Below are 57,671 nucleotides of genomic sequence, written 5' to 3' on the forward strand. Positions count from 1 at the left end.
TGCCCTAATCGATCCGATTAACTGCACAAAATTTTTCCTACTACAAAAGAAAATTGTGACAAAGGATTAATGTTTTATACACAATAATTAGCCAGGTGCAAAGCTTTAATGTAACGCAAGAACAGGTAACTGGATCGGACAAACGTAATTTTGTTTTCCCATAGTCCAAATTTCATGTAAACCCCTATTTTACTTCTCCCCCTGACAAGTAAAAGTAAATTGCCATGTTTTCCTTTCCGGTACTGCCGGATTTTATCATCTCATGAGCAAGAAACTTTTATCCTTTGCGGTACTTATTTCGGTACTGCTTTTTGATACAACCTGTTGGGGTCAGCAACTTTCCAATATGGGCAGGGATTTCTGGATTGGCTACGGGCACCATGTGCGCATGGTGAACCAGGGCTCAGGCCAGACCAGTGCGGAAAAGATGCAACTGTATATCACCTCAGATGTGGTAACCACAGCAAAAGTGGCCATTCCAAGTACCGGTTTTGAACAAAGCATTGCCGTTATTCCCAACCAGATCAGCACGGTTGATATACCAAGATCAGCAGCCCTGTTTAATGAAGGTTTGTCCGACCTGGGCATTCATGTAACCGCTGATGCACCGGTTGTGGTTTACAGTTTTATCTATGTAAGTGCGGTTTCCGGTGCAACGGTTTGTTTGCCTACCAATACACTCGGCAGGGATTATTACTCCGTAAATTTTGAACAGTTGTCCAATGAGGCAAATTGCTCCTCCTACTTTTTTGTGGTGGCCGCTGATACAGGTACCACTTCTGTAGAAATAACCCCTTCGGCAGCAACAAAAGGAGGGCGTACAGCCAACCAGCCTTTTTTGGTGCAATTAAAACAGGGACAAGTTTACCAGGTGTTGGGCACCACTAATGGCAACAAAGGTGTTGACCTTACCGGTTCACGAATCCGGTCGGTAAACACTGGCTCGGGTTGTAAGAAGATCGCTGTTTTTAGCGGCAGCAGTAAAATATCCATTGGCTGCGCCAGCGCAGGCACTTCCGACAACCTGTACCAACAGGCATATCCCACTGCCACCTGGAGCCGTAAGTATATCGCAACGCCTTCCCTGCAGAACAGTTACAATTTTTACCGCATCATACGGCCGGATCCAACATCGATCGTAAAAGTTAATGGACAGGTAGTACCTGCCAGTTCTTTCACCAATAACTTTTACTACCAGTTTTCGGGCAATAGCACCTATGTTATTGAATCGGATAAAGCCATCATGGTGGCCCAGTACTTTCCTTCCGAAGGCTGTGCAGGCAACAATGGCCAGGGTGATCCGGAAATGGTATACTTAAACCCTGTGGACCAGACCCTGAAACAGGTTACCCTTAATGCCATGCAACCAGCTGGGGTAAACATTAGAACACATTACCTCAATGTAGTTTTGCCAAATGATACGGCAGCCATCAACAGTTTCCGGTTGGATGGCTTATCCTACAACAATTTCCAGGTAGTGCCCGGCGACAATGCTTTTGCTTATGCCCAGATACCTACCCAGCAAGGAACCCATACACTTACCTGTACACAGGGCTTCAACGTGGTAGCTTATGGTTTTGGATCTGCAGAAAGTTATGGTTACTCCGGAGGTGCCCGCCTTCGCGACCTGTACCAGTTTGCAGCTGTCCAAAACCAGTATGCGTCACTGGATTATGCAGCCACCTGTTCCAGAGCGCCATTTCGCCTGTCTATTACCTTCCCCTTCCAGCCGCAGGCCATCCACTGGAACTTTAATGACGTACTGCCCAACCAGGACCTGCTTACGCCACAGTATGACTCCAGCTGGCAGATCAACGGCAAAACCGTATACCGCTATACCGTTCCAGGTTGGCTGAAAGCGCCTGCAGCAGGCACCTACCCGGTTAAAGTAATTGCTACCAGCAATATTGGCGATGGCTGTACCTCCGAAGTAGAACTGGAACACGACCTTGTAGTCACCCCTTCCGCCGAGCACGACTTTTCAATTACCACCAGGGCATGTCTGGGCGACACCGTTTTCCTCCAGCAGCTGTATAAACCGGGCGGCAACCTTGCTGCAGTTGCCTACAGCTGGAATTTAGGAAATGGCAGCCAATCGGTTCTTCCTAACCCTAGCGCCCAGTATCAGCAACCTGGAACCTATACCATTGCCGCTTCGGTGATCAATGAAATAGGCTGCTTATCTGATACTGCAACCAGGCAAATAACCATCAACCCGCTACCCCAAGCCCGCTTTTCAGTACAGGGGCCTTTATGTGCGGGCAGGGAAATAGGCTTTGTAAACGAATCCTTCATCAGCAGCGGGTCAATAGCCGGGTACACCTGGAATTTTGGTGATGGAAAAACACTGGTTAGCAATGACGTTGGCAGGCAGATACATTCGTTTAGCACCACAGGAAATTACATCACCAATTTGGTGGCGGTAAGTGATAAAGGCTGTATCAGCATGCCCGCAAGCCAAAGAATCCTGGTCCATGCTGTACCAAAGGCAGGGTTTAAAATTCCGGGTAGTTGCCTCCGCGATCCTTATTCCGAGTTTTTAAACACCACTACCCTCAGCGAACAGGCGGCTTTGCGTTACACCTGGAATTTTGGCGATGCAAATCAATCCATTACCAATACGGACACCCTTCAGAACCCAAGACACCAGTACCGGGCAACGGGTATGTACCCTGTAACCCTTGTGGTCAATTCAGCATACGGCTGTGCAGACACCCTGGTGCAGCAACTTTATATCAACGGATCTGTGCCCGAAGCTCATTTCAGCCTGCTAAATGGACTTCGGCAGTGTAGTGACGGAGCCATCCTGGTAAAAAACGAAAGCCAGGTGGATGTAGGAGAACTCGTGAAAATGGAATTGTACTGGAATTATGGCGTTGATGCCACCCAGAAAACAATCGACCTGCTACCAAAAAAAGACAGCACTTACCGGTTCCAAATGCCATCCTTTTTCAACCCGGCAAATAAGCAATATACCATCAGGATGGTGGCATACTCTGGTCAGTCCTGTTATTCGGTTGCAGAAAAAACAGTGGTGCTGGATGCCCTGCCCCAATTGCGCTTTGATACCCTGCCTGCATTTTGCAGTGCCGATCCTCAGTATACCATTACCCAAGCCCAGCTGCAAAACGGGCTTCCAGGCAAAGGTTGGTTTTCTGGCAATGGCATACAGCCTTCGGGCTTCTTCACTCCGGCACTTGCCCAGATGGGCAGCAATCCCATTTCTTACACCTACACCACCAACCAGGGTTGCACCAGTGTTGCCATACAAACGGCAAGAGTTTCCGCTTCTCCCCGGGTAAATGCGGGTCCTGATATGATCATCAGGCAAGGAAAAACGGAAACTATCCGGGCTTCAGCAATTGGGCAAAACCTTCGGTTCCAGTGGACTCCGGGCACCGGCCTGAACAACGTGAGCAGGCTTCAACCGCTTGCAAGTCCTTTGTCCGACCAGGTTTACCGCCTCACGGCAACAACACCGGAAGGTTGTTCCGCATGGGACGAAGTAGGCATCCTGGCACCAGCAGATGTATTTATACCCAATTCCTTTACTCCAAACGGGGATGGCATTAATGACCGCTGGCAGATTCCCTTCCTGATGCAAAGCGACGGAGCACAGGTACGGGTGTATAGCCGGGATGGTTTCATGGTGTACGAAAACAAGGGAGCAAAAGTGGCATGGGACGGCAACCTCAGGGGGTTGCCTCTGCCTGCAGGTACTTATGTCTACTACCTATCATTATCCAAAGATTCCAAAACCTATAAAGGTACCATTACCCTTGTCCGGTAAGCTGTTTAGCTGTATGGCGTTAACTTTGCACCGCATACGGAAACCATAAAGCTGAACAAAGCATACTATAAATAATGGAAAACACTTTTTTAGATAAACTGGAGCAACTAACCCGGCTTACTGCCGAAGGCTTCGACGCATTTTTGTACGATTGCGATGGCACCCTGGCCGATAATATGCAGGCGCATAAAAACGCTTATGTAAAAGTTTGCCAGCTACACGGCGTGGAACTGGATGCCACTTTGATTGATGAACTGGCCGGCTGGCCTACCGTGGCAGTGGCAGAAGAAATCTGCAAGCGTTATGGTGCCACCTTCGATCATCATGATTTTGCCCGCCGCAAATCACAAACTTTTATTGATGATTTTATCGAGCACACCCAACCCATTCCCTATGTAGTTGATCACCTGAAAGCGCATGCAGGTAAGGTTAAGATCGGCGTGGTGTCGGGCGGCAGGCGCAGCACCGTTTCCAAAACACTTTCCGTTTTGGGTATCGACCACCTGTTGGATGTACTGGTTTGTGCCGATGATACGGAAAGAGGCAAACCGTTCCCGGATCCTTTTTTACTGGCTGCAGAAAAGCTGGGGGTAGATCCTAAGCGTTGTATGGTGTTCGAAGACGGTGTACCGGGCGTGGAAGCAGCCAAAGCAGCCGGTATGAGCTGGGTGAGAATAGACCAGTTGTAATTCAACTACTACTTACAAAAAAAAGGCTTAATAGTACAAACCCCGCACTTGCGGGGTTTGTACTATTTTTCAGCAGTTGCCATCAATGCTACAAAAACCGGCCGCTGTACTTTGTGGTTGTTCTTCTTCCCAAACCTGTTGTAGTACCTGTTTAAATGCTGTTACCGGCTGCGCTCCCGAAACGGCATATTTATCATTGAACACAAAAAACGGAACCCCATTTACGCCCATCTGCTGCGCCATCAGGATGTCCTGTAGCACTGCGTCACCCAATTTTTGGGTAGACAATATTTCTTTAAGTTCGGCCTGGGGTAGCCCAATGCTGGTGCCAATATCTTCAAGGACAGAATGGTCTGCTATGTCCAAACCTTTTTCAAAGTAGGCCTGGAACAGTCTTTCTTCCGCAGCATCCTGTTGCTGGTACTGTGCTGCCAAATGGGTAAGGCGATGTGCATCAAAGGTATTGGCAGTTACCGTGCGGTCCATCCGTAAAGTAAGACCGGCTTCCTTAGCACGTGCTGTTACCTGTTGCATCATGCCTTCGGTTTGGGCAAGGCTCCATCCTTTTTTGGCAGAAAGTTCCTCCACCAACGATTTACCCGGAGCAGGCTTGGTGGTGGGGTCTAATTGAAAGCTATGCCACTGCACCTCTACCTTATCCTTTGCTTCAAAATTATTAAGGGCTTGCTCAAGGTGGCGTTTGCCGATATAGCAAAAAGGACAGGCGATATCAGACCAGATGTCGATTTTCATGATATTATTTTTTGAACAGCATCAACTGTGTTCTAAGACAATAAAAAGCAAAAGGCTTAAGCCCTACGCTTTTTAGCCTTAACCGGCAAGTCCGATTCATTTTCAAGCAGCCCGCCAATTACGGCCTTGAGGTTGCGGGTACTGGGTGTGCCTTCAAACCTTTGTCCGTTGATAAAAAACGAAGGCACATCGCGAACCCCCATTTTCAAGCCTTCCTGCAAATCGCCTTGCACCTGCCAGCCATAGGTTCCATTCATCAGGTCATCCAGAAAGCGTTTGTTGGTTACGCCTACTTCCCTGGCATAACCCTTCAGGGAAATCAGTCCCAGGTTGCGGCGGTTGGCCAAAAGAGCCTGGTGCATTTCCCAGAATTTCCCTTCCTGTCCCGCAGCAATGGCGGCTTCTGCAGCCTTGTGTGCCCGCTGGTGAATACGGGTGAGCGGGAAATGGCGGAAAACAAAATTGATCTTGCCATTGTATTGCTCCAGCAGTTCTTTTACCACTTCGTTGGCCTGCACACAAGCTTCGCTTTCGTAATCGCCAAACTCCATGATCGTAACTCTTGCAGCAGGATCACCTACCACAATATCCCTAGGTTCAATTATAGGGGGTATTTCTTTGACGTTCTTCATTTGCATGTATATTAAGCCGGGAAAATCAACATGGTTTTACTTGTAAACAGTTGATACCCGGTGCATGTTTAAACCGTAAACAAGGCATTTTGTTGTGTTAAAGCTTGCCGCAAATTTTCACTCCGGCCATTTACCCAACCTTCCGTCATGGTAATCAACAAAAGCTTGTCTGATCTCTTCCTGTGTATTCATTACAAATGGCCCATGGGCAATGATTGGCTCCTCATTAGGTGCAGCATGCCCTACGAGCAGCAGGATATCGCTATTGGCCAAAGTATGCACCAGGGTTCCCTCCATTCCAAAATCAACCAGGTCGTGGGTAGCAACTTCTGAACCATTTACCGTAGCGTTGCCCCTGATTACATAATATAAAATGCGGCGGCCTTCGGGTGCCGTAAATGACCAGGAAGCTCCCCCAGCAAGTTGTACAGTTGCCAAATGCACATCCGAAAGCGATTGAATTGGGGCAGCCGTTTCCTCCCATTTTCCGGAAACAACATTCAGGTTGACCTTTCCTTCCTGCAGGGACAAGGCCGGAATATCCTGTTTTTGCAATCCACGGTAAGCCGGATCAACATTTTTCAAACTTGCAGGCAGGTTTACCCACAACTGCAAGATTTCAACTGGCCCACCTTGTTCCTTGAACAGGTCGGAAGACGTTTCGGAATGGATTATGCCTTTTCCTGCTGTCATCCACTGAATACCGCCTTCCTGTATATTACTGGAAAAGCCGGTACTATCTTGGTGCATCAGGTCTCCGGTAATAATAAAGGTTACTGTTTCAAAACCCTTGTGTGGGTGTGGGCCGAAAGGCAGGCCATTGTTGCCGGGGGCAAACTCCTGCGGACCATGGTGGTTGAGAAAGATAAAAGGTTCAAATTGCTCAATGGCAATGGTGCGGGAAGGCATGGCCCGCCAGGTATCCAACCCATCGTAATCGGTATAACCGGCAGTGTAGATGGCCAGTACGGGTTTGTGCGGGGCATTCATAAATTACACATTTAAAGGTTGTTGCAGATAGCCGGCCACTTTAATAATAACCAAACTATAAAACTGGGCCAATCAGAACCATACAGGTCATCTGACAATAAGAGCCAATAGGCCGGCTATCGAACAACAAGGTCTCAGGGCAGAACCTATAAGGTGGTGCCCACTATTTTATGCTAATTCATCAACGAACAGTTCCCTTGAACGGCGCACCTTTTTGGAAGTGGCGAGGAAATCGGTACTGGCATCGCGGTAACCCAAGGCAAGAATGGTTACGCTACGCAGGCCTTTTTCGCGCAGGCCGAGGATAGCATCTACCTGGTCGGGAACAAAACCTTCCATGGGTGTGGCATCCACTTGTTCGATAGCAGCGGCAGCAATAGCGGTACCAAAAGCGATATAGGCCTGGCGGGCTGCCCACTCATGTTTTTGCTCGTGTGTGCGGCCATTTACAATTCCCATCAGGGATGCTTTAAAGCCATCAAGGCTTTCAGCGGGTATGCCACGGGTAGCCGCAATATCATTGATATAAGTCTCTACATGCTCGGCAGTAACGTTTTCCCATGCGGCAAATACCAAAAGGTGCGAAGCCTCAACAATCTGGGGTTGGTTATAAGCTGCAGGTTGCAGTTTAGCCTTGAGTTCAGGGTTGGAGATCACCAATACATTATATGGTTGCAACCCCATGGAAGAAGGAGCCAACCGGGCTGCTTCTATTATGTTTTGAATTTTTTCTGCGGGTACGATGTTACCATTCATTCTCTTGGCAGCATAGCGCCAATTTAAAGCGTCGATTAGGTTCATAGTGTTGTATTTAGTATCGTTATTATTATTCCTAACACTGTTAACATTCAAGGCAAAAAAATTATCCTTTCAAACCACGGATAAAACTTTGCAGGAAATCCTGCATTACCGCTTCCTGGTGATCACCGGGACCTTTTTCCTTTCCCATCATATTAATAGAAATAAGACCGTGGAGCATGGACCAAAATGTATGCAACTTCAGCCATGCGTCGCTGCAACTTGCCGGGTTACCGGCAATCAATTCCTTGATGGGTGCCATTACCAAATCCGTAAACAAGCTCAATTCAGGAATTTGCTTTACCGTTTCACAACTGGGCATTCCCAAACCATACATCAGTTGGTAATACTCGGTATGGCTGAAAGCGAAAGCAGCATAAGCATTGGCAATGGCTGCTAACCTTTCTTCAGGTGTGGCCGGTTTTGCAGAAGCTTCCTGTATCCGGGTGTTCAGCAACTGAAACCCCCTGCGGGTAAATTCCAGTAAGATGCCTTCTTTGTTTTGAAAATGATCGTAAATAACAGGAGCGCTGTACTCAATTGCATCGGCAATTTTGCGGATAGAAAGCGCCTGCCATCCCTCCTGCTCCACCAGGTTCCAGGCGGCGCGGAGAATGGAAGCCCTTACTTCCTCTTTCTGCCTTTGTTTTCTTTCAGCGATTCCCATGATAACGTTAGGTAAGTTAACAGTGTTAGCAAAAGTATTTATTTAAACGATACTTCAAAATAGCAGGAAGAATCTTTAACAATCCTTGTATCCCTTATAAGTAGAAATAACATCCACACTAGATGAGCCTCACCTAATTTATAAAAACTTCATCTACAAAGAACCAGCCTCTTTGCCCTTTCCCCGGATGCCAACCAGGAAGAACAGGAACAGGTTCAACCACCAATTTTAAAATTGCCATTTCCTGGGGTTCAAAGGGAAGATCAATACCCGCAAGTGTACCGCCACTCCCCTGCCCAGGTTGCTTAGGTTTAAAGCTGGTCAACAATTTTAGTGCTCCGGCCTTTTTGCCTCCCCATGCCGTAACCTTATAGGCAGGCATAATGTAACTGTTTACATCAACCAGGGTACTCAACGAAATAGCTGAAACCTTTTGAGGCTTGGATAAAAAGATAATTGCCATCATTGGCTTGTCTTTATACCCCAGCCAAAGCCCGCTCCTGAAATTCAGGTCGCCTTTCTTTGCATCGGCTAGCGCTGCACCACCCACCGCTTTGTATTGTGGGTCGGGTGGGGTAAGCAGCCGGATGCTGTCGGGTTTGATGCCTGCTCGAAAAAAGTGTTTTTCCACTACCGCACTGCTGATCCATCCCGGTTTAAATGCTTTTGCCTTAACCACCATACTCCGGTCTACTTTCACGTTTCCTGTAAAAACAGGCGACAGCAAACTATCCGGGTCCGATCCGTCGAGGGTGTAACGTATTTCGGCTCCTTTTACAACATGCCTCAGGTTCAGGTCCACCGCATCCCTGATTACCGTTTCTTTATTGTCCACCACAGGAGGATTGAGCCTGATGGTTACGGAATCCCCGCTATAGCCTTTTTCTATATACAGCTTAGGAAACTCTGTTGCGAACCTTGCCAGTTGTGCCGGCTCCATTTTGGTTTGCCACAAAGCAACCTTTTTCAATTTGGGCAAATGCGGCAGGAGCGCTGCCACCGCTCCACTTGCGGAGGTACCGGAAAGGGTTAGTTGCCTTAGTTCCTTTAAGTCTTTGAGTTGGGACAGGCCGGTTCCGGTTACTTTGGTAAACCCCAGATTCAGTTTGCGCAATGCCTTCATTTGGCCCACCACATCCAGTTCAGCATCTGTAACTGGTATTCCGTTCAGGTTGAGACTGACCATTTGTTCTTTGATGGCAAGCAAACCTTTGAGCATTGAAGGTTTAAATTGGGAAGGGCTGAAAAAGGAAACCGAAAGGGCTGCACTTCCTTCAGCAATAGGTTGTACCAGGCAGTAATTGGTATTCAGTTTTGCTATTATCTCAGCATCAGCAGCATCAAAATGGTATTCCTCCGATTCGGCAGTTTTGAATTGAGCGGCTGCCAATTGCCTTAACGTGTCGTTCTCTTGAAGGGTGATTACCTGCTGCTCATTGGGTGCGCCTTTCCGGATCCATTGAACCAGGATGGCCATTTCTTCTTCTGTAAGTTGGGGCCTACCCTGTGGCGGCATGTGCTTTTTTTCAGTCAGGGGCAGGTGAATCCTTTTCAATAGCAAGCCGCCGTCTGCAGCAAGGCTATCCCACAATGCACCAGATTTTCCACCTTGCAACAGGGCAGCATAGGAGGTCATCAGCAAATCACCTTTCTTTTTCTTTTCATTGTGGCACTGCACGCACCTGGTTTCGAGTATGGGTTGTACCAGGTGTGGAAAAACCTGTGCGTCTTCAAGCAATACTGGCTCTGGTGTGGCGGCAGCTACGAGCGGCTCCGATAAAAAACCGGCACCATGGGTAAGGTTGGCGCCCTGGTGGGCAGTAAACAACAACAGGAAAAACCCGGCAAACCCAAAAACTTTCAAAGCATGGGACTGGTTACGGAGCCAATGTCGGCAGGTAAACAAAAAAAGGGTAAGCAGCGAAAGGGCCAGGCCGCCCCATTTGTGACCAGCCAATAAACCAGCATCATAGCCGGCCTCCCGCGATAAAAAGAGCCCCGCCAATGCGGTAAACACCGATGTGACTGCAGATGCCAAAAGGAAAATATCTCCTACTAATTCTTTGCTGTCCCAATTTTTTGAGGCGGCAAACAACTCCCATAAAAGGGAAACAATGACCATTACAACCGGGAAATGGAGCATCATGGGGTGCATACGTCCTACTACCTGCAAGAGGGTGGGCAGGACAATCCTGCTTTCAAAAAGGATGAGGAAAAGCAGCAAACAATTTAGGGCAAAGCAGGCGTTGTAAAAAAAGGTGTGGGTTCTTTTCATAATTCCCTTTGCTAACTGAAAGCCCTCAGCTGATAGGTTTTAGTTTATATGGATAAACCTTACCTGAATTCCATTGGGCCACATACAGGTTTTCGTCCCGGTCCACACAGATGTCGTGGGGGTAAGCAAATACGGATTGCTCCTGGTTTAATTCCAGGAGTTGTCCTTCTTTGTATTGCGGGCTGCTGCCCCCGGGGTTGGAAACAACTTTCCAGTCTTTATCCAATATAGTCAGGAAACCGGAGCGTTTGCCCTGTGCCCTGTCCGACTGCAGCACTGCGGCATACAGGTAATTTCCATGGATAACAGGCCTGCACACCCAGGCTCCCGGAAGGTGAATGGTGCTTAAGTATTTGCCATCAAGCAAATAGCGCTTAAAAGCATGTTGCTGACGGGAACTGACCACCAGTGTTGGCTCCGCGCCGCGGTGGTCCACCGTAATGCCGTGAGCGTTCAGCAAATGACCCGCTTCGGTTCCCCTGCCTCCAAAATAGCCCAGGTATTTTCCCTCCGGGTTATAGCGGTGGATATAATCCTTGCCATAACCATCAGCAACATATATGTCACCACCGGGGCCAATGGCTGTCTCGGTTGGAATGTATTCTTCCGCTTTGCTGTACAACCCGCTTTCCCTGGGGTAATCCAGCACCATCAACACATTTCCGTTCAATTCAGTTTTGATCACCTGGTGGCGGTTATTGTCGCAGATATACAATACATCTTTTCCACCTTCATCAAAAAGGGTCAGCCCATGGGCGCCGGGGTACTCCTTGCCCCAGCTATCCAGTATCCTGCCCTTTTGGTCATACACCAATACATTGTTGTGGGTATCGTTGGTGAGCAGCAGGATACGGCCTTTTCGATCCTGAACCATTTCGTGGCAGTCATTTACCGGGTACCTGGCCGCATCGGCCCTGCTCCAACTGGTATCTAGCTGGTACCTTTTAGCATTATGTCCCAAAACTATTGATTCACTGTTGTGCAACAAACCTTGCATTGGAAGTGCTGATAAAGCAAAACCTGTATTGCGAATAAAAGTTCGGCGGTGCATAGCGGAGTATTAAGTTTTAAATAGCGGCTTGATGCAATGCTTAGGGATACCTAAGCAATGATGCCTTTTACCACTTCACCGGCAACATCGGTCAGGCGGTACCTGCGGCCCAGGTGTTTGTACGTCAGCTGCTCGTGGTTGAGCCCCATCAGGTGCATGACAGTGGCGTGAAAATCGTGGACATGTACTTTCCCATCTACGATATTGTATCCAAATTCATCCGTCTCGCCCCAAACACCTGGCTTAACGCCACCACCCGCCATCCAGATGGTGAAACAACGAGGGTGGTGATCCCTGCCGTAATTATCGCGGGCCAAAGGACCCTGGCAGTAATTGGTTCGGCCAAACTCTCCTCCCCAGATCACCAGGGTTTCGTCCAGCATACCTCTTTGTTTCAGATCGGTAATAAGTGCTGCTGAAGCCTGGTCAGTATCCATGCATTGCCCTCTGATTTCACCCGGCAGGTTGCCATGACCGTCCCAACCCTGGTGGTATAGTTGAACAAAACGCACCCCGTTTTCTGAAAGCTTCCTGGCTAAAAGGCAGTTGGCAGCATAGGTACCCGGCACCAGGCAATCAGGCCCATAGAGCTTAATGATGCTTTCCGGCTCCTTGCTCAGGTCGGTAATTTCCGGAACGGCAGTCTGCATCCGGTAGGCCATTTCGTATTGCTGCACCTTAGCGGCAATCTCGGGGTCGCCCATTGTTTTATAGTTTTCATCGTTCAGGGCTGCCACCTGGTCCAGCATCATCCTGCGTTCCTGCTGGCTGATGCTTTCATGATTGTTGAGGTACAAAACAGGGTTTCCGCCGCTGCTAAACTGCACCCCCTGGTGCACCGAATCGAGAAAACCATTGGTCCACAGCTTGGAATAAACACCCTGGCCATTGCCTTTACCCTTGGATAGCAACACACAGAAAGCCGGCAGGTTCTTGTTTTCCGAACCCAGCCCATAGCTCAGCCAGGCACCCATGCTGGGCCGGTTGCCAACCTGGGCGCCTGTTTGGAAAAAGGTTAGTGCCGGGTCGTGGTTGATGGCTTCGGTATACATGCTTTTGATAATACAGAGGTCGTCCACCACGCTGGCGGTATGGGGTAGTAATTCGGATATCCAGGCACCTGCCTGGCCATATCTGCTGAACTTAAAAGCAGAACCAGCCAGGGGAAACTTGTCCTGGTCGGCAGTCATGCCCGTTAACCTTTGCCCCATCCTGATGGAAGCAGGCAGGTCCTGGCCAAACATGTCCACCAACCTTGGTTTGTAATCAAACAGGTCCAGTTGCGAGGGTGCACCATTTTGAAACAGGTAAATGATCCTTTTAGCCTTGGGTGCAAAGTGAGGCAAACCAGCCACCAGGCTTGCTTCATCGGGGCTGCCACTGAACAGGTCGGGAATAAGCAGGCTGCCCAGGGCCACCGAACCGATGCCTAGACTCAGTTTACCCAAAAAGCGCCTGCGGTTCATATTGAGCGCATGCTCCAGCACTTCATTGGCCATGTTCAGGTTTTTGAAAGGGTTTCTTCAAGATTGTAGAGGGTGAGGATCACTTTCATCAGGGCAGCAGTAGCGGCAGGGTTTGAAACCGGTATTTGCCGGTACGCACCAACCGAAAGTGTTTTGCCAACATCGAGCTTGCCATTTGCAAACTGGACCTGCTGCTGTTTAAAATATTGTTGCAACATTTCCAGCTCCCGCTTGCTGGGTTGGCGGCAAAGAATGCGGCGGAAGGCTATTTTTATCCAATCATCAGGGTTTTGTTGTTGCGAAGAAAGCTTTTGTGCCAACACCCTCGATGCTTCCATCACCAATGGATCATTGAGCATTACCAAAGCCTGCAGGGGCGTATTGGTCTGGCTACGTTTTACTTCACACTGGTCCCGGTTGGAGGCATCAAATATGATGGCAGATGGCGGTGGAACGGTAAGCTTGATAAATGTGTACATCCCCCTCCTGTATAATGCGGTCCCGGTATCCTGCTGGTAGGTAGCCAGCACCCCACGCCCGGATGTTGCCGATTCCCATAAGCCTTCGGGTTGGTAGGGTTTTACGCTGGGCCCGCCGATGGTACGGTGGAGCAAACCACTGCTGGCCAGCACTAGGTCGCGCACACCTTCTGCTGCCATCCGGTGCCTGGGTGCACGGGCCAACCATTTGTTCTCCGGGTCTTTTGCCAAATGGTCGGGGCGCACTTTTGCCGACTGGCGGTAGGTTGCGGACATTACTATTTGCTTTACCAGCCTTTTTATATTCCAGCCATGCTCTATAAAATCAACGGTGAGCCAATCGAGTAATGCCGGATGAGTAGGCAGGTCGCCCTGCATACCAAAATCGCCCGACGTTTTTACCAAGCCCTGTCCAAATAGCTGTTGCCAAATTTGATTTACATAAACCCTTGCAGTCAACGGGTTTTGCTTATCAACCGTCCATTGAGCCAAGCCCAACCGGTTGCGGGAAAGCCGCACCGTATCAAAGGGCATTACAGCCGCTGGTGCCGACGCAAGTACCGGTTCGGTGGGCCGGTCGTAAACGCCGCGGTCAAGGATATAGGTTTTGCGCGAGGTGTCTGCCTCTCCCATCACCGAAACGGTGAGCCTGCCTGTATCCTGGAAATTGATAAAGCGCAGCAACTCCTGTACTTCGGATTTGGAAATCTCCAGCATTGGGTGTTTTGCAGGCTTGGAAACACTTACATCACCTTCATAGCCCTGTTCGCGGGTCGTATTGAAAAAAGCAAAAAGCTGGTAATAGTCTTTTTGTGAAATAGGATCATATTTATGGTCATGACACTGAGCGCATTCGGCCGTAAGACCAAGGATGCCTTTGCTGAAAGTTTTGGTTTTATCCAGAATATATTCAATCCGGTATTCTTCGGGTACTACCCCGCCTTCTTCGGTGTATTTGTGGTTGCGGAAAAATGCGGTTGCCAACACCTGTTCCTTGGTGGCATTGGGCAGCAGGTCGCCGGCAATCTGCCAGGTTAAGAATTGATCGTACGACAGGTTCTTATTGAAGGCATGTATCACCCAGTCGCGCCAGGGCCATTGGGTGCGGATATTATCATCCTGGTATCCATAACTATCAGCATACCTTGCTATATCCAGCCAGTGCACGGCCATCTTTTCACCATACTGCGGGGTGGCCAGCAGCCTGTCTACCCATTGTTCATACCCATCTGCCTTTTCACCTAAGTAGGCATCCTGCTGCTCCAATGTGGGTGGCAAGCCGGTAAGGTCAAGACAAATCCGCTTAAGCAATTGCTCCCTTCCTGCTTCTTCGTTGGGTTGTAAGCCGGAACGCTTCCAACCTTCGGCAATAAAATAATCTATTTCATTCCTGGCCCATTTAGGATCGGCAATTTGCGGCAGCCTTAGCTTACGGGGAGGAGTAAACGCCCAATGGGGTTCGTAGCGAGCACCCTGTTTTATCCATTTTTTGAAAAGGGCTACCTCGTAGGCATTGAGCCGACCCAGGTGCGCCTCGGGTGTAGGCATCAGGTAATCTGAATCTTCAGAACTGATTCGGGCGATCAACTCAGACTCCTCTGGCTTTCCCGGCACAATGGCAAAACCGCCCTTCGTTTCGGTAAGCGGGGCATAGGCATGAGCGGCATCGTGTAATTGCAGGCTGGCTTCCACCTTGTTCTTATCGGGTCCATGGCATTTGAAACACTTATCAGAAAGAATGGGCCGGATATGAAAATTGTAACTCACCTCATCGGGAAGGATGTCGCTGCTACCCTGCCCACCCGAGGAGCAGGCTACCCAAATGCTGGCACCTATAATAAGGAGGGTTATTAGGGTTGTGATCCGGTAATGCATATGGCGGTTTTAGGCAATGGAAAAATCCGGACGGAGCAATCGTGTTGTCTACCCTAAAAGTTACCACTAAATATGTAGGTGGCTATGCTATAAAAGCTTTTTTGCGCAATCGTTTTTCCAGGTCTTTCCCTATCGGAGTAGGTGCAAACCAAAGAACTGCTGTGGTACATTTTTTTTAACCACAGCAGAAAACAAAAAAATGATGCGTATGAAAATGGGGTTACTTGCTTCCCTTGCCCTGCTGTTGCATACCTTTAGTTACGGACAGAACGACACCAGCACAGCTTTATCGAATACCAACAATTACAATGCGCAGGCACCTTCGGAAGAGGTATACAAGATCAAACCCAAACTGGACCTACCACTTACCATTGGAGCAACCGCTTTCACCATTTTTGGTTTTTCGCAGGTTTATACCAAGGAGGGAACGCCCGAAGCTACCATCCGCAACCTCAGTGTACAGAACATTCCCCGCTTTGATCGTTGGGCTGCTGATATTTACAACGAAAAAGCAGCCGATGCCTCAGACTATATCTTCTATGGCTCGGTGCCCGTCCCATTCCTGTTGCTGGCTGATAAAAAGATCAGGAAAGACGCAGCTAAGATCGGGTTGCTTTACCTGCAAGCCATGGCTACAACAGGTGTGCTGTACACAGGCTCGAACATGGTTTTTAACCGGTACCGGCCTTATACCTACAACCCCAATGCAACCATGGGCGACCGCACCGAGGGAAACGCCAAAAACTCCTTTTTTGCTGGCCATGCTGCACTGGTAGGTACTGCCACCTTTTTTACCGCCAAGGTCTTTGCCGATTACCACCCCACCTCCAACTGGAAATGGGTAGTGTATGGCGCAGCAGCTGTAGCTACCGGTACTACTGGTTACCTGCGCCACCGGGGTGGCAGGCATTTTCCCTCCGACATTTTAGTAGGTACGGCTGTAGGCACCCTCTCGGGCATCCTCGTACCACATTTTCATAAACACAAACTGTTCAAAGATCCGAGCCTTAGCGTATTGCCTTATAGCGGCGGCCTGTCTCACGGGTTATTGCTTTCGTATAAATGGTAAAGCAAAGGCCGCAACTTAGTTTGCGGCCTTTTACTTCCATCCGGACTTTACCAGGTTTATGGTTCCTTACGTTGGTCTTTATTGGCGAAAAGATCCTGATCGGCACTGGTGGTGCCATGGTTCATCTCGCCTTCCTGTTGGTCTACCTTACTGATATCCCTGTTGCTTTCAGAAGCTTCCTGTGCGGGATTGCCGCTATTGCTTACCCTTCCCTTGCTGGTAAAATCTTCGTTTTCTGATTGGGGGTTGAAATTGTTTTCCATACGCTTAAACGCAAAAGAATTGTGCCATTTTGGGCAATTAGGTTATGCCTTTGAATACTGGTCGACATTAATGTTTATGGACCTTTGCGCAAAAGCATTATTGGCGCATCCCTATTTGCCTGCTGCGGCGCAATACAGAATCGGGCTGACGCAAGCCTTGGGCCGAACCCCAGTTTGCGGGTCCTGCGTAGGGACTCTTACCATTCAGCCCCAACATATTGCCCCCTGCGCCTGCGCTGCTGCTACCGGTGCCTACCGAAGGGTTGCCGGTGATGCCCCCAATGGAAGTAGCATCGGTGCTGCGCAACCAAAGCTGCCCTTTTGCATAGCCATAGGTACCCTTGGGTAAACCTAAAACGCCATTGCTGCCATACACAGGAACGCCGATCCCATTTCCCATGCCATTGAGGGCATTGATGGTAGGATCGGCAATACCCAAACGGGTATTGCCAGCTTTTGCAGGGTAGGCACTGCTGCTTTGGAGCCGAACTCCAGCATGGAAGTCTGCCTTACTGTTGTTTATAGCCGGCCTTTGTTTTTGAGCTGTTGCATTCAGCAGGAACAATATCGCGGCATGAAGTAGTATAAGCTTTTTCATAACTAAATTCCCCTTGGTTGTTCAACCACAAAGAAGCTGCCACGATATGCTTTGTGCCATAATCCTGTATCTTTCACAGCGTTTTCCCTATGTTTTTTCTGCTATCAAAAGTCCTGGATTTTGTATTGATGCCACTGGTGTGGATCACCGCCTTTTTTGTGGCTGCCTGGTTGGGTCGGGCCAAACCCTGGTCCATGAAAGTGGCCAAAACGGGTATGGTGTTGCTCCTGTTTTGCTCCAACCCTTTTTTCTGCAACGAAGCCTTACGGTTGTGGGAACCCAAGCCGGTTCCCATTCGGAGCCTGGAGGTTCACGATGCCGCAGTGCTCCTTTCGGGTGTTACTTATATGCACAAAGAGATACCCGACAGGGTTTCATCCATGTGGGGTGCCGAACGTATTTTTCATACCATCGCGTTATACAGGGCAGGCAAGGTGAAGCAGATCATTGTATCCGGCGGATCGGGTAAAGTGTTTGCCGAGGCAGTTCCAGAATCTATACAGATAAAAAACATATTGCTCCAGGCGGGCATTCCTGGTAAAGACATTTTAACAGAAGAACACAGCCGCAATACTTTCGAAAACGCGGTGTTTACCAAAACGCTGCTGCAACAACATCCCCAAATCAAAAGCCTGGTTTTGGTTACCTCGGCCTTTCACATGCCCAGGGCAATGGGCTGCTTCCAGAAAGCAGGCATACCTGTTACCAGTTTTCCAACTGACTTTTACTTTCAACCAAGGAATTGGGACCCCGATGATTGGCTGATTCCAAATGAACGTAGCCTGGTGCGCTGGCAACAACTGCTGCATGAAATGGCCGGTTACCTGGTGTACCAGTTCAAAGGATACCAATAATCATCGGGGCATGAATACAGCCATTTTGGCGCCAACCGGGTAGTACTCCTTGATACCGGCATAACTGACAAATTGCATTTTTTCGGGCGAACGCCAGGTGAGAATTTGGACGTATTCGGAATTGCGGTAAAGGGTATCCACTTTTACCAGTTCGGCCTGCACCACCGAAACCTGAAGGGAACGTTCAGAAACACAAGCCGTAAGGGAAAGAGCGGCACAAGCCACTAAAAGGGTTTTCATCGCTGCATCTATTTTTATCACGTAAACAATATGCCCCTGGTGGTGTGGATGGCTGAAGGTTATACCCTTGATGGTACAAAGCCTATTCCAGTTAACGACGATGTAGAACAAAATGTAAGCGGCAGCGGCTAAGCCAATAATAAAAAAGACCTGACTTGCCGGTCTTTGTATTTCCTTATATATCAATGCTCATTTCCAAAAGGGGTTGTTCCAACAAAAAAAACAAACCCAAACCTTTTTCCGCATTTTAAACATACCCCAACTAATCTCAATTAGGGGATGGAAGGCGGCAAAATTAATTATCGCCGAGCATGGACTGGCCGCTCATCCGCATGCGTTCGTACTTTTCGAGCAGGCGTACCATTGGTTCATTTTCCTGAACCACGGCATGATCGATGGGACTCTTGCCCAAACCATCCAGCAGCTCAAGCGATGCGCCATTTTCCAGCAGCAATTCGGCAATTTCCATTTGCCCAAAAGTTGCTGCGAAGGTGAGGGCTGTAGCCCCGTTTCCATTTCGCTGGTTTACATCAACGCCAGCCTGCAGCAGTTGTGCCACCATTTCTTTGTATCCTTTAAAGGCGGCACCCATCAGGGCTGTGTTACCCGACATATCGGGCGTATCACCCGGTGCACCTGCTGACAAAAGCCAGGCTACTACTGCAGGGGCATTGTTGTACACTGCAATCAGTACGGGTGTAAAGCCCTTTGCATCCCTAACCGATAAAAACCAATTATCCTGCTGGCATATTTCGCTGACTGTAGCCACATCGTTGCGGCGGCAGGCTTCAAACAGTTGGCTGGTTGCATCCGAATTCATATGTGTCGTTTTACCTAAAACAACAAAAATCAAACCCGGCAGGTTGCATTAAGGCCGGCCTGATTCCATCTTTTTTAAGGTTACCAGCAGCTCGCCCAATCCATTCATTTGAATTTCCAGTAAGGTTTGCAGCAACATACCCAGCTTACCATCGGGAAAACCCTTCCGGCCAAACCATTCCAGGTAAGAAACCGGCAGGTCGCACAAAACAGTGTCTTTGTATTTTCCGAAAGGCATTTTCATACGTACCAAAGAAAGCAGCACCTGGGGGTCGGGATGAAGCGCATCAAGCATATTGTAAAGAGGAAATTTATCCGGGCCGCAAGTTAACTCCTTGGTGATTAGCAACAGGCATTAAGCAACCGGTAAGCCGGCAGGCTCAAAGGCATCCAGTTTGTCCAACTCGAGAATGGTGGATTCATCGCCTTCCGACTCGTGGTACATGGGCAGAAAGCGGGCGCCCCACACTACTTCCTGGTAGGTATAAGAAGTGCGCTGCATGACGGTATTGGAATAAATGGGATCAAAGCCAGACACCTGAACATAAATTTCCAGGTCGGACCGGCCAAGGTCGGCTTCACTAAAATTAAGGAACGGGCTGTTTTCATCAATTGGATGCACCACCGTCCAATTCATATTAAAGGTATCAATCCGCTTACGTTCCAGTTGCAGGCTGAAGAACTGGTACTCGCCGCCTTTGTTTTCAGATAATAAAAAAGCGGCATTCACCGATACCTGTGCATTGGTGAGGAAATGATTGTTTTTGTAAGGCACCATCCGGAACATTAGTGCTGAGCCATTGCAGTACGGTGCCACCAGGGCCTTATGGCTGAAGGCGATAAAGGCTTTTGGTTGGGTAAACCGGCCATAGAGCAAACCCGTAACCAGGGCAAAGAACAACCAGCCGCACATGATTTGAAAGGAGGCAATAAGGTCGGCTGCATCCCTGAGCGGGTTGATGCGGCCATAACCAACGGTAGTAAAGGTTTGGGTGCTGAAATAAAACAGCTGGCGGAAGTGCAGCCAGACACTTCCCTGCATCAACCCTTCAAACTGGTGGACGCCAAGGGTCAGGTAGATAGTGTCAAAAAGCGTATTCACCAGCATGTAAAACAACACCACATAACCCAGAAAGCGCCACCAGGAAACCTGCATCAGGTGCGAATACGGGCTGAGCCTTTTCCAAAATGGAAGTCCGGTTTTGACCAAATTGAAACTGCCATCTTTATTGACAAATCTGCCTCCGATACGATTGGCCTGTGTGCCGAACCCTGTATCAGGGTTTGCATTGGAGGAAGGATTGATGGAAACTTTTGCCATATTGCCTTATTGGTGGTGGCACTAATCTAAACCATTCACTTACGCCGGACAAAGGATTTTATGCCCCGAAAAATTCGAATGGATTACATTGACACCACTATTTAATTAAAGACCATGCAGGCCCTTTCAGTTGAAATTAAAAGTTACAATTCCGCAATTGAGAAATTACCTGTACCATTTTGTCAGTTCAACTTTTTCGCTTAAAACCTTTTTCCCTAGTAGTTAAATTGAACAGTCTTATACAAAAAAGTAGCAAATGCTATTGTTAGTTTTGAGGGTTTAATCCCCAATTATTGCCGGATGTTACATTCACCTGGCTAAAACTGATCACAACAAATACATTGATAAAAATGAATTTTTTACAACCATTAAGAAGTTCAAAAAGAAATGATCTGGTAATAATAATTGTACGAAATCAGCAAATTAAATACCTTTTTAAGCTTCAAGTTTATATTTAGGTAGAAGAACTATTCACCTCATCCAATAGACATTACAGCACATTATTGCAAAATTTATATAGCAGCTTCAAGCCCGGCTTCTGATTGTTTTAGTAATCCTGATGATTTCATAGGTTTAATAAGTTGAAGGATATCATTGCGCATTTCTTCAGTTACACGAGCAAATCCAAAGAGCTTTACTACAATCGGATAAGCTTCATCCGGAGCTATAACTACAGCATCCTTAACTACTTTGAACAATACCGATCCTATTTCTTCTGGAGCGATATACTTCCATTTACGGGATGCTGGAGGCAGGTTTGACCGGTCACGCATGGGTGCCTGGCCAGCACCAGACAGGTAAAGAAAACTGTCATTTTGCCTGATAGCTCCACTGCCTTCAGCAAAACGGGTTGCCAACTTCAGGTGTTCCCTTATTCGGGGACCAACACGGGTAATGCCAGCCGCCTCAACCATCCTACGGGCCAATTCATCAAAATGAATGGGGCCTTCAACCCGTACGACCAGCTCAACCCATTTAGCCATCTTACCAATGGGATGCTGGTGCATTTCCAATTGCGAAATCTCCGCAGGCAATTGTACCAGTTGGTAGGGTTCCAGCTGACTCGAAATGGCTTTGGGTTCTTCCCTGAGAACGGAAGTATCGGTCACCACTTCGTCCGACTCCTCACTTGCGTCCAGGGAAGCCTTCCAGGCGGTATTGATAGCAACTACTAAACGTTCCAATTCTTTTTCTTGGTTTCGAAACCATTCGGTGCTCCAGATGCGGTGTAGTTTCCATCCCATGGCTTCCAGCACCTGTTGTCTCAGGCGGTCCCTGTCCCTGGCAGTTCGCGCTGAATGATAGGATGCTCCATCGCATTCAATGCCAAGTACATATCTTCCCGGTTGCTCCGGATCAAGGATGGCGAGGTCAATAAAAAAGCCTGCGGCTCCCACCTGTTGGTGCACCTGGTAGCCCATGCCTGTCAAACGCTTCACAACTGCCTCCTCAAAGGGACTACCGGAAGCCCGACCGGATTCCAGGGGCACTTCTATGGTTCCGTGTTGAGCAAATTGGAGGAAACGCTTGAGTACCGCAACACCCCGGCTTGCCGACCGACCTGCATCAATATCATCGGCAGTGAGGTTGGTAAATACCTCGCAACGTAGCCGTGACCGGGTGATCAAAACATTCAGACGCTTTTCACCTCCTTCCATATTCAGCGGACCAAAGGATTGGCTCACATAACCTTTGGCGATACGACCATACCCCACTGAAATAAAAATTACATCCCGCTCATCGCCCTGCACATTTTCCAGATTTTTTACAAAGAAGGGCTCTTGTGGGTGACGTGCAAACCAGGCTTCCAATTCAGGCATTTGTTTTCTTGCCTGCTCCAGCCTGTTTTGAATGGCATCCCGCTGGGCGGTACTGAAGGCTACAACACCTAAAGTTTGATGCGGGTGTTTGCGAGTATGCTCTAGTACAGCCAGTACCACCGCTTCTGCTTCCTGGACGTTGGTACGACTGCCACCCCTGTCGTAAGCGGTGTGTGGCAGGTGGTGGAAAAACAAACCTGCACCCTGGCGACTTCCCGGTGCAGGAAAGAGTACCAGTTTATTGTCGTAAAATTCTTGGTTGGAAAGCCGGATCAGGGATTCGTGCCGGCTTCGGTAGTGCCACCGCAGCATTCGTTGGGGAGCCCCCTGGGCATCGCAAAGGCTCAGGATGCTGGGCAGGTCGGCAGTTAGACTTTCCAGGTTTTCTGCTCCTGGTGTCAGGGAATCGAAAAACGCTGTCGGCGGAAGCTGCTGGCTATCACCCACCACCACCACCTGGCGCCCCCGCAACATGGCCCCAAGTGCTTCCACAGGCCGCACCTGGCTGGCTTCATCAAAAATAACAAGGTCAAAATCCACAGCACCGGGTGGCAGGAAGTGGGCAATGGAAAGCGGGCTCATCATAAATACAGGCTTGATGGCCTGGATGGCGGCACCCGCTTCTTCCATCAGCCTGCGAATTGGCAGGTGCCTGGCTTTTTTATTAAACTCATTTCGAAGGAGGTTCATCTGACCCCCAGCATCGGCAGGCGGCAGCCCTTCCCAATGGGTTAGCGCTGCTTGTGCCCGGTTGAACTGGAGGTTCCGCAGGTCCAGCTGCCTGAACTGTGCCGCTACACTTTCATGGGCCGACCGCTCAAAACGGCGTAAGGGCTCCATGGTATGGAATGCAGTTTCAAGCAGGTGCTGGTACCATGTTTTTTGCAAGACAGCCAACAATAACTCCTTAGCGCCCGGCCAATGGGCAGCCAACTGCACCAGCGGCAACAGGGCTTCCTCACCGGCAAGTTGCACCAGATTGTTGAATGCAATTACCTCGTGTAGTGCTTCCGGCTTTTCACACCATTGTTGTAATAGCGGCACCTGCACCAGGAAGGGTTGGTGCAAAAGGGTAGCGCCCGGGAACCGAACGCCATCGTTGAACTGGATCATTTCGGTAAGGGCTTGTACCTGCTTACCATGTTCATTTAATAAGGACAATAATTGCTGGCTGGCATCAGCAGCAAGCCGCCGGTCCTCATTGGCTTCCAGGTAAGTAATAAACGATGCATCCAATTTACCCGTCCTTATTTGCTCCTGTACACCCGACAAAAATCGGGTTGCTGCTTTTAGCTGCTCCCAGTTAGAAGCGGTACCAAGCCAGGCAGTGCCAAAAAAGGTTTGAGCCAGGCCTTCCTGGCTTTTGAGCGTTTTTTTCAGCCGCTGAACCTCCAAAATATCATCCACAAGCTGTAAGCGGGCTTCATAATCTGCAGGTAGTGGTTGCCGTGAATAAGCAGCTAATTGTTGCACAGCCTGTTTGTACTCACCAAACAGGAAGCGATACCACTTATGACCATGGGCAACGATGGCAGTCCTGATGGGCATAAGGGTGGCGTCCCAGGCTTCCGGCAGCAGCTTTTCGGCATACTGCTGCTCCATTTCCGACAGTCGTTGGCCATTTTCCACAAGGGCTTCCAGTTCCAGCAAACGGTCGTTCCAACCTATTGTGGCCATGTTTATACCGGTAAGCTGTGGTCTGCCGGCAGCTACCTGCAAGGCTTCTGTCAACTGCATCACTTGCTTGCGGTGGGCAGGGATGGGCATACCTGCTTGCCGTGCAATGGCAGCAGCACCCTTGCTGATGGCTATTGCAGCACTTGCGGTTGCATCCAGCAATTGGATCAGTTCGGCATGGCGGGATGGAAGTAAAACCTGGAGCCCACTACCCCAAAAAAGGTAGGTGTCCGGCGGCCTGTTATCCTGCAGCCCCGCTGCAATGCGTATGGCAAGTGCTTCCGCCCGTTGCATCCGAACAGCGTCCCAGCTTTGTATGTCTGCAAATTTCAAAGCTGGAAGAGCTTGTTGACCTATTTCAGCACCCAGTTGGATTAAACGCCCCATTACATCATGGGCGGATAACCCGCTGGCCTGTATTTCGGCATTTACAGCTTTGCTATAGGCATTTAGCTCCTGGCGGTGCTGCTCCAACAGGGCTACCTGCTGTTGCAGGTGCTGGAGTGCAGGTTTACCCAATTCAAGGGTGCGCCGCAATTCGGTGTGCAACTCTTTTTTGTTTGCCTTTTGGCTGTGTAGTTCAAGGCAGGCCTCCCCAAGGTCAAGGGCATCAAGCCGGTTTTTCACCACATTGAGTGCTGCAGCTTTTTCCGCAACAAACAATACCTTTTTGCCCTGGCCGATGGCATTGGCTATAATATTGGTAATGGTTTGCGACTTACCCGTTCCGGGCGGACCCTGAATTACAAGGTTACGGCCTTCATGTACTGCAAGCATGGCCAGCATCTGGGTAGCATCGGCATCAACAGCCTGCAAGAGTTGGCCAGCCATGGGCTCGTCGTCCAGGAAGGCTTCTTCGCCAACCGATGGTGCTGGATCGGTAAAACCTGTACCCAGCAGGGCTTCAATCAGCGGGTGGTCGGCAGGTCGTTGATCAGCCGGCCATGCCTCGGGCTGAAGGTCATTATATAAAAGGAATTTACCAAAGGAAAAAAAACCAAGGGCTACCTGGTTGGGCAGTACCGTCCATCGACTCATGGATTGTATGGTCAAGGCAACCAGTTCAAAATATAGATCCAGGCTGCTCCCCTCCTCCTCAGGTAAACCAGGTAGGGAAATGCCAAATTCTGCCTTCAGTTTGGCCGCCAATGAAAAGTTGGGTTCCAGGTCAGCTTCCGAGTAGCGCAACCTGAATTTTTCGGTTGCACTGCCCCGCTCGAGTGTAACAGGAACCAGCACCAGTGGTGCCAAGCGAGGCTCCGTGCTTTGATCCGTTTCAAACCATTGCAAAAACCCCATTGCCAGGAACAGCGTATTTGTTCCTTGCTCCTCCATGATAGTGCGGGCGGTATAGTAAGTATTAAGCAGGCGCTGCTGCAGTTTGTCTTCCGGCTCGGCGCTTTGCAGTTTCAGCGGGTGTGGCGTGCTGGCGCCTTCACTTCCCGTGGGAGCAGCAGCCAGAAACGTGAAATCCTTACCTGCATCTACCAGTTGGGTGAATACCTGTGCCGAATGCGCTCCCACAACTTCCAGTCCCCTTGTTGCACCATAGCGGTAATTCAATAAAGGATTTCGTAAGCCAAGATCCAGGAGTTCTTTTCGGGAAGCTTCAAGTCGGGAACGAACCAGGTTTTGCATAAGAGCCCAAAGTAAATGATAAAAAGCCATCTGCCTGCTTCCGCAGCATCCCCTAATGGGGTCATCGGCATAAGCTCCTTTCTGTTTGTGCGAACTTTCTAATTACCAACCACCTACCCTCCCTTTAGCTTTCATTTATACCCCCCTACTTATATGTTGCAAGTAGGTTGTCACAATAAGAGGGTAAGGCACTGAAAAGTAAGGGCAGCAAATGGAAATAGTTTTTGCTACTAGGTGATCACACATCTTGTTGCGCGATTTCAAAATTCAACAACACAACCCACTACTTCGTACCCATTGACAAGGCAGGCCTATTCAACACCAAAGAGTTATAACCTATAGATGCAGCAAACACCTGAACAGTGTCAATACATACTAACTAAACAATCCAGACTGCAACATGAAAAAAGCACTCCTGTTATTACTTCCTTTTCTATCCTTTTTAGTATCCCATGCACAGATGCCCGCCGATGAAATCCAGTTGGTGCAGCAGCTATGGGGCAAAGAAAAGAAAGCAATCATTGGCGACTACCTCCAACTTACAGAAAAGGAAGGTTCAGCATTCTGGCCCCTGTACGACCAATACCAGGTAGCACAGAGCAAAATTTCTGGTGAACGGCTGAACCTGATGGGCAATTATACACGCCAATACAGTACACTGACCGATAAGCAAGCGCAAAACCTGGCAAAGGGCTTTTTGTCGAACAACAAGGCAATGGGCAAGTTGCAGCAGCGCTATTTTAAAAAGATGAGCAAGCAGGTTGGGCCTTTGCAAGCCGCCCGGTTCATGCAGGCAGAAAGCTATATCGATACCAAAATAAAGTCGGCACTTTCCGAATACATACCCTTTATCCGGGAAGGAAAGGCACTTACCAGCAGTGTCCACTAAAATCAAACTAACAATATGAAACACATTTACCTGATAGCTGCCTGCTTATGGACGTTTGGCGGATATGGGCAAAGCAGTACCGCCCAGAAAAGCCTGGACATTTACGGCCATGTTATGACTGATATTGGCTACGACTTCAAACGGGTGAACCCCAGTTGGTTCGACGTGATGCGGCCATCCAAATTACCTGCGGCAAAAGGCGGGAACGGGCCGGATGGTAACATGTATTTCAGCGTCCGGCAAACCCGATTTGGGGTGAAAGGCTACCTGCCAACAAGCCTTGGTGAACTCAAGACCCAGTTTGAATTTGAAATGTTTGGCACCGGGGCGGATGCCGGTCGCACCGCCTTCCGCCTGCGGCATGCCTATGGCGAATTGGGCAAATTTGGCGTGGGCCAAACCAATAGTCCCTTTATGGATGGCGATGTATTTCCCAATTCACTGGAGTACTGGGGTCCGAACGGAATGGTCTTTTTCCGAAATGTCCAGATCAGGTTTATGCCCATCAAAGGGGAAACAAGGCTGACCATTGCACTGGAGCAGCCCGGAGCCAGTTCGGACCAGGGCAATTATGCCGACCGAATCAAACTGCAGAATGTACAGGGCCGCTTCAACCTGCCCGACCTTTCCGCCGAATACCATGTAGCCCAGCCATGGGGGTACGTGGAACTGGCTGGCATTCTGCGTAAAATAGCATGGAAGGACCAACTGGCTGATGGCATAAACCTGAACGGATCGGTACTGGGCTGGGGCCTTAACCTGAGTTCCAATATCAATATTGAAAAAGATGTAATCCGGATGCAGGTGGTTTATGGCGAAGGCATCCAGAATTATATGAACGATGCTCCTGCGGATATTGGCATCCGGAACCAATTTTCGAACCGCACCTCGCCCATCAAGGGGGTAGCCTTACCTGTGTTGGGCCTGGTTGCATTTCTCGACCATTACTGGAATAATAAGTTTACCAGCGCAGTAGGCTTTTCCTCCATGCACATCGACAATTCCAATGGCCAGAACCAGGATGCCTACAAAAGTGGGCAATATGCATTGGCTAACCTCATTTACTACCCGGCGCCTAATTTCCTGTTGGGGGCTGAACTACAGTATGGCGCCCGCCAGAATTACGCCGATGGCTGGAAAACCAACGACCTGAAACTCCAGTTTTCATTCAAGTACAATTTCTCCGAAACATTTCACCATAAAAACAAGGACTGAACCAGCTAAACCATTTGTATGAAAAAGAATCTCTTTTTTACCAGACTTAGCACTTATGCCTGGATATTCCTGCTGCTGGCAAGCACCACCAATGCAGGGGCACAAAGCCGATCAAAGAATGCTGTAAAAACGGTTGCCAATACGCAGGTGCCATCGGGCATGAGCAGCGGTGTTATTGATGCTGCTATTGAAACGGCTTACCTCAAATACCGAGGGTTGAAAGATGGAAAAAATGCCGATTATATTCCTGTGCTGGCAGAAGTAAACCCCGAACTGTTTGGCATTTCGATGGTTACCCTCGATGGCAAAGTGTATGGAAAGGGGGATACCAGTTCACGTTTCTCCATCCAGTCTATTTCCAAAGTATTTACTATGGCCCGCGTCATTGAAGAGCAAGGACCCAAGGCCTTGATGGAAAAAATAGGAGTAGACGCCACCGGGCTTAAGTTCAACTCCATCGCTGCCATCGAACTGCGTAAAGGAAAGGAAATCAACCCGCTGGTAAACCCGGGTGCCATTGCAGCTACCTCCATGATTGGCGGTGCCACCTACGACGAAAAGTGGAATAATATTCTTCAAACCATGAGTGACTTTGCAGGAAGGGAGCTGGCTGTAAACGAACCAGTGTACAAAAGCGAAGCTGCAACCAACCAGCGCAACCAGGCCATTGCCATGCTGTTGTCGGCCTATGAAAGATTGTATTTCGATCCTGCGCAATCAACGGACATCTATACCCGCCAGTGTGCCGTTAACGTAGATGCACGCGACCTGGCGATCATGGCAGCAACCCTTGCCAATGGCGGAACAAATCCGGTAACAGGCAAACGTGTTGTTGCTGCTGAAACGGTGTCCCACACACTTGCGGTAATGGCAACCGCTGGCTTGTACGACGATTCGGGTATTTGGTTGTTCAATGTTGGCCTGCCGGGAAAAAGTGGGGTCGGCGGGGGAATCATTGCCGTGGCTCCGGGCAAGTTTGGCATTGCAGCCTTTTCGCCCAGGCTGGATGAAGCAGGTAATAGTGTGCGGGCACAAAAGTCCATTACAGAAGTGGTAAACCTGCTAAAGGCCAACCAGTTCCTGGTAGAACCCCGTGCGCCTAAATTGGCAGTAAGCCAGGTTTCCCAATAGACAAATATTTATTCAGAAATAGGCCCTCGGGCCGCAACCAAGCTTTTATGCGCAGTCTTCATTTCTTCCTGAGGCTCTGTTTGGGGTGCCTGTGCTTAGGTTTTGCAGGACAAAAAATACATGCCCAAAAAACCACCAAGGAAGATGCTTCGCTGTTTTACGACTCACATTTTCACCTTACCAATTATATACAGAAAGGCCTTGACCAGCAAAGCCTGCTGGCAGTGTTAAGCAACAAAGTGGGCCGCTCTACCCTATTTGGCATCCCCTTGCAGCAGCAATGGTCTTATAGGGTAACCGGCAAAAGGGCACCCACTTATTACCTGGAAACAGATGCGCCGCTTTACTACTATTCGTTTACAGATGCGGCAATTGCCATGTTTTACAAGTCATTGCCCAAGGAACAGCAAACCCGTTTCGATCCGATGATCACGGGATTTAATCCTACCGACATGTATGCCGCCGACCACATCAGGCGGGTGCTGCTCACCTTTCCAGGTGTGTTTTCCGGTATCGGCGAGTTTACCATCCACAAAGAGTTCGTTTCTTCAAAGGTGGCCGGCGACGTTGCCAGCCTCACAGACCCTGCACTGGACAGCATTTTTGAGCTGACGGAAGAAGTTGGCCTGATAAGCATCCTGCACAACGACATTGATAATCCATTTCCAAAAACAAAAGACCAAAACTACTTGGGTGAAGTCAAAGCGCTTTTCCGCAGGCACCCTAATGCGACCATTATTTGGGCGCATATAGGCTTGGGCCGAATCATTCACCCGGTGCAGGACCAGGTGACCCTGGTGGAAGAAATGCTGAATGACCCGGCACTTAAACATGTATTTTTTGACATCTCCTGGGATGAAGTGGCAAAATACCTGGTACAAAGCGATCAAACCGTTCAGGCAGTGGCCGCCCTGATCAACCGATACCCCGACCGGTTTTTATTTGGTACCGATAATGTGGCACCTGCCTCCACCTCGGCTCACCTGAAAGTATATAACCAGTACCAACCATTATGGCAAGCACTTACGCCTAAAGCAAGCGAAATGGTTCGGAAAGGAAATTATCAAAGGCTGTTTGACGAGGCGCGCAGGAAGGTAAGGCTGTGGGAAAGCAAACAAGGATTGGCAGCTATGGCCAATCAATAATATTATGGTTAAGGTTTCAGGTTTATCGGTTAACAAACGCACCCCTCTGGGTGCGTTTGCATATCTGTTGCTTTGTTGGCTTCTCCTTTTAACCATAAATGTAACCGCACAACAAAGTCCAGACAGCCTCCTGTACGGTGTTCCATTTGGCAAAGATTTCCTTCAGCTCAAAAATAACAACCTGCTGTTTGGCCGAATTCGAAAAATCAGCCGCAGTGAATTGCTTTTTGATCCCGACGGGCTAAACGATGTAACCGTGAAGCTCAAGGATATTGCGCAACTGGCCGGGCCATACCACTTTTACCGGATTGAAACCCTGGCAGGTGACCATTTCATCGCACGGCTGTATCCAACAGAAAGTCCTGGCTATACCCTGCTGAAAGGCATATTCCGGGTAGACAGCATTTTGCTGGAACAGGTATACAGTTTAAAACAATGGGAGAAAAACATCTGGCGGGGTTTGGATGGAAAAATCAGCTTCGGGTACTCTTATACAAAGAGCAGCGACATTACCCGCCTCAACTTTAATAACGATTTGAATTATACTGCAGCTAATTGGACCTACGCCCAACAAAGCAGTGCTATTTATACCCTTAATAAGGAAACCATACCCCTCGAGCGAGCCGATGTGCTGACCTCAGCATCCTGGAACTTCAAACCCAAGTGGCTTAATATTTACCGGCTCCAGTACCAACGACAAATAGAAACAGGTGTTGCTTCCCGCTATATTTCGGCCATTGCCGTTGGCCGCAGCCTGCTGCGCAACCGGAACATTAACTGGTCGGCTACAATAGGCATTTCTTTACAAAGAGAAAACCCAACCGACAACTCGCCCACACAAACTCAGGCTGAGGTACCCCTGCTGGTAAACTTCAACCTTTTCCAATGGCTAAAACCTGATGTTGATATAACCGCCTATGCTAATTTTTACTTCAACCTTTCAGAAAAAGGCCGCTACCGTTTGGATCATAAAATCAACCTGGAATATGAACCGGTAAAAGACTTTGTCATTTCCATTCAGTTCTTTTTCAACTACGACAGCAGGCCACCGGCCATAAACACCAGCACCAACGATTTCGGAACAGTACTGAATCTGGGTTTTAAATTCTGAAAACGTCAGAACAGAACTTCGAAAGATGCATGCAGAACGGTTCCCTTTTGATAGAGTGCATAGGGAACAAATAGTCCACCGAAAGCTGCACGATTGAGGTAATTGGCTTCGGTATTCAGCCTGATATTCCGGCTGGCAAATGGGAATATATTGACGCCCACTCCTATTTCGTAGGGCTTGCCATAATCACCAAAAATTTTTGAGAAAGCCAAATAAGACTCCAGCCTTTTTGGTTTCAACTGGTAAGCTACCTGCACCTGCACTGCCTGGTCATCAACTTCCCTAAGGGGCAAGGGAGCGTTCTGGTAAGTTTTAAAGCGATTTAACCAACGGAAATAATACTCGGTATTAATGGCCAAGCCCTTGTACTTAACGGCAGCTTCCAGTGCCAGCATTTTATAATTGAGCTGGTCTACAATTACACCAGGCGCAAATGCATTGGGAGCAAAAGCATTGGTGCCATCCGAAAGGCGGATTGAAGAGTTTTCCAGTGTTTCAGGTTTTGCCACCTGGCCAAAGCGTTCTTCCGTGCTGGTAGTAAAACGGGCGCTGAAAAGGGTTGCCGGTATGGCGTGCAGCTCATAATCATTGAAAGCGCCTGATCTTGGACCAAATTCACCGGTTGTGGGCATCCACCAGATGGCAGTAGAAGAAGTATTGAGCCGTTTGTCGAGCTGGGTAGCATCAATTCCCACCGCATTAATATTATTTGCCAGCATGGTTTTATAATACACCCGGCCTGCGATCTTGCCTTCTGCCCAAATACCCTGCCCATATCCCGGCGCCATATAGGCATCGGCCATTCGGCGATCGGTACCCAAGAACAAGGGCCAATTTCCCATATTGGACCGGTTTCCGGGTAGGGAGCCGATACCACCACCCAGGTTCAGGTGCTCGCTGAAGCGGTAATGCAGCGCCCCGGTAACCTGCACATGCCCCTGCGTACCCTGTATACTACCGCTGGCCCAAAGCGAAAAGCCATACCGCAAACGGGGATCGATGAGCCAGCCTGTAAACCAGGTGAGCGCCCGGTGCATGGTAATGTCCTGGCGGGGATCAACCTGTTGCCTTGCCCCGGTATGGTCCGTAAAACTCCTGTTGGCTGGGTCAACCATCTGGTTGACATACCTGATCAGCATGTAGGCACTGAAGTTGAATTCGCCGTATTTGGTTTTAGCAACCGTAAAGCCTTTACCCGGTGCAAAGCTGCCCCACCCAACCATATTGCTATTCCGGTCGGGAGCCCCCAGGCTGTCCATTATAACTTTGTTAAGCGAGTCTTTACCAGTTAAGGATTTTTGCTCCTGCGAACAGGCATTCACGGCAAGGAACAAAAGCAGCAGGATAGAAAACAACTTGCAGGTAAACTTGAGCATGTTAGGTGGTTGGCAGGTAAGAAGATGAATGCGCCTGCTACTTGCTTTCATTGGTCTGAAAGCCGCAGGTTCCGGTAGTTAAACTATAGCGATCCAACCTGTTGTCCTATTACATGCCACTTACTTGTGTTTTATAATATAAATCCTAAACAAGGTGTTTTAATCTTTACAAAGAACCTAGGTGACTGCACCCAACCTAGGTTAAAGGTTCCTGTAAAAGGGTGAAAACTAGGGAAAGTATAAGGGCACTAGGATCCAACCTGCAACAATTGCCCTTCAAGAGTTCGGCCATCCACCATACCAGCATGTCGCCATATTTGCTGCCCCTTGTTGAAGACTATAAATGTGGGAACGGCCTGAACACCCAACTGGTGAGCTAAGCCCTGGTTTTTATCTATATTGATTTTGAGCACCCGAGCCTTCCCCTGTACGGTTTTACCCAATTGGCTGATGACCGGGTTCATTGCTTTGCAGGGACCACACCAGTCGGCGTAAAAATCGATAAGTACCGGCAATGGCCCATTAATGATCTGTTGGAGGCTTTCCATTTTAGTTTTTTTATGTGATTCAGCTTGTTGCTGATGATACTTAAGGGGTGACGTCATTCAACAGCATATGCAAATCAGTTTTGATTCGACTGCTTAATGCAGGTATTTAAACCAAAAAAGTATGGCTTGACAAGTGTTTTGCTTGCATGTTCATACTCACCTGCCTAAAAGAACAAAGGCCATTCCAAAGGCCCTAATATGCATCTATGACCAAATGGTTATGGAAACAAGGCCAAAAAGTCAGTGTCGCTAATGCATGCTACAAAGTAAATAAGGGAATTGCCCATGGAAGGCATAAAAAACAGCCTGGAACTTAAGGGTCTTTTTCCCTAGAAAAGAACAGGGTCTTACTAGATTTTCAAATCAGGGGGAAGAGTGTAAATGCCCCAAATATTATTTGCCATTCCCATATAAACGGGTAGGACAAACAAATTAAATATGGAACAACTTTGTCCCGTTTACCAGTTATCTGTTTTGATCTGCCTAAAAGAATATCACATGGTAAACTGAGTGTAGTTCAACGCCAATTGGCCACTTAGGTTTTACCTTAAAAAGAAAGAAGGCCACGTAGGCTGCCTGCATTCCTTGTTCTGGATTCTTCCGGATTTCCTGGCGGGCAACAATAGGAAGAATGCAACAGTCAGTGGCCTTCGGTTTGGAAAGGGAGCAGCTTGCTGCTCCCTTTTATTAGTATAGCCCTTCCACGGAAAGGTAGCGTTCGCCGGTGTCGTAGTTGAACGTAAGTACAGTTGCTCCAATAGGCAAATCCCCCAGCTTTTGTGCTACCGCAGCCAGTGATGCCCCGGTAGAAATACCTGCAAGAATACCTTCTTGCTTCGCCAACTGTTGTGCGTAAGAAAAAGCTGCATCTTTTTCTACCTGTACTACGCCGTCCAAAATGGCAGCATTTAAAATGGGGGGAACAAATCCTGCCCCGATACCCTGCAATGGGTGCGGTGATGGTGCTCCGCCACTCAATACAGGCGATAATTCAGGTTCAACTGCAAAAACCTGGAGGGAAGGAAACCTTTCTTTTAATACTTCGGCAACCCCGGTAATGTGCCCACCAGTGCCCACGCCGGTGATCAGGTAATCGATGCCACCCGGGAAATCTGCCAGGATTTCTTGCGCCGTTGTGCGGCGGTGTATGGCCGCATTGGCTTCGTTGTCAAACTGCTGGGGAATCCAGCCGCCTGGTGTTTCAGCGGCAAGTTCCTTGGCCTTTTCAATAGCTCCCTTCATGCCTTTTTCTCTGGGAGTCAGCACAAGGTCGGCGCCATAAGCCGCCATAAGCCGCCGTCTTTCAATACTCATACTTTCAGGCATCACCAGCACAATGCGGTAACCTTTTACCGCAGCTACCAGCGCCAGCCCAATCCCGGTATTACCTGAAGTAGGTTCTATAATGACGCTATCCTGATGAAGGATTCCTTTAGCTTCAGCATCTTCAACCATAGCCAGGGCAATCCGGTCTTTGATGCTGGATCCCGGGTTGGTGCGCTCCAGTTTCATCCATACCTGGTGATCGGGAAACAAACGGGAAAGAAGAACATGCGGCGTGCCGCCAATGGTGTCCAGGATATTTGCTGCTTTCATAGCTACAATAATGTCAAATGTTAAGGCGGCTAAGGTAAGTAGCAATACAGGAGTCCACAATAACGATAGACTTGAAATGACCAAGATCATATGGCAGGGAAATTGAACAGGCAAATGGGAAATGGCACCTTATGAAAGCCTTTCCGCACCTTAGGTATAAACCATTATTTCGCCGAAATTTTCTGCTACATTGGTCATCATTAGCACCTGCTGCAATGAATTATTGTTTTCTTTGTTATGATCCAATTTCCGGGATAGCAAGCTGTTACCGAAAAACCAATCCATGAGCAAAAAAACCCTCATATTGCTTGGCACTTCCTTCCTGCTATTTATGGTAGCTGCCATCATCCGCTTTATTTCCTTCACGGAACTAAGGGCTTATATCAGGGAAGTTGAATGCTCCAGGGAACTGATTGTCTCACTTGAAAAACTCTCCACCCACCTTAAAAGCGCACAAATTTATGCTGGCGATACAACCAACGGTGCGATGTACAATTTCTTTGTAAACAATCGCAACGAAATAAGGCTGATCCCGCAAGACCTGGAGAAAATAGGTAAAATCGTAAAAGACCACCGCCCCAAGCAGCAAAAGCAATGGGAAATGGTGGGAGCCACGGTTAAAGAACAATTGCCCCTTTTGCAACAGTATAACCTGAGTAAACTTGCCAATATGCCTGGTACCGGAGGCCTGGGTGCACTGTTGCGGATCAATACTTCCATCGCCTATATGGTGCAACAGGAAGAGGCGGAACTGCAAGGGAAACGCCAACACCTCATTGCAGCACAGGAATGGAACGATGGCGTTTCGCTTGCCCTGGTGCTGATTGCCTTACTTATTTTTGGTATCACCTTTACGCACAACCTAAGATTATCCCGGAAAGAGCGCTGGCTGGAAGGTTTTCTTTCATCCGTACTCGACACCTCAAGAGCAGGTATCGTTTCTTATAAGGCCATACGCCAGCAAAACACCATAGAAAAGTTTTCTGTAGCTTACCGCAACGATGCCGCAGGGCCCCTTATTGAAGCCATCGATTTATCTGATAATGAAATAGACCAGCGCTTTGAGCAGTTTGTTAAGGAAGCAAAGCTTTTTCGCCATTTTGTAGCTGTGGTGGAAAATGACCAGAACCAGGAAATGGAAATTGCCTACCAGGCAGGAGAAAAACAAATCTGGCTGCAATTGCTGCTGGCAAAAAGGGATGACGGTGTCACCCTTTCCATGCATGATATCAGTGCCATCAAGCAGTACCAGGAAGACCTGAAAACATCTATTACCGAGCTGGAGCGCTCCAATTCCGAACTGGAGCAGTACGCTTATGCCGCCAGTCACGACTTGCAGGAGCCGCTGCGTAAGATCACTACGTTCGCCCACATGCTGCAGGACACCCAGTCTGAAAACCTGAACGAAAAAGGCAGGCAGTATATCCAAAAGATCATTGCATCAACATCCCGAATGACCACGCTGATCCGTGACCTGCTCAATTTCTCCAGCCTGAAGCAAAAAGACCATTTTGAAAACCTGGATCTTAATGATGTGCTGGAAAGCGTGTTGCAGGATCTGGAACTAGCCATACAGCAAAAAGAAGTTCGCATCTCCGCAGAACATTTACCCGAAATAGAAGCCATTCCGCTGCAGATGCACCAACTGTTTTACAACCTGCTGACCAATGCCGTAAAATTTGCCAGTCCCAACCGCAAACCCGAAATCAGGATTACCTGCGGTACCCTCCCACATGAGCAAAAAGAGCGCTTTGGCCTCAATCCACAACTTTCTTACCTGCAGTTAATGGTGGCGGATAACGGAATTGGGTTCGACCGTCAACATGCCAACCAAATATTTGGTTTGTTCAAGCGCCTCAACAACAAAGAGCTGTACACCGGCTCAGGCATTGGGCTGGCCTTGTGTAAGCGGGTTATGGACAACCACCAGGGGCTCATCTTTGCCGAAAGTGAAGAAGGCATGGGTGCCCGGTTTTACCTGCTGCTGCCCACCAGCCAGCACCAAAACCTTGCACCCCTGGCTTCCCTTAAAAAGTCTGCATAAAAAAATCCTCCTTCAGAGGGAAGGAGGATCGTCACGGCTATCGTATCGAATTACCTCGGTACGAACTACAGTCTTCCGTTGTACATCAACTTATTAGGGGTACCAGATTGTTCAGGATTGGATTCAAAACGGGCTATCGCACATTGCAGACAAAAAATTTGCCTGTTGATCGATTACAAAGCTAAGGATTGAATTAGTGCGAGTTACTGATTATAAAAGTTAGATTGACACTTATGGAAGGCAATTTTCCAAAATCGTATTATCACGAAGTAGTTGTACGGATACGACAGGATTTAGTGAGGCTGATTGGTGTGAATGAAAAATTGCCAGTGAGCCTTTCCTTAAGCCTTTCTCTCCCAGGTAACACAACCCTATCTTCCTGTGCCTCAGGCCACCTATTGCAGGGCAGCCTCTTAATTATTAAAAAAATTTGCTGAGTTTGCTGAAGAGATTATCTTCGATCCGCAATTGCAACAAAAAGCCCACTGTGGAAACAGCGGGCGACTAACGATTGCTTGCCATATGAAAGAGTTACACTAATCTTTTTCTTTGCTGCCTTGCAGCTTTCGACCTGGGCGGCTGACGATTCTTACCATATTCACTTTCGATTGCCTGCCGTATGTTATTTCCAGATGTCTAATGCAAATCTAAAGCGCGATTTTTCCCAAGGAGAATCAATTTAATTTACCGGCTATCATTTCAAAGTACCCTGAAGGTAGCCGGAACGCAGTACAGGCTTGCATTTGCGGATTATTTTAACATTATGTCCAACCGAACTTCAGATACACTTTTTCAACTGATCCACTCCCTGGAAAAATCAGAAAAGAGGCATTTCAAGCTCTATATCAAACGCAGTTCTGCAAAAGAGGACCTGAAGATCATCCAGCTTTTTGATGCGTTAGACAAAATGAGTGAGTACGATGAGCGGCTTCTGTTGAAAAAATTACCCGGAACGGAAAAACCACAGCTGTCCAATCTTAAAACACACCTGTACAAACAGGTACTGGCCTCACTGCGTTTGCTGAAACGCACTGATAATATCGATTTTGAACTGAACGAACAGCTGGAATATGCCCGCATCCTTTATTACAAAGGCCTTTACCTGCAAAGCCTGAAAATTCTGGACAAGGTAAAAGAACAGGCACAGCTCTATTTCCAGGACAGCATCCTGATGCAGGTGATATCGCTGGAAAAAAAGATTGAGAACCTCCACATTACCCGTAGCATCCAGCACAAGGCCGATGAACTGGCAGCCGAATCGAACGGCGTGCACGAACGCCGCTGGATGATAACCCAGCTCTCCAATCTTTCACTCCAGCTGTATAGCTGGTATGTAAAGAACGGGCACGCCCGCAACGAGGAAGATGAGAAAGATGTGCGGGTGTTTTTCCGTTCTACCCTGCCGCGCAACGCACACAAGCATTCCGGCTTTTACGAAAGGCTTTACCTGTACCAGAGCTATTGCTGGTATGCCTTTATTCGCCAGGATTTTCTGATGTATTACCGTTATACTCAAAAATGGGTAGACCTATTCCACGAGTTTCCCAACATGATTAATGTGGAAGCAGGGCATTACATCAAAGGCCTGCACAACCTGATCAATGCGCATTTCGACCTGCGCAACGACCAGATGTTTGAAGCAACCCTAAAAGTGTTGGAAGACTTTGCGGCTTCATCTTTTGTGCAACACCACGAGAACTTCCGCATCCAGACCTTTGTGTATATCAAACAGGCGAAAATCAACAAGCATTTTATGCAGGGCAGCTTCAAGGAAGGTTTGGAACTGGTTCCCCTGCTTGAGGAAAAGCTGTCGGAGTACAGCCTGTTCCTTGACACGCACCGGATCCTGGTGTTTAACTACAAAATTGCCAGCCTTTATTTTGGCTCGGGCGATTACAGCACATCCATCGATTACCTGCAAAGGATCATCAACGATAATGTAGACCTTCGAACCGATCTGCAATGTTACTCGAGGCTGCTTCACCTGATGGCGCATTACGAGTTGGGCAATTTCGACATCATCGAGTCGCTTACCAAGTCGGTGTACCGGTTTATGGCCAAGATGAAAAACCTGACAGTTGTTGAAGAGGAGATGTTCCGGTTTTTGCGCTCCTCATTCCACCTGTCGCGCCGGCAGTTGAAGCCCGAAATGGAAGCGTTCCTGCAAAAGATCAAACACCTGGAAAAAAACCGTTTTGAAACCCGCTCTTTTGCCTACCTCGATGTGATTTCGTGGGTGGAAAGCAAGGTGCACCAAAAGCCCATGTCCGAAGTCATCCGCGAAAAATACCTCGCCCGTAAAAAGCGCCGTTACCACCCAACATTGCAACCCGATTTTTCCAAAACCTAAATATTTTGGCACACGGGTTGCTCCATTTTCATAAAGGCTGTTTTCTTATTGTTTCATTCGTTTTTCGTTTTATTCTTTCAGAGCAACAGCCCAAACAGTTTCAGGACCTTACGGTTTTGTAACTGTACAGAGGGGGCAGCAAAGGCTGCTCCCTTTTTTATTGCCTGCTGCTACAAGGCTGGCCTGTATATTTCTATTTATTGAATTGGAGAAAGGACTTATGGCCTACAGTGAACCCACCCGTTTATTTGACCTGGTTGATTATCAACTGGCCAGGTTTCCGCTGCCCGATATGCTGGCCGCTGTTGAAGAGGGCTCGTGGCGCCGGTACGCTACGCAGGAAGTAAAAGATACTGCGCAACAGCTTGCAGCGGCTTTCCACCATTGCGGCATTGGCTGGCAGGACGGCACTTCAGAAGGTCGCAATAAAGTAGCGGTTATCAGCGGCAACAGACCCGAATGGATCATCCTGGACCTGGCTGTGCAACAGGCTGGTGCCGTACTCGTGCCCATTTACCCTACTGTTCATGCAGCAGAACTACAGTATATTCTCGACCATGCAGGCGTATCCATTCTTTTTGTTGAAAACAATGTGCTGGCGCAAAAAGCAGCCGCACTCATGCCCATGCTGCCCGGCCTGAAGTCCATTTATACTTTTGAAAAAACAGGTAGCTTTCGCCACTGGCAGTACCTGCTGGAGAAACATACACCTGCGGATATAGCGGCCGTTCAGGATATCAGCCGCAGTATCCAACCCACAGATTTGGCTACCATCATTTATACTTCTGGCACTACGGGAACGCCCAAAGGTGTAATGCTTTCGCACCGGAACATTTTAAGTGATGTGATTAGCTGCCATCCGCTCGTTGCCGATGTAGGCATTGAGGGTGACAAAGTGCTCAGTTTTCTGCCCCTGAACCACGCCTTTGAACGTTGTGCCAATTACCTGTACTTCTACTCGGGTGCGTCGGTGTACTATGCCCAAAGCACCGCTACCATTGCCGAAGACCTTAGGTATGTGCAACCGGTATTGTTCACCACGGTGCCGCGCTTACTGGAAAAGGTATATGAAACCATTTTGAGCAAGGGCGCCCAGCTAACGGGAATCAAAAAAAACTTGTTTGACTGGTCGGTAAGGTTGGCGGAGCAATACGAGATCAATACATCTTTACCGCTTACTTATCGGGCACAACTGGCACTTGCCGATAAACTAATTTTTAATAAATGGCGTGCAGCAATGGGTGGCAGGGTTAAAGCAGTTATTACCGGGGCTGCAGCCTGCCAGGTAAAACTGCTCCGTTCCTTTTCGGCAGCTGGGATTGTCATCATGGAAGGGTACGGCCTGACGGAAGCCGCACCTGTTGTAAGCGGCAACCGCTACCCTGCCAAAGGCCGGAAATTTGGTACCGTAGGCCCTCCCTTGGAAAATATAGAAGTGGACTTTGCTGCGGATGGCGAGCTGCTGATAAAGGGCGCTAATGTAATGATGGGTTACTATAAAAAACCTGACCAAACGGCCGAAGTGCTGCGGGATGGATGGTTGTATACGGGTGATATAGCAGTACTGGAAGAAGGGAAATTTCTGAAAATTACCGACCGCAAAAAAGAACTGTTTAAAACCAGCGGCGGCAAATATGTGGCGCCCCAACCCATTGAAAACAGCATGGTACAAAGTCGCTGGATAGAACAAATGATGGTCACCGGGGCGGGTGAAAAGTTTGTTTCTGCCCTGATTGTTCCGGCATTCAATGCCATTAAAGAATGGTACGCGGCAAAAGGCCAGTCTTACCCTGGAAATGATGTTGCCGTAAAAGATGAAGCGATTCACAAGATCATTCAAAAGGAAGTGCAGCAGTTTAACCAGCACTTCAACCCGGTGGAACAGGTCAAGAAGTTCCTGCTCTTGCCCTCGGAATGGACCATTGAAACAGGTGAACTAACGCATACCCTGAAACTCAAACGGAGGCAAATCCTGGAAAAGTATGGGCACCTGGTGGCCCAGCTTTATGCTTAACAGGCAAGTGCATGTAATATGGGTTGCCCAATAAACGGCACTAGTTGGTAAAACATGAGCCGTTTATTGGGCAACCCTATTTTTATGGAATTAAAGCTTTACGATTTGCCGCTCAAGTAAGTCTTTAATTCCTCCAGCGATTTTTCCCATCCTTCCCGGTGGGGTTGTACTGCTTCTTCGCTGCCGAAATTTTCCTGCTGGACTTCCAGCCGACTACCTGAGCCGGCAGGTTCAAAACGGATGTGCAGCTTATAATCACCATTGCCTACGGGCTGATGCGGCAGGTGCCAGATCCAGCTGTAATCCAAAGCCTTATTGGGTTCCACGTGCTCGTATGTGCCGCTGATCTCTATGTTTTCGGTAGTGGTACCGGTATTAAACAGGTATTGCACCTTGCCGCCTTCCTGTACATTGTTTTCAACCGAAACCAACTGGTTGCCCATTGGATGCCACCATTGTTTTAAATCTTCCGGGCTGGTCCATGCTTCGTACAGCCTTTCGGGGGAAACTGGAAATTCCTTGGAAATGGAAAGTGTTTGCATTGTTTACGTTTTCCTATCCTGCCAAACAATCAAGCCAAAAGCTTTTATGTTTCTTTCAAACAATTTTGTCAAATGTTCACCCCATCCTTTTCATACATTCCTTAACAAAAACAACTATTGCTTTACCAGGCCAATAGCCCTGTTGCCGATACTCCGCAATTTTTTGCTTAAGTAACAAGGAGAAGCAGGTAAACTCAATATATGATTGATATGGGAATGCTATTAAGATCCAAGTTACCCGAACGGAAAAATCAATGGGGGCTTATCTTTGCAGGCCAAAGGATAAAAAATGGTACCCTGCATTTGCATCAACGACGAAGGAAGACCTGCTGAAATACCTGCTGACAAGTGGGTTAAAAAGGATGATCAATACCGGATTACCCATGTTTACTTTCATCCCAACCAAGGCGGGATACAGGGATGTACCCTGTATGAAAAGCCACTGGATGAAACCTGTAAGCCCTACGAGACCTTTAAATTGTCCCGCTTTGCCATTCACCACGATGATCTGGAAGCTTTTATCGAGCTCTGCAAAATGTGCTCGGAACTAAACGAACTGGAAATCGAAAAACTCATTGAGGAATCTGAACTCCAGACGGTATAAGGCTAAGCCTTCAAATAATAGCGGGAAATAGTTCCCGCTATTATTTTGCGGTACCTGCAACAGGGGATGGCTTTACCTGCAGACGGTACTGCAGGATACTTTCTCCTCCATATACCACGTACAGCCAGCGGATTTCGGGTGTTTGTACCACGTAAGATAGTTTCACCTTTCTTCCCGAAGCCTGAAAAGGCTGCTCCGGGTAATTGCGCCACACCGGTCCTGTATGCAACCGGGGATCGCCAAAGGGCCGGTCCCAGATTTCTATTGGGTAGCCCGGCATATTTGATTCCAGTTCAAAGTGCAGGGTATCGCCTACCTCTGCCTCAAGAATACCTTCGTAGGGTGCATACCCAATAATATGCTGCCGCACATAACCTGAATGGCGGAAGGGACTTCGGTTAAATTCAGGTAATTGCTGCAATTGGGGCAGCAAGGTCCAGAAAGGATCTTCGGGGTAATGGTCTTCAATAAATTGCTGGGGGGCTGCAAGGAAGTAACGGTTATCGTAGCTGCGGATAAAGGTGTCGCCAAAATAGCCCACATAACCTGCCGCCCAGGTAGCATCTACTAAGTACCAATTGTTTTCGATCATTACCGCATTCCAGGAATGGTTGGAACGAAAACCCCGGTTGCTGCTGCCACGGGCATAGCCCGTAACCACTTCGGCCTTTATGCCTGCATATTGGCAAAGCGTTTTGAACAGGCGGGCATAGCCATCACAAACAGCTTCCCTTTTGGCCAGAACGTTTTCTGCCACCCGTTCATCCAGGGGTTTTAATACACTGCTGGTATCTTCCTCTGCCAGGGACCGAACCCGCCAGGCCGGTGTTACTGAGATACGGGACGCTACTTTATAACTGATATTCCCTGTTACCCAATGAAAAAGTGCAGTCACTTTTTCCCTTTCGGTGACCAGTCCTTGCGTGATTTCTGCGGCCTTGGCAGCAACGGGTGTCATGGCCACCTGGGTAGCAAAGCGAGCTTGCACCTGCTGGGCAGCAAGGGAATTGGCTAAAAAGGTAATAAAGATAAGTATTCGGAAACGGAACATATTGCAGCAATCCAAAGGACGAAAGGTTATGGAGAACAGGTTGCATCTCCCCTATTTAATTTAGAGATGTTCTACCGGTTCTCCTGTTTCAAACTTTGCCGCGCAGCTCCATTTACCACCCGCCCAACTCTTCCTGTTCTTCCTTTTTGAGTTGGGCATGCCTGTTTACACCCAGGTTGTTTAGCGCCAGCAAAGTCATGGAATTAAACGAAGGCCGCCAAACTTCGGTTTGGCTGTCCAGCAAAACTACCCGTACGTTCAGTCCAAATTCCTGTTTAAGTTGGTGGGCCACTTCACTGGCAGTAAACCAGGACTTTATATTGAACACACCCGGTTCATGTTTTCTGCGAACCTGCTCCAGGTGGTATTCGCCACTGAGCGGAAGTTCCTCTTTTTTTACGGCATCAAAAACCTGCAGGTGGAGGTTTGGAAAACATTTATTAAAGCGATACTGAAGGTCGCTTACTGAACGCCAGTCGTCAATTTCGAGTAGCATGGAACAGCATTTTAATATGGAAGGGAACATTGGAGTTTTTACCGGAACATGCAATAGCATACCTACAGAAAGGTGCAAATCTTGGTTGGACCAAACTTTAGATCATTTTTCCTTGTAACCCCCTTTTTTCTAATCCACCCTTTTTTAGGTAATTGGAATTTATTGTAGCACAATAATATCCAGTCAACTTTAGGGTTTAGGCAAAGTTGGAGGCAAAACTGTTTTGCCCAATTGAGCAAAGTCAACCTTAACAACAATATTTAACAGGGCGGTGGGCTTCCCTTACGCAACGTTCAGGCATGTAAAAGCCCCGCCATAAATGGCAGGGCCAAAACAACTAACCCACTTTATTCAAACTGGTAAGAACAAGTGGACACAAATATAAGTGCTATAACTTGCTAAAAGAATTAGTTTTTCTGCTCTTTACGGAGCACCATACCAGTTGTTCGGTTTTTATTAGCGGAATGGAATTCGACTCCACCGTTTTTGGGGACTGCAAATACCGCATCCTCTTTGTCGCCATACAGGTAAAGCTTTGGCTTCCGCCCCTGGTATTCTTTTACCTCAAAGCGGTCGGCACCACCCAATCCATCCAGGTGCAGCGCCTTAGTTTCAGAAGGGTCAAACAGGCGGTCGTAGCGCAGTAAGCCTTTTTGTTGCTTTGGTCCCATAACATAAACCTGCACCCTTACCTTGTCGCCGTCATTACTAACCTCGAACAACTCAGCATCTTTGGAACCCCAAACCTGTACTTCAGTAGCCAACTGGCCGTAGTACTGAAGTACACTTTTTAACATATCATCCCTCCGGCCCTTAAGCTTCTGGGTTATTTCCTTACCGCTGATGGACAAAACAGGTGGAGGCAGTTTAGCTACTGCAGCCTCAATTACCCCATCATTCCAGTTTTGCACCACTTCATTGATGATCCTTTGCCAGTCTTGCCGGTCAAGCTCGTTAAGGTAAATACGGTCAAATTCCCTACTTTTATAATTTAATTTGTCCAAACCGCGCATATCCTGTTTATACCAGTTGAGATGCTGCATGGCTACCGCTTTGCCAACCCTTGGGATCAGTCCTGTAGCCGTAAAAAACGCCTGGTCACGATCGCGTGGAATGGCATAAAAATATTTTGCGCCAGCCGAGTCCACGCTACCCCAGCGCCACTGGTCGGCATGCCGGTCCCAATCGGCAATCAGCATGTCCAGCAACCTTCCCCGCAGCACCTCTTCCTGCATGATCAGTACTTTATTGTCCTGCGCCATTTGCGTCAGCAGGTACTCCGAGTTCCGCGACTCGGTTGCGTCAAGGGTTGGATCGCGCAGTTCCAGGTAACAGATCTGATTGGCGAATATTTTCCGGTATTCGCCAAAGGCAGGGTCATCGGGAACAAAGTAAAGCTTGGGATCAGGGGCCGGAACCTGCACGGCCTTGGCCAGTTGGGCCACCACCAAGGGCGCATATGGATTGGCAGCAGAAATCAGGTCCTGGACTATTTTTTCTGCAAGGGTATTACGCAATTTCTCCGGCAAGGCTTTTTCAACGTCCTTGTCAACGGTACGCAAGGCCCACTCCAATCCCCGGGCATCTTTCAGTTTCAGTGATTTGGTTTGCTGTCCGCCACCCAGTTCCTTAATAGCCAAACCGGTGGTTGCAAGATGCAGTACGGGCATCGTTACAGGGGTGCCCCACTCCTTTCGGTAATTCCCGCCAATGAAGAACTGTCGCAGCAATCCAGGTTTGTGATAGCGGCTGCTGGCAGGCACTTTTACCGAATCGCCCCTGGGCACAACCATGGCTGGTTGTTGCGGTGCCGTTGTTCCCGAGCAGGTGGCAAGGGCTATACAGGTGATGCCGCACAGGAAAAATAAAGCATGATGTTTCATGTTTTCTTTTTGATTGCCCTTCCCAAATACTGGAAAGGCTTACGCGCCATCACATACAAATGGTTTGCCGCGGCCCATTTCCCCAATATTGATGGGGTGAGTAAAGCAGTTTGCCCGGCTAACCTATTTTCGCAGGATGAAGATCAGCATGTGGTCCATTGGAAAGGCACACGAGGGGTATGTGAAAGCAGGTATCGACGACTTTACCAAACGCATCGGTAAGTACTACCCTGTGGAATGGCAGGTGATTGCGCCTCCCAAGAACGCCGGCCTCCTGCTGGAAGCCGACCTGAAGAAAAAAGAAGCAGAGATCATTTTGCAGGCGCTGCGACCCGACGACTACCTGGTGGCGCTAGATGAGCGGGGTAAAGGTTTTAACTCCGAAGGGCTGGCCCGCTTTCTTCAGCAAAGGGCTAACGAAAGCGTAAGACAGGTAGTATTTCTTATTGGCGGTGCTTTTGGGCTGGATGAACAGGTATGGAAAAGAGCAAACCACCTGTGGTCACTTTCCGATCTTACTTTTCCACACCAATTGGTGCGGCTTATCTTAGCCGAGCAGATTTACCGGGCCTGTACCATCAACAGAAATGAAAAATACCACCATAAATAGCTGAAAAAACGAAGAGCGAAGCACGAAACGTAGCAGTCGAATTGCTACCGCAAAATTGACAGGACCTATTTTCAAAAGACAAATTTCAACAAAGCATGCTATCCATAACACTGATCATTGTTATTATTACGAGTATTATTTCCTTTACTGCATTCAGCAATGAAAAGATCACCAATGACTTTATATTTTACCCGCCTGCCATAAGCAGGAATGGCCAGTGGTACCGCTTTATCACCTGCGGCCTCATACATGCCGAAATTTTTCACCTCTTTTTCAATATGTGGGCACTGTACTCTTTTGGCAGCCTGGTCGAGTCGGTGTTCATTCAGATATTCGGAGTAATTGGAAAATGGATTTACCTCCTGATGTATGTTACTGCTTTGGTTGCCTCACTGCTGCCCACCTACAACCGCCACAAGCATGATGCAGGGTACCGGAGCCTGGGTGCATCCGGGGCAGTAAGTGCGGTAATGTTTGCCGGTCTCTTGCTGATGCCTGATGCCAAAATCGGGATGTTCTTTATACCCATTGGCATCCCCGGGTTTTTGTTTGGTCCCCTGTACCTCCTGCTTACAGCCTATATGGACAGAAGGGGTAATTCGGGCATCAACCATTCGGCCCACCTATGGGGAGCATTGTACGGGCTGGCTTTTACCATTGTTGCTGGATATGCCGGAGGTTTCCCGGTACTCAACTATTTCGTGGAAAGTGTACAGGCTTATTTCAGCCGTTAAGCTGCACCCGGTAGGCCTGCCGGGTTGCAGGGCCTATTTTGAATCGGTCGTCTAGGCGATGGCCAACAACCCACACAATTTTATTGCCTGATTCAAGCACATATACCTGCTCTTTTTCAGTTTTTGAAAGCTTTAGGTCTATCAGCAGGCGGCTAACTTTCTTCTTTTTTCCCAATCCAAGCGGATAGAAATAGTCGCCTGCCTTCCATTTGCGCAGCACGAGGGGAAACTTAAGTTTATGGAAGTCAACCAGTGCAGTGTCGGCAGCGGTTTTCAAATTAGATGGAACCGCAACTTGCTCCAGTAAAAGTACTCTGGTCCCAAAATTTACCTTTTCCAGGTCCTGTTCTATAAGTACCAGGCTGGACTCTTCCAATTGAAGCGGTGCAATTACCAGCCAGCGCCGGTGCCGTACCACCTGGTGGGTGGCCGATTGCACATAGCGACCCGATTCACTGTCCAGCAAGTGCAGTACTGATCCTGTTTGCTGGGCACTAAACCCATATGCCTTCAACAGTTCAAAGGCTACGGTTTCCAGCGGAACCGTTTTAGCAAGCTTCAGCACCGGTACATGCACTTCTGATCCTTTGTACACACACAAGCCTTTAAGATGCTGATGCAGGGCCTGTTGGTACAAAATTTCAACTTCTGAAAAACGTTGGATATTGGCTGCCATATTCTCCATGGCCTGCGGAAATTTTTGCTGCACCAGGGGCAGTACTTCGTGCCTGAAGAAATTGCGGGTATACTTGGTTTCTGCATTGCTGCTGTCTTCCACCCAACTCAATTTGTGGCTGGCCGCATATTCGGCCAGTTCAGATCGGCGGGCAAAAAGCAGGGGCCGCACCAGCTTGCCTTGTATTGGCAGTATGCCCCGCAGCCCGCTGATACCGGTGCCTTTAAAGAAGTTCATCACCACCGTTTCAATATTATCATCGAGGTGGTGTGCCGTTGCTACAGCGGACAGGTGCAAGTGCCAGTTTGCTTCATCTGCAAGCAGTTCCTGGAACCAGTTATACCGCAAGGTGCGGGCAGCTTCCTGGATTGAACACCTGTTTGCTGCAGCAAATTCATTGGTATCAAAATGCCGGATGAAAAAAGGCACGCTCAACTCTTTCGCCAGGTCGGCTACAAATGCTGCATCACGGTCGCTTTCGGCGGCACGTAATCCAAAATGGCAATGAGCAATGGCGAAAGGAACATGTAGTTCCTGCAGCAGGTGACAAAGCACTACGGAATCGAGACCACCACTAACGGCTACCAACAACCGGCAGTTCGCCAGTGCAAGGTGATGATCCCTGGTGTAATGAAGAAAACGTTGGGAAAGCGGCTGAAACAAAATTAAAATGTTAGGTCTTCGTAAGCGGAACGCAATTCACTGTAAGCATGGTTGTCGCCTGCTGCCTTTGATCTTTCCATGCCTTTTTCATACACGGCAATGGCTGCCTCTGTTTCCTGTATGCGCTCCAGCAATTTGGCCAGGTGGTAATAACTGCCAATATAGTTTTCATCCGCTGCCAGGATATTTTCAAAAAGTGCCCGCGCTTTCGACTCCTCTCCCAGTTTGACGTATTCCAGTGCCAGTGCGTGTTGTACAAAACTGTCGGCCGGATTGGCAACTAAAAATTCCTGCAACCTTGCAATTCTATCCATTGTTGATTTGTGGTAAACCCCATTTTCGGTTTACATTTACCCGAATATTTTTTATATATTAGTTGTTTAAACAACTAAATAAAAAACTTTGAGTTCATGAAAATATTGGTTTGCATCAGCAAAACCCCAGACACGACGGCAAAAATAGCCTTCACGGATAACAACACGAAATTTGCCGAAGCGGGTGTTCAGTGGATCATCAACCCCTACGACGAATGGTATGCCCTGGTGCGCGCCATTGAACTGAAAGAGGCAAACCCGGCCATCACCATCCACCTGTTGCATGTAGGCGGCACCGATTCGGAGCCTATCATCCGCAAAGCACTGGCGCTGGGTGGCGATGAAGCCATCCGTGTAAATGCCGATCCCACCGATTCTTATTTTGTTGCGGCACAAATTGCTGAAGTTGTCCGCAGTGGCGGCTACGACCTGGTGCTTACCGGAAAGGAAACCATCGACTACAACAATGGCGCTATTGGCGGCATGGTTGCCGAACTGCTCGATTTCCCCTATGTAGCCCTTGCTACAGGCCTGAACGTGGAAGGCAGCACCGCAACTGTAAAGCGCGAAATTGAAGGGGGCGAAGAAACCGTAGAAGTATCCCTGCCCGTTGTGGTAGGTTGCCAGAAAGGTATGGCAGAAGCCCGCATCCCCAATATGCGCGGCATCATGGCTGCCCGCACCAAACCCCTGAAAGTAACGGAGCCGGTAGCTGCTGAGCCCCTCACCCTGGTGGCTGAGTTTGGCATGCCGCCCGCTAAGGCTGGTGTTAAATTGTTATCAGCCGACAATGTTGAAGAACTGGTGCGCTTGCTGCACGAAGAGGCAAGAGTGATCTAAGGAATTAGCTAAGAGGATAATTAGCTAATGTGCTAATTAAGCATGCAGTTCTTTACAAGCACTCTAAACAAAATTTTTCCATTTAGCAAATTAGCACATTGGCTAATTAGCTAATTAACTTTTTTCCATGAGCGTTCTCATATTCATCGATCATACCAGCGGGATGATTAAAAAAGCTTCCCGCGAAGCCATTTCTTATGGTGCACAACTGGCAGCCCAGCTGGGTACCACTGCCGAAGGCGTATTGCTGGGCAATGTAGCCGAAGACCTTTCGGCTTTGGGCCAGCACGGGGTACAAAAAGTGTATCACCTCCAGCATACCAACCTCGATCATTTTGATGCACAGGTTTATACAAAAGTGTTAGCGCAGGTTGCCGACCAAACCGGTGCACAGGTTCTCGTTTTTTCCAATAACACCAGCGGAAAGGCCCTGGCGCCCGCCCTTTCGGTGCGGTTGAAAGCAGGCCTGGTTTCCGGTGCCGTTTCCCTGCCAGATACCAGCAATGGTTTTGTAGTTAAAAAGAACGTGTTTTCGGGAAAGGCTTTTGCCAACGTGGCCGTTACTACAGAGCGCAAGGTGATTGCCCTGAATGTAAATGCCTTTACCATTACAACAGGCACCGGCACGGCAGAAGTTGCCAGCCTGAATGTAGATGTGCCGGCACCCAAAACCAGGGTGATCAGCAAGGACAAGTCGAGTGGTAAAGTCACCCTGTCGGAAGCGGAGGTTGTAGTAAGTGCCGGCCGTGGCCTTAAGGGACCCGAAAACTGGGGAATTGTGGAGGAGCTTGCCACCGCACTGGATGCAGCCCTTGCCTGCAGCCGTCCTGTAGCAGATGCACATTGGCGCCCGCACAGCGAGCACGTAGGACAAACCGGTGTGGCAATTGCCCCCAACCTTTATGTAGCCGCTGGCATTTCGGGAGCCATACAGCACCTGGCAGGTGTAAACCGCTCCAAGGTGATTGTGGTTATTAATAAAGACCCTGAAGCGCCATTCTTTAAAGCAGCCGATTACGGAATTGTGGGCGATGTGTTTGAAATACTCCCCAAATTCACCGAAGCGGTAAAAAAAGTTAAAGGAGTAGCTTAAGCTTTTCCATAACATGCCACCCCTACATATTGGGGTGGCATTTTTATTTATGTATAATAACGTAGGTTTGTACGCCTCCAAAGCACATAAATACTGATATATTAGCTTCTAGATATGAAGAAAATAGAACTGGAAATTGTGGCCCTATCGCACAGCATTACCCAAACACACTCTTATGCTGTGGTATTGGGAGAAGTGAACGGATTAAGAAGACTACCCATTGTGATCGGAGGCTTTGAAGCACAGGCTATTGCCGTGGCATTGGAAAAAATGCAACCCAGCCGCCCGCTTACCCACGACCTGATGAAGAATTTCATGAATGCCTTCAATATTGAACTGCACGAGGTGGTGATCACCGACCTGCAGGAAGGCATTTTTTATTCCAAACTGGTTTGCACCTCCGATAACGATACCATTGAAATTGACAGCCGTACTTCCGATGCGCTGGCACTTGCCGTGCGCTTTGGTTGTCCTGTTTATACTTACGAAAACATCCTCGACAGTGCGGGCATCCTCATGGAAGATACCGCTTCTGCCCGCAAGCGCCGCGAAGGTGGCAGTGCTGTTGAGCAAAGCAGCGGCGACAAAGAGGACCTTAAGTCCCTTTCTTTGGAAGCCCTGAACAAGCTGCTGAACGAAGTGCTGGAGCAGGAGGATTATATCAAGGCCATTGCCATACGCGATGAGATCAATAGCCGGAACCGCTGATTTGTGTGAGTGGAAGTAATTTGTACGAACCTAGGCCTTTCTGGTTTCCTTGTTTAGGTCTGGTAGAGTGCGACTGAGTTTTGCAGCAAATTCTTCAGTAGTATACAAGGGTGTTTCCATTTATGATGTTAGGTCTTACCTCGAATAGGTTCTAAGCGAGTGGCCGCAAGGTCACAAAATTCATTTTTAATCCTAGAAATCTGCAGTTCTTGGTATTTTTCCCCAATTGCAAGATCAACCTCGGTTTACACATAAAGGACAAAAGACCTGATGGTTTCCACAACCTGGAAACCATTTTTCTTCCTGTTCAATTAACGGATGCTTTGGAAATAATCCAAAGCGGGGTCGGCCAGTGCCACCTAACCGTAACCGGCATCACCATCGATGCACATGCAGAAGACAATATCTGCGTAAAAGCTTACCGGCTATTACAACAACGCTTCCCACAGCTTCCCGGCATACAGGCGCACCTGCATAAGGTAATTCCTTCCGGTGCAGGACTGGGTGGCGGGTCGGCCGACGGTGCCTTTATGCTCCTGTTGCTCAACCGTAAGTTTAACCTGGGACTTACTGAAACAGAACTGGTTACCCTTGCCCTGCAACTGGGTAGCGATTGTCCTTTTTTTATCCTCAACAAGCCTTGTTATGCTACCGGCAGGGGCGAGCAGATGAAACCAATAGCGCTAAACTTAAGCGGATACGACTTGGTACTGGTCAATCCCCGCATTCATGTAGCTACCGGTTGGGCCTTTGGCCAATTGCAACAGGGCCGGCAGCATCCAAACCTTGAAGAAATCATTGCCCTTCCCGTGGAGGAATGGAAAGACAGATTGTTGAATGATTTCGAAGCACCTGTTTTTGCAGCTCATCCCGAAATTGCTGCTATTCAGCAACAACTCTATACTGCAGGTGCGAGCTATGCGGCCATGTCTGGAACAGGCTCTACGGTTTATGGCTTATTCAAGGCAGCAAGTAACAACATGCCCGCTTTCCCGGACCATTATTTTACCTGGAAAGGAGCCCTTTGATCAGGACTGCGGGTTAAACTTTTTAACGAGTATCATACAAATCCTTTCCAAATCCTGGCAATCACTGGCTATTTTTGCAGCCGCTATGGAAATTTATAAGGAGTTCTCATTTGATTCAGCCCACTTCCTGCCCAATGTACCGGAAGGTCATAAATGCAAAAACATGCATGGTCATACCTACAAGCTTAAAGTATTTGTAGCAGGTGAAGTGCATCCTCATTACGGCTGGATCATGGACTTCAAGGAACTGAAAGATGCCATTGCGCCGCTTATAGACCAACTGGACCATAAACTTATCAATGATATTCCAGGTCTGGAAAACCCCACAGCCGAAAACATTACCATTTGGATCTGGAACCGCCTGAACCCGCTGGTGCCGCAGTTGAGCCGGATTGAATTGTACGAGACACCAACCACCGGTGTAATTTACAACGGTAAATAACCAACTTGCAGGGCGCCCTTAAAGGCGCCTTTTTATTGGTCGCGTTGGCAAAGAAGCCTATTTGCTTCTTTTTGCATAAATTGCCGCTACAAAGATTAACCCTTGGCAGCATCTGTTTTTCTTGCACAGAATTTGGACCTCCTCAACCACTGACGTTCCGTTCAGTAACTGCCACTATTCACTCTACTCCTATTTTACTGGTTTACCTTTTCAGGCTATGCTCGCTTCATCAGCGTGCCGGTTGTGTAAACACATTCTTTCTAACAGCTTAAACTTTGTTTATGGCTACTATCGCTGCTATTCACGACACCCCCTATTACCTTCAGCTTGAAGAACAATACGGTGCCCACAACTATCATCCCTTGCCCGTGGTACTGGAAAAAGGATCCGGCGTTTTTCTTTGGGATGTTGAAGGCAAACGCTATTTCGATTTCCTAAGTGGCTATTCGGCCGTAAACCAGGGTCACTGCCATCCACGCATAATTGATGCCCTGGTGCAGCAGGCACAGCGGCTCACGCTCACCAGCCGGGCATTCCACAGCAACCTGCTGGGTGAGTTTTCCAAATACATTACCGAATATTTTGGCTATCAAAAGGTGCTGCCCATGAACAGTGGCGCCGAAGCCGTTGAAACCGCATTGAAACTTTGCCGCCGCTGGGGTTACCGGGTTAAAGGCATTGCACCCGGAGCTGCAAAAATCATTGTGTGCTCCGAAAATTTCCATGGCCGCACCAGCACCATTGTTTCCTTTAGTACAGATCCCTCCTCTTTCCGCGACTTCGGACCTTTTATGCCCGGCTTTATCCAAATACCCTACAACGACCTTGATGCTCTTAAAAAAGCCCTGAAAGATGAATCGGTTGCAGGTTTCCTGGTGGAGCCCATCCAGGGTGAAGCAGGCGTAGTGGTACCGGACGAGGGTTACCTGGCTGGCGCAAAACAAATGTGCGAACAGGCCAACGTATTATTTATAGCGGACGAAATACAAACCGGTCTTTGTCGCACAGGCAAAATGCTGGCCTGCGACCATGAAGGTGTACGACCCGACATGCTGATCCTGGGTAAAGCACTGAGCGGTGGCGTGCTGCCGGTCAGCTGCGTGCTTGCCGATGATTCCATCATGCTCACCATTGGCCCAGGTGAACACGGTTCTACCTATGGCGGCAACCCACTGGCCTGCGCAGTAGCCATTGTATCCTTGCAGGTTTTACAGGACGAACAAATGGCTGCCAATGCGGAACGCCTGGGCGCTTATTTCAGGGCAGGACTGGAAGCATTGCAATCACCGTATATAAAACTGGTGCGCGGAAAGGGGCTGCTCAACGCAATAGTGATCAACCACCCCGACAAAGAAGCCGCCTGGAAACTTTGCTTGAAACTTAAAGAAAATGGGTTGCTGGCCAAGCCTACCCATGGCGATAAGATCCGGCTGGCGCCGCCGTTAATTATCACACAGGACCAAATAGACGAGTGCCTGGCAATCATCAGCAAAAGCCTTGAGGTACTGACATAAAACAAAAGACCGGCGAAGTGCCGGTCTTTTGTTTTATGTGTAAAATGGTTTCAGGCTAACTGTTGTCATTGCCAGGCCTTACAGGCGAATACATGAGGAACAGCAAAAGCGAAAGGGAGGCAGCCATAGCCAGGTAAAGCCCGTAGAGTTTTTCGGGACAATCGCCCGCCATACAGCGGTACACATATATATGGGAGCCTGCAAAAGCCACATTGATCACAGCTACAACAATGGCAATCAGCATACTCCAATTGCGGCCGATAAGGATCATGGCCAGGCATAGAACGGCAAAGTAAATATGTCCTTTTCCACGAGGGCCGTAGTTCAGGCCCATATCATTTACCCCCGTAAGGGTAAGATTATTGGTATCCAAATGAACCCAGGGCAAAAAAGCGAATCCGATCAGTAAAACGGCAGAAAGCGCCGCCATCCATTTTCTCCATTGCATGGTGCAAAGATCGGGAAATGCCCTTTGAACCCAAGGCTTTGATGTATAGATACAGATTGTTATACAAAAGCCCGGCAACTTTATGTTGCCAGGCTTTTGCCGGAAGTTCTCCTTTTAGTTGCTGCAGGTCCTTAGAACTTGAAGCCAACAGTAAAGCTGAGTACCCTGTTTTTGTTATTGTTATCCGCGCCATTGTCGGTGCCACTTTGCAGTTTGGCTAAGCCATAACCATAGTTGGCACTCAGCACCAGGGATTTGCCTTCAATACCTACTGTGGAATTAAAGCCATAATCGAAACGGCGCAATACACCCAATGCCGCACCTTCATCTTCGTTAAAGGTGGTAGGATCGTCGTTCGAGAACTTAATGCTACGCTCCGTATTAAGAATAGCAGACTCGATTTTCCTTTTCCCATTCACACCAATGCCCAGGTAAGGACCAGCACCGGCAATAAAGCGGCTGTTTTGGGATAATGGGATTTTCAACAGAACGGTTGCAGGGATCTCGAGGTAGTAGGGATTAACTGTAGCCTTGTAATAGCCCAGTTCGCCCTCTTCTCCCCTTTGCACCTTGGAACCTTTACCGGAATAAATAAGACCGGGTTGCAAGTGTACAATGCCTGCAAGCGGAATATCGGTGAGCACACCTACCTGGAACGAGGTAAGATTATTAGCACTGTTTACACCGCCTTCATCGTTTACGGAGATGTTGGCAAGGTTAACACCGGCACGGATTTGGGCGCCACGCTGGGCGTTGGCTGCGGTAGCAAGCATCAGGGCTGCTGCGCAAAAAGATAGGATCTTAGTTTTCATAACAACGTATGGTTTGCTCCTTTTCAGGCAATATGCCTGCCAAAACCAACTTGGGAAAATTATGTTCCCGATAAATAAAACTTCAACACGAGTATTGGGTATTAAGTAATTGCTTGAAATGTAAAACCCCGCAAGACTTGCAGGGTTTTAATTTTTTGAAAACAACCATATGGCTTCAGCCCGAATAACCTCTGGGGATTAAACTTCCCGGCCAGGATACCAAGGTTTTTCTCCAGGAAGATTAACAGGCGTGGTAGGATTGGGATTTTACTTGAGATTAGGACAGCCACTAATATAGAACCTTTTTGTAATTCCTATACTACAAAATCAAAAAAGGATTGTCGTCGTCCAAACCTCGGGCTGGTTTTCGAAATAGTTCATTCCATATCAAACGCAAACGGGTAATCATCAGTTGTAACATGACTATTTGGTTTAAAGATTATGGAAATGTGATCTGGTTAAATCCACGCTTCAGTTTTCATTTGGCCTGAATGGGCAAGACTGCAATTAAGCATTTGGAAAGTGCAAGAGCCAGTCAAAATTATTCTGCTGCTCCTAAATGGAGCTCCGCTCCTGCTGCCTGAATAAAGCCCCCAGTTTTCAACCCTTTACAATTTTTGTAAAAACAAAAGCCCCTTTCTCATTGACCAGGTCTTTGAAAAAGGGGCTGTATTGTACCGATGCCCCGTTAGAGCACCTTGTGGTTGGATTAATAATCCATACCCATACCACCAGGCATACCGGCAGGAGCGCCAGCAGCAGCCTTAGGTTCGGGTTTGTCGGCAATCACGCACTCAGTGGTGAGGAGCATACCGGCAATAGAAGCGGCGTTCTCCAGCGCGATGCGGCTAACCTTGGTAGGATCGATAACACCGGCGCCGATCAGGTTTTCGTAAACCTCGGTGCGGGCGTTGAAGCCATAATCACCAGCGCCTTCGCGTACTTTGTTAACCACTACGGAACCTTCGATACCGCAGTTTTCAACAATCTGACGCAGGGGCTCTTCCAGCGAGCGGCGAACGATCTGTACACCGGTAGCTTCATCGTTGTTCAGGGTGTCAACATTGCCCAGTGCTTCAATAGCACGAACGTAAGCAACACCACCACCGGGAACGATACCTTCTTCTACCGCAGCGCGGGTAGCGTGCAGGGCGTCGTCAACGCGGTCTTTTTTCTCTTTCATTTCTACTTCGGTAGCGGCACCTACATTCAGTACGGCCACACCGCCGCTCAACTTAGCCAGACGCTCTTGGAGCTTCTCGCGGTCGTAGTCGGAAGTAGTATTCTCGATCTGGGATTTGATCTGGTTGATACGAGCCTGGATGCCTTCTTTTTCGCCACGGCCACCTACTACAGTAGTGTTGTCCTTGTCGATCACTACACGCTCGGCACGGCCCAAGTAAGTGATGTCGGCATTCTCCAGTTTGTAACCCTGCTCTTCGGAGATAACGATACCCTTGGTAAGGATCGCGATGTCCTGGAGCATTTCCTTGCGGCGGTCGCCAAAGCCGGGGGCTTTAACGGCAGCAACCTTCAGGGTACCACGGAGTTTGTTTACTACCAAAGTAGCCAGTGCTTCACCTTCGAGGTCTTCAGCGATGATCAGCAGGGGTGCACCTTGCTGGGCTACTTTCTCCAGGATGTGGAGGATGTCCTTCATGGAGCTCACCTTCTTATCATAGATCATGATATAAGGATTGTCCAGTTCGGCTTCCATCTTCTCGCTGTTGGTAACAAAGTAAGGAGAGATATAACCGCGGTCGAACTGCATACCTTCAACTACATCAACGGTAGTTTCAATGCCTTTGGCTTCTTCGATGGTGATCACACCGTCTTTGGAAACTTTTTCCATCGCAACGGCGATCAGCTTACCGATCTCGTTGTCGTTGTTGGCAGAGATGGTAGCCACCTGCTCGATCTTCTTGTTGTCGTTGCCTACAGTCTGCGACTGTGCACGCAGGTTTTCAACTACAGCACGAACGGCTTTGTCGATACCACGCTTCAGGTCCATGGGGTTGGCACCGGCAGCT

At 48.5% G+C, this 57,671-nt stretch carries 49 protein-coding genes (1 of these 49 only partly in view); 21 read left to right on the forward strand and 28 right to left on the reverse strand.

Annotation, left to right across the window (positions count from 1 at the left end):
* Positions 1-262: 262 nt before the first annotated feature.
* Both BUE76_RS14575 and BUE76_RS14580 read left to right on the forward strand, forming a co-directional pair.
* Positions 263-3,790: a gliding motility-associated C-terminal domain-containing protein gene (locus tag BUE76_RS14575; protein WP_073041160.1), complete on the forward strand. Its 3,528-nt coding sequence runs from the start codon at positions 263-265 to the stop codon at positions 3,788-3,790.
* A gap of 74 nt (positions 3,791-3,864) precedes the next feature.
* On the forward strand, positions 3,865-4,479 hold the full coding sequence (locus BUE76_RS14580) for an HAD family hydrolase (protein ID WP_073041161.1): 615 nt from the start codon (positions 3,865-3,867) through the stop codon (positions 4,477-4,479).
* A gap of 69 nt (positions 4,480-4,548) precedes the next feature.
* Here BUE76_RS14580 and BUE76_RS14585 read toward each other — a convergent pair whose 3' ends face one another.
* From BUE76_RS14585 to BUE76_RS14625, 9 genes are all read right to left on the reverse strand, one after another.
* Complete coding sequence (locus BUE76_RS14585; RefSeq protein WP_073041163.1) at positions 4,549-5,232, reverse strand: DsbA family oxidoreductase; 684 nt, start codon at positions 5,230-5,232, stop codon at positions 4,549-4,551.
* Between the two features lie 56 nt (positions 5,233-5,288).
* Complete coding sequence (locus BUE76_RS14590) at positions 5,289-5,864, reverse strand: DsbA family protein (RefSeq protein ID WP_083596401.1); 576 nt, start codon at positions 5,862-5,864, stop codon at positions 5,289-5,291.
* A 117-nt stretch (positions 5,865-5,981) separates the two neighbouring features.
* Positions 5,982-6,854: a pirin family protein gene (locus BUE76_RS14595; protein ID WP_073041167.1), complete on the reverse strand. Its 873-nt coding sequence runs from the start codon at positions 6,852-6,854 to the stop codon at positions 5,982-5,984.
* A gap of 168 nt (positions 6,855-7,022) precedes the next feature.
* Complete coding sequence (locus tag BUE76_RS14600) at positions 7,023-7,655, reverse strand: NAD(P)H-dependent oxidoreductase (RefSeq protein WP_073041169.1); 633 nt, start codon at positions 7,653-7,655, stop codon at positions 7,023-7,025.
* Between the two features lie 61 nt (positions 7,656-7,716).
* The gene (locus BUE76_RS14605; RefSeq protein WP_073041171.1) at positions 7,717-8,319 is read right to left on the reverse strand and encodes a TetR/AcrR family transcriptional regulator; all 603 of its coding nucleotides are present in this window, start codon (positions 8,317-8,319) and stop codon (positions 7,717-7,719) included.
* Positions 8,320-8,452: 133 nt separating this feature from the next.
* Positions 8,453-10,594, reverse strand: coding sequence for a chitobiase/beta-hexosaminidase C-terminal domain-containing protein (locus tag BUE76_RS14610; RefSeq protein WP_073041173.1), 2,142 nt, complete (start codon positions 10,592-10,594; stop codon positions 8,453-8,455).
* 25 nt (positions 10,595-10,619) lie between these two features.
* The gene (locus BUE76_RS14615; protein ID WP_245798319.1) at positions 10,620-11,468 is read right to left on the reverse strand and encodes an NHL repeat-containing protein; all 849 of its coding nucleotides are present in this window, start codon (positions 11,466-11,468) and stop codon (positions 10,620-10,622) included.
* 227 nt (positions 11,469-11,695) lie between these two features.
* Entirely contained in the window at positions 11,696-13,144 is a 1,449-nt protein-coding gene (locus tag BUE76_RS14620) for a DUF1501 domain-containing protein (protein ID WP_073041177.1), read from the reverse strand.
* Between the two features lie 2 nt (positions 13,145-13,146).
* Positions 13,147-15,465: a PSD1 and planctomycete cytochrome C domain-containing protein gene (locus BUE76_RS14625; RefSeq protein ID WP_073041179.1), complete on the reverse strand. Its 2,319-nt coding sequence runs from the start codon at positions 15,463-15,465 to the stop codon at positions 13,147-13,149.
* 199 nt (positions 15,466-15,664) lie between these two features.
* On the opposite strand from BUE76_RS14625, the gene BUE76_RS14630 reads away from it, so the two are divergent.
* Complete coding sequence (locus BUE76_RS14630) at positions 15,665-16,534, forward strand: phosphatase PAP2 family protein (RefSeq protein WP_083596402.1); 870 nt, start codon at positions 15,665-15,667, stop codon at positions 16,532-16,534.
* Between the two features lie 56 nt (positions 16,535-16,590).
* Here BUE76_RS14630 and BUE76_RS14635 read toward each other — a convergent pair whose 3' ends face one another.
* Positions 16,591-16,797 (reverse strand): hypothetical protein, encoded by a 207-nt coding sequence (locus BUE76_RS14635; protein WP_073041184.1) that lies wholly within the window; start codon positions 16,795-16,797, stop codon positions 16,591-16,593.
* Positions 16,798-16,894: 97 nt separating this feature from the next.
* Positions 16,895-17,395: a hypothetical protein gene (locus BUE76_RS14640; RefSeq protein WP_143157233.1), complete on the reverse strand. Its 501-nt coding sequence runs from the start codon at positions 17,393-17,395 to the stop codon at positions 16,895-16,897.
* A gap of 194 nt (positions 17,396-17,589) precedes the next feature.
* On the opposite strand from BUE76_RS14640, the gene BUE76_RS14645 reads away from it, so the two are divergent.
* On the forward strand, positions 17,590-18,249 hold the full coding sequence (locus tag BUE76_RS14645) for a YdcF family protein (protein WP_158069978.1): 660 nt from the start codon (positions 17,590-17,592) through the stop codon (positions 18,247-18,249).
* Here the strand turns inward: BUE76_RS14645 and BUE76_RS14650 are convergent, their stop codons facing one another.
* The 5 genes from BUE76_RS14650 to BUE76_RS14670 all read right to left on the reverse strand — a co-directional run bounded on the left by BUE76_RS14650 (position 18,250) and on the right by BUE76_RS14670 (position 25,764).
* The gene (locus BUE76_RS14650) at positions 18,250-18,489 is read right to left on the reverse strand and encodes a hypothetical protein (RefSeq protein WP_073041190.1); all 240 of its coding nucleotides are present in this window, start codon (positions 18,487-18,489) and stop codon (positions 18,250-18,252) included.
* A 295-nt stretch (positions 18,490-18,784) separates the two neighbouring features.
* Positions 18,785-19,309: an ankyrin repeat domain-containing protein gene (locus tag BUE76_RS14655; RefSeq protein ID WP_073041193.1), complete on the reverse strand. Its 525-nt coding sequence runs from the start codon at positions 19,307-19,309 to the stop codon at positions 18,785-18,787.
* A gap of 48 nt (positions 19,310-19,357) precedes the next feature.
* Positions 19,358-19,603 (reverse strand): DUF3820 family protein, encoded by a 246-nt coding sequence (locus BUE76_RS14660; protein ID WP_073041195.1) that lies wholly within the window; start codon positions 19,601-19,603, stop codon positions 19,358-19,360.
* 60 nt (positions 19,604-19,663) lie between these two features.
* The gene (locus tag BUE76_RS14665; RefSeq protein WP_073041197.1) at positions 19,664-20,629 is read right to left on the reverse strand and encodes an ion channel; all 966 of its coding nucleotides are present in this window, start codon (positions 20,627-20,629) and stop codon (positions 19,664-19,666) included.
* 512 nt (positions 20,630-21,141) lie between these two features.
* Complete coding sequence (locus BUE76_RS14670) at positions 21,142-25,764, reverse strand: DUF3320 domain-containing protein (protein ID WP_073041199.1); 4,623 nt, start codon at positions 25,762-25,764, stop codon at positions 21,142-21,144.
* 400 nt (positions 25,765-26,164) lie between these two features.
* On the opposite strand from BUE76_RS14670, the gene BUE76_RS14675 reads away from it, so the two are divergent.
* The 5 genes from BUE76_RS14675 to BUE76_RS14695 all read left to right on the forward strand — a co-directional run bounded on the left by BUE76_RS14675 (position 26,165) and on the right by BUE76_RS14695 (position 31,255).
* Complete coding sequence (locus BUE76_RS14675; protein ID WP_073041201.1) at positions 26,165-26,653, forward strand: hypothetical protein; 489 nt, start codon at positions 26,165-26,167, stop codon at positions 26,651-26,653.
* A gap of 15 nt (positions 26,654-26,668) precedes the next feature.
* Positions 26,669-27,868: a DcaP family trimeric outer membrane transporter gene (locus BUE76_RS14680; RefSeq protein ID WP_073041203.1), complete on the forward strand. Its 1,200-nt coding sequence runs from the start codon at positions 26,669-26,671 to the stop codon at positions 27,866-27,868.
* Positions 27,869-27,886: 18 nt separating this feature from the next.
* Positions 27,887-28,999, forward strand: coding sequence for a glutaminase A (glsA, locus tag BUE76_RS14685; protein WP_083596403.1), 1,113 nt, complete (start codon positions 27,887-27,889; stop codon positions 28,997-28,999).
* Positions 29,000-29,046: 47 nt separating this feature from the next.
* Complete coding sequence (locus BUE76_RS14690) at positions 29,047-30,144, forward strand: amidohydrolase family protein (protein ID WP_083596404.1); 1,098 nt, start codon at positions 29,047-29,049, stop codon at positions 30,142-30,144.
* Positions 30,145-30,400: 256 nt separating this feature from the next.
* Positions 30,401-31,255, forward strand: coding sequence for a DUF481 domain-containing protein (locus BUE76_RS14695; RefSeq protein WP_158069979.1), 855 nt, complete (start codon positions 30,401-30,403; stop codon positions 31,253-31,255).
* A 5-nt stretch (positions 31,256-31,260) separates the two neighbouring features.
* Here the strand turns inward: BUE76_RS14695 and BUE76_RS14700 are convergent, their stop codons facing one another.
* From BUE76_RS14700 to cysK, 3 genes are all read right to left on the reverse strand, one after another.
* The gene (locus BUE76_RS14700; RefSeq protein ID WP_083596405.1) at positions 31,261-32,631 is read right to left on the reverse strand and encodes a hypothetical protein; all 1,371 of its coding nucleotides are present in this window, start codon (positions 32,629-32,631) and stop codon (positions 31,261-31,263) included.
* Between the two features lie 248 nt (positions 32,632-32,879).
* Positions 32,880-33,236, reverse strand: coding sequence for a thioredoxin (gene trxA, locus BUE76_RS14705; protein WP_073041206.1), 357 nt, complete (start codon positions 33,234-33,236; stop codon positions 32,880-32,882).
* Between the two features lie 630 nt (positions 33,237-33,866).
* Entirely contained in the window at positions 33,867-34,775 is a 909-nt protein-coding gene (gene cysK / locus BUE76_RS14710) for a cysteine synthase A (protein WP_073041208.1), read from the reverse strand.
* A 283-nt stretch (positions 34,776-35,058) separates the two neighbouring features.
* Here cysK and BUE76_RS14715 point away from each other — a divergent pair, with 283 nt between their 5' ends.
* The 3 genes from BUE76_RS14715 to BUE76_RS14725 all read left to right on the forward strand — a co-directional run bounded on the left by BUE76_RS14715 (position 35,059) and on the right by BUE76_RS14725 (position 41,183).
* Complete coding sequence (locus BUE76_RS14715) at positions 35,059-36,819, forward strand: sensor histidine kinase (RefSeq protein WP_073041210.1); 1,761 nt, start codon at positions 35,059-35,061, stop codon at positions 36,817-36,819.
* A 763-nt stretch (positions 36,820-37,582) separates the two neighbouring features.
* A complete protein-coding gene (locus BUE76_RS14720) occupies positions 37,583-39,169 on the forward strand; it encodes a hypothetical protein (protein WP_073041212.1) in 1,587 nt (528 codons plus the stop codon).
* A gap of 220 nt (positions 39,170-39,389) precedes the next feature.
* Positions 39,390-41,183, forward strand: a complete 1,794-nt coding sequence (locus BUE76_RS14725; protein WP_073041568.1) for an AMP-dependent synthetase/ligase — start codon at positions 39,390-39,392, stop codon at positions 41,181-41,183.
* A 98-nt stretch (positions 41,184-41,281) separates the two neighbouring features.
* Here BUE76_RS14725 and BUE76_RS14730 read toward each other — a convergent pair whose 3' ends face one another.
* On the reverse strand, positions 41,282-41,725 hold the full coding sequence (locus BUE76_RS14730) for an SRPBCC family protein (protein WP_073041214.1): 444 nt from the start codon (positions 41,723-41,725) through the stop codon (positions 41,282-41,284).
* Positions 41,726-42,014: 289 nt separating this feature from the next.
* Between BUE76_RS14730 and BUE76_RS14735 the strand changes: the two genes are divergently transcribed.
* The gene (locus BUE76_RS14735; protein ID WP_073041215.1) at positions 42,015-42,329 is read left to right on the forward strand and encodes a hypothetical protein; all 315 of its coding nucleotides are present in this window, start codon (positions 42,015-42,017) and stop codon (positions 42,327-42,329) included.
* A gap of 40 nt (positions 42,330-42,369) precedes the next feature.
* Here BUE76_RS14735 and BUE76_RS14740 read toward each other — a convergent pair whose 3' ends face one another.
* The 3 genes from BUE76_RS14740 to BUE76_RS14750 all read right to left on the reverse strand — a co-directional run bounded on the left by BUE76_RS14740 (position 42,370) and on the right by BUE76_RS14750 (position 45,759).
* A complete protein-coding gene (locus tag BUE76_RS14740) occupies positions 42,370-43,287 on the reverse strand; it encodes a transglutaminase domain-containing protein (RefSeq protein ID WP_178371832.1) in 918 nt (305 codons plus the stop codon).
* Between the two features lie 205 nt (positions 43,288-43,492).
* Entirely contained in the window at positions 43,493-43,876 is a 384-nt protein-coding gene (locus tag BUE76_RS14745) for a hypothetical protein (protein ID WP_073041219.1), read from the reverse strand.
* 407 nt (positions 43,877-44,283) lie between these two features.
* Entirely contained in the window at positions 44,284-45,759 is a 1,476-nt protein-coding gene (locus BUE76_RS14750; protein WP_073041221.1) for a hypothetical protein, read from the reverse strand.
* A 136-nt stretch (positions 45,760-45,895) separates the two neighbouring features.
* Between BUE76_RS14750 and BUE76_RS14755 the strand changes: the two genes are divergently transcribed.
* Both BUE76_RS14755 and BUE76_RS14760 read left to right on the forward strand, forming a co-directional pair.
* A complete protein-coding gene (locus BUE76_RS14755) occupies positions 45,896-46,369 on the forward strand; it encodes a 23S rRNA (pseudouridine(1915)-N(3))-methyltransferase RlmH (protein WP_073041223.1) in 474 nt (157 codons plus the stop codon).
* 95 nt (positions 46,370-46,464) lie between these two features.
* Positions 46,465-47,103, forward strand: coding sequence for a rhomboid family intramembrane serine protease (locus tag BUE76_RS14760; RefSeq protein WP_073041225.1), 639 nt, complete (start codon positions 46,465-46,467; stop codon positions 47,101-47,103).
* On the opposite strand, the gene tilS is transcribed toward BUE76_RS14760, so the two are convergent.
* Both tilS and BUE76_RS14770 read right to left on the reverse strand, forming a co-directional pair.
* Entirely contained in the window at positions 47,093-48,442 is a 1,350-nt protein-coding gene (gene tilS / locus BUE76_RS14765; protein ID WP_073041227.1) for a tRNA lysidine(34) synthetase TilS, read from the reverse strand. The genes BUE76_RS14760 and tilS overlap by 11 nt on opposite strands.
* Positions 48,443-48,444: 2 nt before the next feature.
* Positions 48,445-48,756: a tetratricopeptide repeat protein gene (locus BUE76_RS14770; RefSeq protein WP_073041229.1), complete on the reverse strand. Its 312-nt coding sequence runs from the start codon at positions 48,754-48,756 to the stop codon at positions 48,445-48,447.
* A gap of 96 nt (positions 48,757-48,852) precedes the next feature.
* On the opposite strand from BUE76_RS14770, the gene BUE76_RS14775 reads away from it, so the two are divergent.
* From BUE76_RS14775 to rocD, 6 genes are all read left to right on the forward strand, one after another.
* Positions 48,853-49,596, forward strand: a complete 744-nt coding sequence (locus tag BUE76_RS14775; protein ID WP_073041230.1) for an electron transfer flavoprotein subunit beta/FixA family protein — start codon at positions 48,853-48,855, stop codon at positions 49,594-49,596.
* 127 nt (positions 49,597-49,723) lie between these two features.
* Complete coding sequence (locus tag BUE76_RS14780) at positions 49,724-50,689, forward strand: electron transfer flavoprotein subunit alpha/FixB family protein (RefSeq protein ID WP_073041232.1); 966 nt, start codon at positions 49,724-49,726, stop codon at positions 50,687-50,689.
* 114 nt (positions 50,690-50,803) lie between these two features.
* Entirely contained in the window at positions 50,804-51,397 is a 594-nt protein-coding gene (locus tag BUE76_RS14785) for a bifunctional nuclease family protein (RefSeq protein WP_073041234.1), read from the forward strand.
* Positions 51,398-51,606: 209 nt separating this feature from the next.
* Positions 51,607-52,425, forward strand: coding sequence for a 4-(cytidine 5'-diphospho)-2-C-methyl-D-erythritol kinase (gene ispE / locus BUE76_RS14790; protein WP_073041236.1), 819 nt, complete (start codon positions 51,607-51,609; stop codon positions 52,423-52,425).
* Between the two features lie 85 nt (positions 52,426-52,510).
* Positions 52,511-52,867, forward strand: a complete 357-nt coding sequence (queD, locus tag BUE76_RS14795) for a 6-carboxytetrahydropterin synthase QueD (protein WP_073041237.1) — start codon at positions 52,511-52,513, stop codon at positions 52,865-52,867.
* A 281-nt stretch (positions 52,868-53,148) separates the two neighbouring features.
* Positions 53,149-54,381, forward strand: coding sequence for an ornithine--oxo-acid transaminase (gene rocD / locus BUE76_RS14800; protein ID WP_073041239.1), 1,233 nt, complete (start codon positions 53,149-53,151; stop codon positions 54,379-54,381).
* A 55-nt stretch (positions 54,382-54,436) separates the two neighbouring features.
* Here the strand turns inward: rocD and BUE76_RS14805 are convergent, their stop codons facing one another.
* The 3 genes from BUE76_RS14805 to groL all read right to left on the reverse strand — a co-directional run.
* Positions 54,437-54,829: a hypothetical protein gene (locus BUE76_RS14805; RefSeq protein WP_143157234.1), complete on the reverse strand. Its 393-nt coding sequence runs from the start codon at positions 54,827-54,829 to the stop codon at positions 54,437-54,439.
* Between the two features lie 131 nt (positions 54,830-54,960).
* The gene (locus tag BUE76_RS14810) at positions 54,961-55,641 is read right to left on the reverse strand and encodes a porin family protein (protein WP_073041243.1); all 681 of its coding nucleotides are present in this window, start codon (positions 55,639-55,641) and stop codon (positions 54,961-54,963) included.
* Between the two features lie 709 nt (positions 55,642-56,350).
* On the reverse strand, positions 56,351-57,671 hold the 3' portion of the coding sequence (gene groL, locus BUE76_RS14820) for a chaperonin GroEL (RefSeq protein WP_073041247.1). The gene runs 317 nt beyond the window's last position; 1,321 of the gene's 1,638 nt are visible here — the last part of the coding sequence; its start codon lies off the right edge, out of view; its stop codon occupies positions 56,351-56,353.

The organism is Cnuella takakiae, assembly GCF_001953305.1.
GTDB classification, from domain to species: Bacteria; Bacteroidota; Bacteroidia; order Chitinophagales; family Chitinophagaceae; genus Flavisolibacter; species Flavisolibacter takakiae.

Bases quoted from the DNA above. Each gene is read 5' to 3' on its own strand.
- BUE76_RS14575 (WP_073041160.1), top strand. From the start codon at position 263: ATGAGCAAGAAACTTTTATCCTTTGCGGTACTTATTTCGGTACTGCTT.
- BUE76_RS14580 (WP_073041161.1), top strand. From the start codon at position 3,865: ATGGAAAACACTTTTTTAGATAAACTGGAGCAACTAACCCGGCTTACT.
- BUE76_RS14585 (WP_073041163.1), bottom strand. From the start codon at position 5,232: ATGAAAATCGACATCTGGTCTGATATCGCCTGTCCTTTTTGCTATATC.
- BUE76_RS14590 (WP_083596401.1), bottom strand. From the start codon at position 5,864: ATGAAGAACGTCAAAGAAATACCCCCTATAATTGAACCTAGGGATATT.
- BUE76_RS14595 (WP_073041167.1), bottom strand. From the start codon at position 6,854: ATGAATGCCCCGCACAAACCCGTACTGGCCATCTACACTGCCGGTTAT.
- BUE76_RS14600 (WP_073041169.1), bottom strand. From the start codon at position 7,655: ATGAACCTAATCGACGCTTTAAATTGGCGCTATGCTGCCAAGAGAATG.
- BUE76_RS14605 (WP_073041171.1), bottom strand. From the start codon at position 8,319: ATGGGAATCGCTGAAAGAAAACAAAGGCAGAAAGAGGAAGTAAGGGCT.
- BUE76_RS14610 (WP_073041173.1), bottom strand. From the start codon at position 10,594: ATGAAAAGAACCCACACCTTTTTTTACAACGCCTGCTTTGCCCTAAAT.
- BUE76_RS14615 (WP_245798319.1), bottom strand. From the start codon at position 11,468: ATGGTTCAGGATCGAAAAGGCCGTATCCTGCTGCTCACCAACGATACC.
- BUE76_RS14620 (WP_073041177.1), bottom strand. From the start codon at position 13,144: ATGGCCAATGAAGTGCTGGAGCATGCGCTCAATATGAACCGCAGGCGC.
- BUE76_RS14625 (WP_073041179.1), bottom strand. From the start codon at position 15,465: ATGCATTACCGGATCACAACCCTAATAACCCTCCTTATTATAGGTGCC.
- BUE76_RS14630 (WP_083596402.1), top strand. From the start codon at position 15,665: ATGATGCGTATGAAAATGGGGTTACTTGCTTCCCTTGCCCTGCTGTTG.
- BUE76_RS14635 (WP_073041184.1), bottom strand. From the start codon at position 16,797: ATGGAAAACAATTTCAACCCCCAATCAGAAAACGAAGATTTTACCAGC.
- BUE76_RS14640 (WP_143157233.1), bottom strand. From the start codon at position 17,395: ATGAAAAAGCTTATACTACTTCATGCCGCGATATTGTTCCTGCTGAAT.
- BUE76_RS14645 (WP_158069978.1), top strand. From the start codon at position 17,590: ATGAAAGTGGCCAAAACGGGTATGGTGTTGCTCCTGTTTTGCTCCAAC.
- BUE76_RS14650 (WP_073041190.1), bottom strand. From the start codon at position 18,489: ATGAAAACCCTTTTAGTGGCTTGTGCCGCTCTTTCCCTTACGGCTTGT.
- BUE76_RS14655 (WP_073041193.1), bottom strand. From the start codon at position 19,309: ATGAATTCGGATGCAACCAGCCAACTGTTTGAAGCCTGCCGCCGCAAC.
- BUE76_RS14660 (WP_073041195.1), bottom strand. From the start codon at position 19,603: ATGCTTGATGCGCTTCATCCCGACCCCCAGGTGCTGCTTTCTTTGGTA.
- BUE76_RS14665 (WP_073041197.1), bottom strand. From the start codon at position 20,629: ATGGCAAAAGTTTCCATCAATCCTTCCTCCAATGCAAACCCTGATACA.
- BUE76_RS14670 (WP_073041199.1), bottom strand. From the start codon at position 25,764: ATGCAAAACCTGGTTCGTTCCCGACTTGAAGCTTCCCGAAAAGAACTC.
- BUE76_RS14675 (WP_073041201.1), top strand. From the start codon at position 26,165: ATGAAAAAAGCACTCCTGTTATTACTTCCTTTTCTATCCTTTTTAGTA.
- BUE76_RS14680 (WP_073041203.1), top strand. From the start codon at position 26,669: ATGAAACACATTTACCTGATAGCTGCCTGCTTATGGACGTTTGGCGGA.
- glsA (WP_083596403.1), top strand. From the start codon at position 27,887: ATGAAAAAGAATCTCTTTTTTACCAGACTTAGCACTTATGCCTGGATA.
- BUE76_RS14690 (WP_083596404.1), top strand. From the start codon at position 29,047: ATGCGCAGTCTTCATTTCTTCCTGAGGCTCTGTTTGGGGTGCCTGTGC.
- BUE76_RS14700 (WP_083596405.1), bottom strand. From the start codon at position 32,631: ATGCTCAAGTTTACCTGCAAGTTGTTTTCTATCCTGCTGCTTTTGTTC.
- trxA (WP_073041206.1), bottom strand. From the start codon at position 33,236: ATGACGTCACCCCTTAAGTATCATCAGCAACAAGCTGAATCACATAAA.
- cysK (WP_073041208.1), bottom strand. From the start codon at position 34,775: ATGAAAGCAGCAAATATCCTGGACACCATTGGCGGCACGCCGCATGTT.
- BUE76_RS14715 (WP_073041210.1), top strand. From the start codon at position 35,059: ATGAGCAAAAAAACCCTCATATTGCTTGGCACTTCCTTCCTGCTATTT.
- BUE76_RS14720 (WP_073041212.1), top strand. From the start codon at position 37,583: ATGTCCAACCGAACTTCAGATACACTTTTTCAACTGATCCACTCCCTG.
- BUE76_RS14725 (WP_073041568.1), top strand. From the start codon at position 39,390: ATGGCCTACAGTGAACCCACCCGTTTATTTGACCTGGTTGATTATCAA.
- BUE76_RS14730 (WP_073041214.1), bottom strand. From the start codon at position 41,725: ATGCAAACACTTTCCATTTCCAAGGAATTTCCAGTTTCCCCCGAAAGG.
- BUE76_RS14735 (WP_073041215.1), top strand. From the start codon at position 42,015: ATGGTACCCTGCATTTGCATCAACGACGAAGGAAGACCTGCTGAAATA.
- BUE76_RS14740 (WP_178371832.1), bottom strand. From the start codon at position 43,287: ATGACACCCGTTGCTGCCAAGGCCGCAGAAATCACGCAAGGACTGGTC.
- BUE76_RS14745 (WP_073041219.1), bottom strand. From the start codon at position 43,876: ATGCTACTCGAAATTGACGACTGGCGTTCAGTAAGCGACCTTCAGTAT.
- BUE76_RS14750 (WP_073041221.1), bottom strand. From the start codon at position 45,759: ATGAAACATCATGCTTTATTTTTCCTGTGCGGCATCACCTGTATAGCC.
- BUE76_RS14755 (WP_073041223.1), top strand. From the start codon at position 45,896: ATGAAGATCAGCATGTGGTCCATTGGAAAGGCACACGAGGGGTATGTG.
- BUE76_RS14760 (WP_073041225.1), top strand. From the start codon at position 46,465: ATGCTATCCATAACACTGATCATTGTTATTATTACGAGTATTATTTCC.
- BUE76_RS14770 (WP_073041229.1), bottom strand. From the start codon at position 48,756: ATGGATAGAATTGCAAGGTTGCAGGAATTTTTAGTTGCCAATCCGGCC.
- BUE76_RS14775 (WP_073041230.1), top strand. From the start codon at position 48,853: ATGAAAATATTGGTTTGCATCAGCAAAACCCCAGACACGACGGCAAAA.
- BUE76_RS14780 (WP_073041232.1), top strand. From the start codon at position 49,724: ATGAGCGTTCTCATATTCATCGATCATACCAGCGGGATGATTAAAAAA.
- BUE76_RS14785 (WP_073041234.1), top strand. From the start codon at position 50,804: ATGAAGAAAATAGAACTGGAAATTGTGGCCCTATCGCACAGCATTACC.
- queD (WP_073041237.1), top strand. From the start codon at position 52,511: ATGGAAATTTATAAGGAGTTCTCATTTGATTCAGCCCACTTCCTGCCC.
- rocD (WP_073041239.1), top strand. From the start codon at position 53,149: ATGGCTACTATCGCTGCTATTCACGACACCCCCTATTACCTTCAGCTT.
- BUE76_RS14805 (WP_143157234.1), bottom strand. From the start codon at position 54,829: ATGCAATGGAGAAAATGGATGGCGGCGCTTTCTGCCGTTTTACTGATC.
- BUE76_RS14810 (WP_073041243.1), bottom strand. From the start codon at position 55,641: ATGAAAACTAAGATCCTATCTTTTTGCGCAGCAGCCCTGATGCTTGCT.